Raw genomic sequence first — 53,888 nt, 5'->3', positions numbered from 1 at the left:
TAAGTTTTACTCGACTGACTGATTAACTCTTGCCTCGCTAAGCGTTGCTGTCTGCCGTCTCAGTGGGGTCGCATTATAGGGCGCGGCGAATTTTACGCAAGCGTTTTTTAAAGAAAACTTGAAATAAAGTGCTGTTCGGTTATGATTCATACCAAACACCACAAAATCTATACTTAATTTACGTTTTAATAACTCAATCACGCGACATAACATAAAAAAGCCCAGTGAAATTCACCGGGCTTTTTTTGCTAAATTCAATAAACAATTTAGGTTAAGCAATACCGTATTGCTCTCGGTAGGCTTTTACAGATGCTAGGTGCTCATTCATAGTACCTTTGCTTTCAAGATAACTAATAAGATCGGCCAGTTTTACTATCGAAACAACTTTAGTAGCAAAGTCACGTTCTACTTCTTGAATTGCAGAAAGCTCAGCTTTACCTTTTTCTTGACGATCAAGAGCTATTAGTACGCCACTTAAGTCCGCGCCGTTTTGTGCAATGATTTCCATAGACTCACGAATTGCTGTGCCAGCAGTGATCACGTCATCTACTAACATGATTTTGCCTTTTAGCTCAGAGCCGACTAATGTGCCGCCTTCACCGTGTGCTTTCTTCTCTTTACGGTTAAAGCAATAAGGCACATCTTTATTGTGATGATCTGCAAGTGCTACTGCGGTAGTTGTTGCAATTGGAATACCTTTATAAGCAGGACCGAATAAAACATCATATTCAATGCCTGCATCTTCAAGGGCGGCAGCATAAAAACGACCAAGACGTGCAAGGTCACGACCTGTATTAAACAACCCCGCATTAAAGAAGTAAGGGCTAGTACGGCCAGACTTTAAAGTAAACTCACCAAACTTTAACACCTGTTTTTCTAAGGCGAATTCAATAAACTCTATTTGATAATCTTTCATTACTATAAACCTATTACTTATTAAGCTAATGCTTGCTTCTGAACGTCAATGATTTCGCGGATTGAATGCTTCGCAAGAGTGAGTAATTCATCAAGCTCATCAAACGAGAAAGGTTCGCCCTCGGCTGTACCCTGCACTTCAATAATTTTACCTGTTTCGGTCAGAATTACGTTCATATCTGTTTCAGCGTCAGAATCTTCTAAATATTCTAAATCGCTAATAGCTTGGCCTTTATAAATACCTACCGAAATAGCTGCAATCATAAATTTAAGAGGATTTGAATTGATCATACCCTTGCTACGCATATGTGTTAACGCATCGACTAGAGCAACACAAGCACCACTGATTGATGCAGTACGAGTTCCGCCATCAGCTTGAATAACATCACAATCAATAGTAATGGTATTTTCGCCTAACGCTTTTAAATCAACTGCGGCACGAAGTGCGCGTGCAATTAAACGTTGAATTTCCATAGTACGACCGCTTTGCTTGCCACGCGCCGCTTCACGGCCATTTCGGGTATGGGTAGAGCGCGGTAACATACCGTACTCAGCTGTGATCCAGCCTTTACCTTGGCCTTTCATAAAACGCGGTACACCTGATTCAACAGTGGCTGTACAAAGTACTTTTGTGTTACCAAACTCAACCAACACAGAGCCTTCAGCATGCAAAGTGTAATTACGTGTAAATGTAACCGGTCTAATTTGGTTAGGTGTTCTTTCGCTTGGACGCATTCACGATCCCCTTAATTCAGAATTTCCCACATTATATGTATATATAGCTGTAGATGCCATGCTGATTTAAACAAAAGCAAATTGTAAAATTCGCAGCAACAAAAATTTCCGCTAGAGCTTAACCAGTGTTACGGTATAATCACTTTTAATATTGTTTAATAAAACTAGGAAACCATCCATGATCCACAGTATGACTGCTTACGCGCGTCGCGAAATAAAAGGCGATTGGGGCACTGGCACGTGGGAAGTTCGTTCAGTTAACCAACGCTACCTTGAAACCTTTATTCGCGCACCTGAGCAATTTCGTGGCATGGAGCCGGTGATCCGTGAGCGCCTACGTAAACATTTACAACGCGGCAAGGTTGAAGTGTTCTTAAAGTTTGTGGCAAACCCAGCCCATGTTGGTGAACTTTCAATTAATGAGGCGTTGGCTGCACAACTGATCAATAGCGCCAAATGGGTGCAACAACAAAGTAATGGCGATATTAATCCTGTCGACATCTTACGTTGGCCTGGTGTTATGGAAGCTGAAGAGCTAGATATGGATAGCGTTAACACAGCACTCATTGCTGGTTTTGATCAAGTGATTGAAGATTTTAAATCTGCACGTGGTGATGAAGGCGCTAATCTTGAAGAGATGATAGCCACTCGCCTTGATGCTATTTTAGAGCAAGTAGCGATAGTTGAAACTCACATGCCAGAAATTGCCAAATGGCAGCGTGAAAAATTAGCACAAAAATTAGAAGATTTAACTGCAAATATTGACGAAGCTCGCCTTGAGCAAGAGCTCATCTACCTTGCACAAAAACAAGACGTAGCTGAAGAACTAGACCGTTTAAAATCTCATGTCAAAGAAACTAAAAAAATCCTTAAAAAAGGTGGCGCTTGTGGTCGTCGTTTAGATTTCATGATGCAAGAGTTTAACCGCGAAGCGAACACCCTCGCCTCTAAATCAATCAATAGTGATATTACCAATGCAGCGGTTGAGCTTAAAGTGTTGATTGAGCAAATGAGAGAGCAGATCCAGAATATCGAATAGGATAAAAAGTTAGCCTCAGTTTGATTTATTTTTTGGTAATGATTTAGACATTACTTAGGTAATGAATGAGCAGTACAGAATTTACCTTAAACATTAATTAATTCACAGTAGCTAAGCACGTTTAAAAGCAATTTGATATAGGTTGATTATATAAGAAATGACTATATTCATCATAAACTAGTCGCCTTGTTCTATTGAATGCAAAGTGTAAATAAAAGAATATTATGACAAATTTTAAAGAAAAATCTGATCTCATTTGGTCTGTTGCAGATCTACTACGTGGTGACTATCGCCAATCTGATTATGGCAAGGTCATTCTGCCGTTAACCATATTACGTCGTTTAGACTGTGTATTAGCGCCGACTAAACAAAAAGTACTCGATTTTTTACCTAAAGTAGAAAAAAGCTCAGATAAAATTAAAGATGCCACATTAAATAAAGTCGCTGGCGCTAATTTTCACAACCGCAGTCAATTTGATTTTGCTAAAATTATTGCCGATGCAAGTAATATTGCGGCTAATTTACGGCATTATATCAACGGCTATTCTTCTTCTGCTCGTGAAATTATCGAGTACTTTAATTTTAATGATCAAATTGAAAGAATGGACGACCCTAAGGCTGACATTCTTTATGAAGTGGTAAAAAAGTTTTCAGAAATAGACTTATCTGATATGACCAGCATGGATATGGGCTATGTTTTTGAAGACCTTATTCGTCGCTTTGCGGAACAATCTAATGAAACCGCAGGAGAGCATTTTACCCCAAGAGAAGTCATCAAGTTGATGGTGAACTTGTTAATTAATGATGATGACCACTCACTCACTCAAGATGGCATTGTAAAAACTCTTTATGACCCAGCCTGTGGAACTGGCGGCATGTTATCTATTGGTGAACAGCACTTTAATCAATTAACTAAAGACAACACAAAACTGGAAGTTTTTGGCCAAGAAATTAATCCTGAATCATATGCTATTTGTAAATCAGACATGCTGATAAAAGGACAAAATCCTAGCAATGTTAAATTTGGTAATAGCTTTACTGTTGATGGTTTAAAAGACGAAAAATTTGACTATATGATCTCCAACCCACCTTTTGGTGTTGATTGGAAAAAAGCACAAAAAATCATAAAAGCTGAACATGAAGACCAAGGTTATGCCGGTCGTTTTGGTGCCGGTTTACCGCGTATTAACGACGGTTCATTATTATTTTTGCAACACATGCTCGCAAAAATGAAAACACCTACCTTTAAAACAGATAAATCATCGGGTAGCCGTATTGCTATTGTTTTTAATGGCTCACCACTTTTTACCGGCCAAGCGGGTAATGGGGAAAGTAATATACGTCAATGGATTATAGAAAACGATTGGCTGGAAGCCATTGTCGCTTTACCTGATCAATTATTTTATAACACCGGCATTTCTACTTATATCTGGATCATTAATAATCATAAAAGTGCTGAACGTAAAGGACATATCCAACTGGTTAATGCCTCAGGGCAAAAAGATGAAAATCTTATGGCTGAAGGAAAAAGAACAGACAATCGTTTTTGGTCAAAAATGCCACGTTCTTTAGGTAATAAACGAAAACAAATTATTGAAGATGATGCAACTAAAGGTATTGATTTAATCTGTAAAATGTACGGTGACTATTTGCAAAGTTCACTAACAGAATTACCAGAAAATGAGTTTGTTAAAATACTACCTAACGAGTTTTTTGGTTATTGGCGTATTACTGTCGAGCAGCCAGAAAAAGATGAACAGGGCAATTTTGTTTTGAGCAGTAAACTTGAAACACAATATGATGAAAAAGGTGATCCGATAGTCGACGAAAAAGGCCAAGCGGTACGTAAAAGAGTAAAAGGTTATAAACCAGATACTAACTTACGTGACTATGAAAACATTCCATTTTTACGTGAAAACGAACATGGCAAGCTAGTACCGCAAACCATTGACGAGTACTTTCAGCGAGAAGTGTTACCGCACTTACCTAACGCGTGGGTAGACGAAAGTAAAACTAAAATGGGTTATGAGATTAATTTCACCAAATACTTTTATGAATTTAAGCCATTACGTTCACTAGCTGATATTAAAGCCGATATTTTAGCGTTAGAAAAAAGTAGTTTTGCATTAGAACAAAAGGTGCTCGACTAATGTTTGATAACCCACAAAATATTATTATTTACAATACTGATGATGGTAAGGCGAATGTTGCACTGTATGCAAAAGACGGCATGGTATGGATGAGTCAAAACCAGCTAGCTGAACTTTTTAGCACCTCTAAGCAAAATATCAGCAACCATATATCTAACATATTGAATGAAAAGGAATTAGTTGAAAGTTCAGTTGTAAAGGATTACTTGACAACTGCCGCCGATGGTAAAAAATATCAAGTAACTCATTACTCATTAGAAATGATATTAGCCATTGGTTTTAGAGTGCGCAGTAAACGTGGTACGCAATTTAGGATATGGGCAAATCACAACCTGAAAGAATATATGGTTAAAGGGTTTGTTATGGATGATCAGCGATTAAAAAATCCTGATGGTCGGCCTGATTATTTTGACGAATTACTCGCGCGTATTCGAGATGTTCGTGCTTCCGAAAAACGTTTTTACCAAAAAGTACGTGATTTATTTGCCTTAAGTAGCGATTACGACACCAGCGACAAAGCAACGCAAATGTTTTTTGCCGACACGCAAAACAAATTACTATATGCCGTAACGCAACATACTGCAGCAGAGCTTATTGTCGAGCGTGCTGATGCCACCAAAGCGAATATGGCATTAACATCATGGAAAGGTAAGGTTGTACGTAAGCAAGACATTTATACTGCCAAAAACTACCTATCCGCTGATGAAATAGACACACTCAACCGACTTGTGGTGATTTTTCTTGAAACCGCAGAGCTACGCGTAAAAAATCGCAACGATATTACCATGAGTTTTTGGCAACAAAACGTCGATAAAATCCTCGAATTTAATGACCAACCGTTATTAAGCAAAAGTGCTAACCCTAGAGGTGTTATTAGCCATGCGGCAATGGAAGCTAAAACCCGTGAAATATATCAACTGTTTGATCAACAACGTAAGCAAGACGCTATAGAACAAGCCGATGACGAAGACTTACAAGCATTAAGTCAGCTTGAACAGCAAGTTAAGCAAGGCGGTCACTGATGCAACGTTATGATAACTATAAAAACAGTGGTATTGAATGGTTGGGTGAAATTCCAGATAGTTGGATTGTAAAAAGGCTCAAAAGGTTTGCCCGTATCTGTAATGGTAAAGATCACAAAGGTGTCTGGGATGTAAACGGTAAATACCCAATTATAGGCTCTGGTGGCTTTTTTGGGAAAGCATCTGAGTTTTTATATGATAAACCGTCAGTGCTATTGGGACGAAAAGGCACTATTGATAAACCATTATTTATTGAAGAACCATTTTGGAGTGTTGATACAGCTTACTACACTGATATTTTTGATAATACAGATAAACGTTTTTTTTATTACTTATGTATGACAATTAATTTTGAATTATATAAATATGGCTCTGCTGTCCCAAGCATGAATCAAGAAGTTTTAAGCCAAATACCTTTTTGTTCACCACCTCAAGGCGAACAGACTGCAATAGCAAACTACCTTGACCGAAAAACGGCTGAAATAGACAAGCTAATCAAACAAAAACAACAATTAATCACTCTTTATCAAGAAGAAAAAGCAGCATTAATCAATCAAGCGGTGACTAAAGGGCTTAATTCCAATGTCAAAATGAAAGATAGTGGGATTGAATGGCTAGGTGAAATTCCTGATAGCTGGAAAATCAAACGATTAAGATACGCTGGTAATTGTAAAAATGGGGTGAGTGCAGGCGCAGAGTTCTTTGGGTCAGGTCACCCATTTGTTAATTATACCGATGTGTATAAAAGCAATATTTTGCCACATAAAGTTGCTGGATTAGCACTTTCAACAGAATCTGACCGAAAGCTTTACTCTATAGAGTATGGCGATGTTTTATTTACTCGTACGTCAGAAACCGTTGAAGAAATAGGATTAGCGTCAACTTGTTTGAAAACAATTAAAGATTCGATTTTTGCTGGTTTTTTAATTCGATTTAGGCCTTCTCCGGAATTACTCAATCCAGAGTTTTCAAAATATTACTTTAGCTGTAGCTTACATCGTCGATTTTTTGTTAAAGAAATGAATTTAGTGACAAGAGCATCTTTGAGTCAGGAATTATTAAAAAGAATGCCTGTAGTTATTCCAACAAGTTTAGAACAACGTGAAATTGCGGACTTCTTAGATAAAAGCACATTGGAAATAGAATTTAAGATCACCAAAACCAAACGAATTATTGAACTACAACAAGAATACCGTACCGCGTTAATTTCGGAAGCGGTCACTGGGAAATTTAAAGTGCCAGAACTAGTGGAAAAGGAGTTTAGCTAATGACTTTATGTGCGGCATGGATACGACAAGTGAACAATACGGAAGAACTTGTTTTTGCAACTGATAGTACCTTAACTGGCGGTGAAAAGTGGGATCATGGTGTCAAGCTTTTTGAATTGCCTAGAAAAGATTGCTTACTTTGCTTTGCTGGCAGTACTGAACGTGCATATCCACTTATTTTAAACTTAATTTCATCTATCACTTTTGATACTCGTTTAGCTTCTCCGTCAACAAGTCTTTCTGAAGTTATTGGGTATATTTCTGATCTGTTTTCCACATTAGTAACCACTGTGATTAACGAAGTACAAGGTAGTGGGGAGTCAATTCATGAACTTAGAGGAAGTGCTAAATTTCTTTTCGGTGGCTGGGATTGGCAACAAGGTGTATTTAGAGTTTGGGAGCTTTTTTACTCTGGGGATACAGAAGGCTTTTTGTTTACTGAGATCACGGATGATGATTCGAAAACAAGATTTTATACTTTTATTGGTGATGCTAAAGAACATAATTTTGATGGGACAATTAAAAAACGATTTCAGCAACTTCTATTAGATGAAGATAAATTAGACGCAAAATTAGATATGGAGCCTTTAAAGTTATTACGTGATGTAGCTCTAGATGCTTCAATTAGAGAGGTTGGAGGTAGTTTACAAATAGCTAAGGTATATAAATCTAGTCACACTGAATTTTTTGGTATTCCTTGGCCTTCAAGTACCTCAGCCCCTTATTTTCAAGGAAGAAAATATAATGAAACAACAAAACCAGAGGTTCGTTATTTAAATCCTGATACTTTTGAAGTTATGGCTATGGATTTACCAAATACATTAACTTTTGATGATGAAAACCATTATGGTTCTCATATTGATTTCATGCGAAACAGTTACCCAGAAGGTAACCTAAAGGAAAGCTTATCAGATCATGACAAGTTAAGGATAAAAGCTGTACTGAAAGATGTCGCTTACAGCCAGTTTTTAGCTCAGCAAGTATCAACAGAGGGGGATGATTTATGAGCATCACTTCTGAACAAACATTTGAAACTGCCATTATTGAAAATTTAGTTGAACATGGTGGCTATACCGAAGGTAATGCCGGCGACTACAGTACTGAATTGGGTATGTTTAAAGCGCAAGTCTTAACGTTTTTACAAAACACTCAACCCCAGCAATGGCAAAAGCTGAGTGAAATTCACGGCGAAAATGTTGAAAACCGTATCATTCAGCGTTTATACAAAGAAATGGATTTGCGTGGCGCATTAGATGTTATTCGTAACGGTTTTGTTGATTATGGTGTGCGTTTTAAAATGGCATACTTCAAACCTGAGTCGTCACTAAATCCTGATACTATCGCCTTATATCAGCAGAATGAGTTAAGAGTTGTTCGTCAAGTTTATTATAGCAAAAAAAATAAAAACTCAGTCGATTTGGTATTAACGCTAAATGGTTTGCCTGTCGCTACCTTTGAGTTGAAAAATCGCTTTACTGGTCAAAATACTTCCCATGCAATGAAGCAATACGCAGAAACACGTGATCATCGAGAATTATTATTTTCCTTTAAAAAACGCGTACTAGTGCATTTTGCTGTTGATGACAGTGAAGTGTATATGGCCACTAAAATTGATGGTAACAATACTTATTGGTTACCTTTTAATAAAGGCTATAACAACGGCGCCGGTAACCCTATTAAAGAAAATGGTTATCGTACCGAGTATTTATGGCAGGAGGTGCTAGCTAAAGAGAGTTGGTTAGAAATTATTGGCCGTTTTATTCATTTACAAGTGGATGAATACCAATTTGAAGGGCGATTACGTAGTAAAGAAAAGTTAATTTTCCCTCGTTATCATCAGCTCGATGCTGTCCGTAAAATTGCCGATGATGTTAAAGCGCATGGAGCAGGAAAAAATTACTTAATTCAGCATTCGGCTGGTTCAGGTAAAAGTAATTCGATTGCTTGGTTGTCGTATCGTTTGTCAGGCCTACATAATGACGACAATGAACGCATATTCGATAGCGTTATTGTAGTGACTGACCGACGAGTATTAGACTCTCAATTACAAAATACTATTTATCAGTTTGAGCATAAGTCAGGCATTGTTCAGCGTATTGATAAAGACTCTCAGCAATTGGCAGATGCTATTTTAAATAACGCCAATATTATTATTACAACGCTCCAGAAGTTTCCTTTTGTTGTTGATAAAGTTGAAAGTATTGCGAATAGACGCTTTGCTGTAGTGATTGACGAGGCACACAGCTCGCAAGGTGGTGAAGCCAGTAAAAAAATGAAAGCAGTTTTAGGGAATAACTCAATTGAGCAACCCGACAACCATTCAGACGAAATTAAAGAACCTTATCCCAAATACAATGAAGACGATAACGAATGGGTTGGCTCTGAAGAATTATTAAAAAGTTATATTGAACGTTCTGCTAATGCCCGTGGTAAGCAAGCTAATATGTCGTTTTTTGCTTTTACAGCAACACCAAAATATAAAACATTATCAGTATTTGGTTGTAAAGATAACGAAGGGAAACCCAAACCATTTCATTTATACGCTATGCGTCAGGCAATTGAAGAAGGCTTTATTCTCGATGTATTAAATAATTACACCACCTACAAATTGTATTACCAGTTATCCAAAGCAATTGTCGATGATCCTAAAATTAATAAGAAAAAGGCGGCACAAGCAATTGGTCGTTTTGTTTCATTGCACCCTCATAACCTAGCTCAAAAAACTGAAATAATTATTGAACACTTTCGACAAGTGGTCGCTAAAAAAATAGGTGGTACAGCAAAAGCAATGGTAGTAACCGGCTCAAGGCTACATGCCAAGCGTTATTTTGAAGAGTTTAAGCGCTACATTGAGGAAAAAGGATATCAAGATAACCTAAAAGTATTAGTCGCTTTTTCAGGAAAAGTTATTGACGACAATTTTCCTGATGGTGTTACTGAAACTCAGCTTACCGGTGTTGGTGAAAGAGAATTACCAAGAGTATTTAATACCGATGAATATAAGATATTGATTGTTGCTGATAAATATCAAACAGGATTTGATCAGCCACTATTACATACTTTATATATTGATAAAGTATTGTCAGGTGTTAAAGCGGTACAAACATTGTCGCGACTAAATAGAACAGCAGTTGGTAAAGATGATACATTTATACTAGATTTTGTTAATGATAGGGAAACTATTCTTGATTCTTTTCAACCTTATTATGAACATATAAGATCTGCGGAAGAACCTGATCCCAATCATTTATTTGACTTAAAGGCGCAATTAGATCAACAGCAAATTTATTTAACATCAGAAGTGGATGCCTTTTCAAAATTTTATTTTAATTCAACAACTAAAATGACCACTCAAGCACAAGCTAAGTTGTATCATTATATCGACCCCGCTGTAGATCGCTTTAAAGCCATAGATAACAAAGAACAACAAGAAGGGTTTAAAAAGAGCTTACGAACATGGACGAACTTATATGCTTTTTTAGCGCAGATAATGCCGTTTCAAGAGCTAGAGTTTGAAAAATTTTATGCTTATGCCAAATTACTATTGAGTAAATTACCTAAGAGAGACCTAGCCGAAAGCGTTAAATTAAGTGATGAATTAGCACTAGAGTATTATCGATTACAAAAAATTAAAGAAGGCGCAATAGAGCTTAGTATTAATCAAAATGGGGAGTTAGAAGGGTTAAGTGAAGCTGGAATAAAACGAGATAAAGATGACGAAGGTTTGCTTTCGGAAATTATTGATGTTCTGAATAATCGTTTTGGTACAGATTTTCATGATGCAGACAAACTGTTTTTTGATCAAATAGAAGCTGAGTTGATAGGTGACCAGCAATTAAAAGCTCAAGCTAAAGCAAACCCGCTAGATACGTTTAAATACGCTTTCGAGGAGAGTTTCCTTGATAAGCTAATTGGCCGTATGGAAGATAACCAAGAAATATTTGAGAAGATTCTTGAAGACCCCTCTTTTGGAGGGTTAGTTAAAGATATGATTATGAAAAGTGTTTATTCGCAGCTAAAGAAAATAAATTGAAATTTACTTTATAATTCAATTGCTTTTGTTATTTTACGCTCAGAATATTGAATAATATTATTTGAACTTTTGCGGCTCACTTGAGCGCAGTTAGTTAAATAAAGTACAATATGAGTATTAAAGGCTTGAGTTACTTGTAACTCAAGCCTATTTATTTTTAGTAGAGAACAAAGTCATGACGCAAACTCGCGGAAACTTATTTATTTTATCGGCACCATCTGGTGCGGGTAAATCCAGCTTAATCAATGCATTGTTAACTAAGTATAATGATATGAAAGTATCTGTATCGCATACTACTCGCTCGCCTCGTCCGGGCGAAGCAAATGGCGTGCATTACCACTTTGTAAATGTTGATGAATTCAAATCATTAATTGAAAAGAATGATTTTTTTGAATGGGCGCAAGTGTTCGATAATTACTACGGTACATCAAAGCAAGCAATTGAAGAGCAGCTTGCAGCAGGTATTGATGTATTTTTAGATATTGATTGGCAAGGTGCACGTCAAGTTCGTGATCTGGTCGCTGATGTTGAAACCATTTTTATCCTACCACCGTCAAAATTTGAGCTTGAAGCGCGCTTAAATAATCGCGGCCAAGATTCACAAGAAATCATTGCTGGTCGCATGGCAAAAGCACAATCTGAAACGTCTCATTACAATGAATATGACTATGTCGTGGTTAACGATGATTTTGCAACTGCGCTGAAGGAAATTGAGACGATCGTATTGGCAAAACGCTTATCGCTACAAAGCCAAGCTATTCGCCATCAAGATTTACTCGTAGACTTACTGCGTTAAATCCTAATTTGGGTTCAGTAAGTATTTTATTTGTTTAAATTAACCACAAGCTATTGGCGAATCTGACTCGGTGCAGTAAACTACGTCTTTGCTTAAAAATTTATTTGGAGTGCTAAGATGGCTCGCGTAACTGTTGAAGATGCAGTAGATGCAATTGGTAATCGTTTTGATTTAATTTTAGTTGCGGCCCGTCGTGCCCGTCAAATCGCGGTCGGTGGTAAAAAGCCACTGGTTGATCCTGAAAACGATAAACCAACGGTTGTTGCTTTACGTGAAATTGAACTTGGTTTAGTAGATAGCTCATCAATGGATCTTATTGATCGTGAAGAGCAACAACATCAAGAGGCGGCTGAAATGGCTGCAGTTGCAGCTATTGTAGGCGGCAACCAATAATCTGACTTCCTTGTCTGATTTAGCCAACGGTATAGTATTTCTATTCTAGCCGTTGGCAATCCCTTCTTTTCATCGTATATTCTTAACATACCGTTACCTATTTGCTTCACGAGAACATTGGAGTGTGAATGTATCTTTTTGAAGGTCTAAAAAAGAAAATATCAGAATACTTACCTGCTGCTGATGTAGAGCTGGTACAAAAAGCCTATGTGGTAGCCCGAGAGGCCCATGAGGGTCAAACTCGCTCAAGTGGCGAACCTTACATTACTCACCCTGTTGAAGTAAGCCAAATTCTGGCTGGTATGCATTTAGATCACGAAACGTTAATGGCTGCATTAATGCATGATGTGATTGAAGACACCGACTTTAGCCAACAAGATTTAGCCGAAATTTTTGGCGAGACAGTCGCAGAATTAGTTGAGGGCGTAAGCAAACTTGATAAGCTCAGCTTTAAAGATAAAAAAGAATTCCAAGCTGAAAACTATCGAAAAATGATTATGGCAATGACACAAGATATTCGTGTTATTTTAATCAAACTTGCTGATCGTACTCATAATATGCGCACTCTTGGAGCATTACGTCCTGACAAACGTCGACGTATTGCCCGCGAAACGTTAGAGATTTATGCGCCGATTGCTAATCGTTTAGGTATTCACGATATTAAAAATGAGTTAGAGGATTTAGGTTTTCAAGCCCTCTACCCGATGCGTCATCGCGCTTTAAAGTCAGAAGTTGCCAAAGCGCGCGGCAATCGCAAAGAAGTCATTTCAAATATCCAAACCGAGATAACAGCACGCCTTGAAGAAGCTGGCATTACAGCCACTGTTTCTGGGCGCGAAAAACATTTATATAGTATTTATAAAAAAATGCTTAATAAAGAGTTACTGTTTAATGAAGTCATGGATATCTACGCATTTAGAATTGCAGTTGATTCAATGGATATCTGCTATCGGGTACTTGGCGTTGCCCATAATTTATATAAACCAATCGAAACTCGCTTTAAAGATTATATAGCAGTACCTAAAACTAATGGTTATCAATCGTTGCATACCTCATTAGTTGGTCCTCATGGGATCCCTGTTGAGATCCAGATCCGTACTCACGATATGGATCACATGGCAGATAAAGGAGTTGCTGCTCATTGGATGTATAAAAAATCCGGTGATAACGCAGGCCACACTGCACAACAACGGGCACGTCAGTGGATGCAAAGTTTGTTGGAATTACAACAAAGCGCAGGCTCATCATTTGAATTTGTTGAAAACGTTAAAACAGAGCTATTCCCAGAAGAAATTTACGTGTTCACTCCTGATGGTCGCATAGTCGAGTTACCTATGGGTGCAACCGCCGTTGATTTTGCATACGCGGTCCATACCGATGTTGGTAATACCTGTGTGGGTGCACGCGTTAACCGTAAACCTCATCCGTTAAGTAAAGCATTAGATACGGGTCAAACAGTTGAAGTGATTACCAGCTCAGGTGCGCACCCTAACGCAACGTGGTTAAACTTTATTGTTACCGGTAAAGCACGTTTAGGAATTCGCAATTACCTGAGGAGCCAACATCATGAAGAAGCTTTATTACTTGGCCGTCGCTTACTCGACTCTGCTTTAGGTGAAACGAAGTTCGATGATCTGCCTGACGAAAATATTAGTCGCGTTTTAGCAGAACATGAACTCAATACTGTATTAGAGCTATTAGTTGAAATTGGCTGCGGTAATTTAATGAGCATGCTGATCGCACGCCGCTTACTGCAAAATGACAATGATGATTTAGGCGATATGACTAAAAATGCTAAAGCGACCATTATTGGTACTGAAGGCATGCTAGTTAACTATTCTAAATGTTGTCGACCTGTGCCTGGGGATGCTATCACCGCACATATAAGCCAAGGTAAAGGCATCACGGTTCACCGCCAAGAATGTAAAAATATTCGCGGCTGGGAAAATGAGCGCTCAAAATACTTGGTTGTGAAATGGGATGATAATCCAGAAAAAGAATATATTGCAGCACTGCGTGTGGAAATTATAAACCACCAAGGTGCGCTTGCAAAATTAACCAATGTAATTGCTACAACTCAAGCAAACATAATAGAAATAGCCACAGATGAAAAAGAAAGTAATTTATACGTGATAGATTTAGGGATCACCGTGAAAAACCGTGTCCATGTTGCTAATATCATGCGCCGCATTCGCGTAATGCCTGATGTGCAAAAAGTCTATCGTAAAAAATAATATAGGAAAATCATGAATAAAGCATTTATTTCTACGGATCTAGCACCTGCTGCCATCGGCACTTATAGCCAAGCAGTAAAAGTTGGTACAGCAGTTTACTTATCGGGTCAAATTCCATTAGTTCCCGCAACGATGGAAGTGATCTCTGAAGATTTCGCAGAACAAACACATCAAGTATTTAAAAATATTAGTGCGGTATGTGAAGAAGCCGGTGGCAACATCCAAGACTTGGTAAAAGTTAATATCTATTTAACTGATCTATCTAACTTTGCGACGGTAAATGAAGTAATGAGCCAATACTTCAAAGCACCTTATCCTGCCCGAGCAGCAATTGGCGTGCGCGCATTACCAAAAAACGTGCAAGTTGAAATTGACGGTATTATGGAATTGCCTTCAACAAATTAAGCTTACAGCAATACACCTAAGTATTTATACTTAGGTGTATTAACTCATCAGTCCCCTTTTCCTCGATCTTCTTGACAGTTATTCAAATCTCTAGCACTCTATCTTTATATAATTATAAAAACCTTTAACTTAAGTGTTGTAAAAGGATGATCCGTGTTTAAGCTTGCTCATAACGGTAATGTACTACTCGATGTTATAGAACATTCGCCGCCTAGTGCCGCTTTTGTTATTGAGGCTCTAGAAAAATCAACATTCTGTGAATGTCGCATAGACTATGATGCTATCAATGCTTTTTTTAAAGAGCCTAGTAGCGAACGTAGTTTAGTGGTTGCCAGTAAGCATGACGCCACACTAACTGTTACACTCAGTGATGATAAAATGTTAGCAACAGGCGAACTCACACTCGCACAAGGTGGCAAAGTTTTGGCCCTTGATCAAGCGAAACAGCAGCTGATCAAAGCTGGGGTTGCTCGGGGCTACAAACAAGCATTTTTAGAGCAGCTGCTACAAAAACAATTTGAATTACCCGCTGGCACTACCGTTAAAGGTATCCTCGCTAAAGGTCGCTTACCAGAAGACGGCAAATCATCAAAATTACTCCCTCAAGTATTAACTTTAAAAGAGCGTTTGCATACCCCGAAGCTGCGCGAAGATGGCACTGTCGATATGCGCGACTTTGGCAAGTTAGCAAGTGTTGAACCCGGTACATTATTAGTTCGACAGCAACCCGCAACCCCTGGTAAAGAAGGTTTTACCGTAAAAGGCGATGTCCTTCCGGCAAAAGCAGGAGAAAGTAGCCCGCTAGTTGCTGGTGAGGGCAGTGAAATATCAAAAACTAATCCTCTTGAATTAATCTCAAGTATTGCGGGCGTACCAGTCGAAATTCAAAATGGTATGCGCGTTGATGATATTTTTACGATTGGCGATGTCACAGTTAAAAGCGGCCATATAAACTTTGATGGCAGCATTATTGTCACTCATAATATAGAGCCTGGCATGAAAGTAACCGCGAAAGGCGATATAACTGTGATGGGCACGGTTGAATCCGGAGAGCTGACAGCGCAAGGTAATATCACCATTAAACAAGGTGTGATTGGCCACCAGCTAGATGATAAAACGCTTTCGTGCAAAATTATTTGTAACGGTGATATTCATTTATCTCACTCCCAATATAGCTACCTTGAAGGTAATAATATTTTTATTGAGCGCCAAGCTAGCCACTGCGCAATGAAAGCGACTAAGCTTTTACAGATAGGCCAAGCAGACAATCCACAAGGGAAGTTATTTGGTGGCGAGATCCTGGATGCCGGAATGATTATCGCTGGTGAAATTGGTAATGAATCTGGCGCTAAAATGCTCATAAACATGGTTGCCTCAGGAAAGTCTGTTACTACTGAAACCGATGAATGCCTTAAAGAATTAGCTAAAACCGATGAGCAATTAGACACCCTGCAAGCAACGCTAGAAAAGGCCGATTTAGTAAAAGATTTAGATAAGAAAAAACTATTGCTCGCTAAAATTGGAGCTACTCAGCAACATTATTGCCAACAAGCAGAGCAGCTAGAAAAACGCCTAACAACGCTAGAACAAAGTCTATATGAACTACTTGATAATGCTAATTTAGCGGTCAATAAAAAATTGCATTCTGGGGTAGAAATCCACATTTTCGATAAAGTATTAAGAACAAATCGCAGCTATCCTCCTTGTAACGTAAAACTGCAAGAAGGAAAAATAGAGATTGAATTTAAAACCAGTTGATCGCAAGCAGATAGAGACTAACAGCAGATAGTCTCTATTGTCTCGTCTACGTTATAAAATACCAGCCACTTGTTGTTTTAACTCCTCCGGCCATACACTTACTTGTACTTGACCGATGTGAGGTTTTTGTAATAACAACATCGCCAATCGAGATTGACCAATGCCACCACCAATTGTCTGTGGTAATTGTTTAGCTAGTAGTTGCTTATGCCAATCAAATTCTAAACGAGCTTGGTCACCGGTAATTGCAAGCTGTGCAACTAATGCTTCTGGTGATACGCGAATACCCATTGATGAAATTTCAAAAGCATCTTCAAGCACAGGGTTCCACAGTAAAATATCACCATTTAAGCCACTGTATTGCTCGCAGGTCTGAGTCGACCAATCATCGTAGTCAGGTGCGCGTACATCATGAATCTTACCATCGGCTAATGCCCCACCAATGCCTATCAAAAACACCGCACCATATTCTTGTGTAATCGCTTTTTCGCGCTGCTTGGCGGTAAAATCAGGGTACATTTGACGTAACTGTTCACTGTGTACAAAAGTAATATCAGCGGGTAAAAATGGTGATATACCAAATTCATCAGCAACAAATTGCTCGGTTGCTTTTAAGCCTTTATACAAGGCTTGTACTGTTTCTTTTAACTTATCAAGAGAGCGCTCAGAACTGGCACAAATTACTTTCTCCCAATCCCACTGATCAACATAAACAGAATGGATGGGGCTTAATGACTCTTCATCCGGGCGCAACGCTTTCATATGTGTGTATAAACCTTCACCAATTGCAAAGCCGTGCTCAGCTAGTGTTTTTCGCTTCCATTTTGCCAAAGAGTGAACCACTTCAAATTGACTCGCTGGAATAGTTTTAACTTTTACCGCAACCGCATTTTCAGTGCCACTTAGGTTATCTTGGATACCATCGCCTACTTTAGCCAGAATAGGCGCTTGTACTTCAATTAACCCTAGCTGTTGTTCTAGCTGGTGTGAAAAATACTGTTTAACTTTACTAATTTGCAGCTGTTGCTGGACAAAGTGTGAACTCATAATAATTGGCCTCATTCCCAGTTATTGTTACTTGTATAAATGCATGATTGCACTATGAGCAACCATGTCGTTAAAGCAATCCTCAATCATTTTGCACTTTAATTCAATAACCAATAACAAAAACACCTTTACCATATTAATTTGATTAATTTAGTGGTATAAAAAATGATGATTCAATAATTTAAAGATGATATTTATATGGAAAATTATCAAATCGATAATCTTGATAAACAGATCCTCCACGCATTAATGGATAATGCTCGCACAGCCTATGCAGAATTAGCCAAACGGTTCGCCGTTAGCGCAGGTACAATTCATGTACGGATTGAAAAAATGAAACAAGCGGGGATCATTACAGGCACCCAAGTTAGCGTCAATGCCAAGCAGTTAGGCTACGATGTGTGTTGTTTTATTGGCATCAACCTCAATAATGCTCGAGACTACCCACAAACCTTATTGCATCTAAAGGAACTCGAAGAAGTCGTTGAGGCTTATTACACAACCGGTAACTACAGTATTTTTATTAAGGTAATGACCCGTTCAATTGATCATTTACAAGATGTATTGATCAATAAGATTCAAGCTATCGAAGCTATTCAGTCAACCGAAACGCTAATATCACTGCAAAACCCAATTAGCCGCTCAGTAATGCCTTAAGACGGTAATTCCCGTATAATAGCGGCAATTTTATGAGTTCAGACAAGGCTAAAAATGGAAAACACCCGCTATCATCGCATTAAACACGTACTAGATCGTCGTCAAACCGATTTAACCGTGTGCTTAGAAGATGTGCACAAACACCATAACTTGTCTGCAATTGTTCGCAGCGCTGATGCTGTGGGTTGCCATAATGTTCATGCAGTATGGCCACAAAACCAAAAATGGCTCACCAATAATACCTCTGGGGGCAGTAAAAATTGGATCGCAACTCACTTACATAAAGATATCGACAGCGCTGTGGCTATGATGCGCCAGCATAATCCGCAAGTACAAATACTCGCTACTAACTTATGCCCTGATGCTGTTGACTACCGTGAGATTGATTATACTCTGCCAACAGCCATTATTGTCGGCCAAGAAAAAACCGGGATCTCTCCACAAGCACTTGCCCACGCAGATAAAAACATTATTATTCCAATGCAAGGTATGGCGCAGTCTCTGAATGTGTCTGTGGCCGCTGCACTGATATTATTTGAAGCACAAAACCAACGCCTGCAAGCTGGCTTATATGAGCGCACCATGCTGGATGAGAGCATAAAACATAAGATGCTATTTGAAGGTTGCCACCCAATCATTGCACAAAAATGCAAAGAAAAATCGCAACCCTATCCAGCCCTCGATGAAAATGGTGAAATCATCGCTGATGATGAGTTTTGGCACAAATTAAAACATGCTTGATGACAGGCCTGTTCGCACGTAAACTAAAAAGTATCTAAAAATGAAAGATTTGAGCGTATTGTGTCAAAGCCAACTTTAAGCCGCTACCCAATCACTGACCTCAAAGGCGTTGGTCCAAAGATGGCCGAGCGGCTAAAAAAACTCGGCATTAGCACAGTGCAAGATATGCTCTTTCATCTACCGCTTCGATATGAAGACCGCACCCGTATTTATGCTATCAGTGATTTAGCTATGCATAGTCATGTCAGTATTGAAGCCACCATAGAAACCAGCCAAATTACCTTTGGTAAACGTAAAATGCTCGTGTGCCAAGTTAACGATGGTACTGGACGACTCACCCTGCGATTTTTTAATTTTACTGCAGCACAAAAGAATACCTTAAGTAGCGGTAAGGTGATCCGCTGTTTTGGCGAGGTACGACGTGGCAGAGTCGGTTATGAAATGACTCATCCTGAATACAGCCTCAGCGATACACCGAGCGAACAACCAACAGCAACCACACTAACGCCTGTTTACTCGACAACGGAAGGGTTAAAACAACTGTCGATCCGTGCATTAAGTGATCAGGCGATTGCATTACTTGAAAAATATCAGGTAGAAGAGTTATTGCCAGTGCAATTCCAACACGCTGGTATGGATTTAACTCAAGCACTGCTACTTTTACATCGCCCCGCTAATGATGTAGATATCACCGCATTAGAGCAAGGCCTTCACCCGGCTCAACAACGTTTAGTGTTTGAAGAGTTACTGGCGCAAAATTTGAGCTTATTAAAATTACGTCAACAAGGACAGCAAGTAAAAGCAGTTGCTCTGAACCCTATTAATCATCTGGAGCATGATTTTTTAGCGCAGCTCCCCTTTGCTCCAACCAACGCGCAAAACAAAGTCGTCGCTGAAATAAAAAACGATTTGCAGTCTCCTTATCCAATGATGCGCTTAGTACAAGGCGATGTTGGCTCAGGTAAAACCCTAGTTGCGGCACTGAGCGCCTTAACAGCTATCGCACAGGGCTATCAGGTGGCATTAATGGCACCCACCGAAATTCTGTCAGAACAACATGGCATTACTTTCGAAAATTGGTTTACGGCTTTAGGTATAACTACAGCATGGCTCGGTGGTAAAACCAAAGGAAAAGAACGCAGCGCAACGCTTGAAAAAATAGCATCAGGTGAAGCGCAAATGATTGTTGGGACTCATGCGTTATTTCAAGAACAAGTAACATTTAATAATCTAGTGCTTATTATTATTGACGAACAACACCGCTTTGGCGTCCACCAGCGCTTATCGCTACGAGAAAAAGGCCGTTTTGGTGATTGCTATCCCCATCAACTGGTTATGACAGCAACACCGATCCCACGTACTTTGGCGATGACAGCTTATGCCGATTTAGAAACGTCCGTGATTGATGAGTTGCCACCAGGACGTACCCCAATTAAAACCATTGCACTACCTGATACGCGTCGTGATGAAATTATTGCTCGGGTAAAGACAGCCTGTACCGAGCAAGGTCGTCAAGTATATTGGGTATGCACCTTAATTGATGAATCGGAAGCATTGCAATGCCAAGCAGCAGAAGATAGCGCACTGCAATTAACTCATGCACTGCCAGAGTTAACTATAGGATTAGTTCATGGCCGTATGAAAGCAGCAGAAAAGCAAGCTATTATGAGCGAGTTCAAAGCTGGAAAGATTCATATATTAGTGGCGACAACGGTCATTGAAGTCGGTGTAGATGTGCCGAATGCCAGTTTGATCATCATTGAAAATCCTGAACGGCTTGGCCTTGCACAATTACATCAGTTACGTGGTCGAGTTGGTCGTGGTGCAATCGCATCCCATTGTGTGCTTTTATACCACGCACCGCTGTCTCATACTGCACAAAAACGTTTGGCTGTTCTAAGAGATAGCAATGATGGTTTTGTAATTGCTGAACGTGATTTGGAAATTCGTGGTCCAGGTGAAGTGCTCGGCACAAAACAAACAGGTTTAGCGGAATTTAAAATTGCTGACTTAACCAGAGATAAGCACACACTCAACTTAGTCAGACCTATCGCACTACAAATGCTCCGCCAGTATCCTGAACAAGTAGAACAACTAATCAATCGCTGGCTTGCGGGTAAATCAGTGTATGCACAAGCTTAATAGTAAAAAGCCTTACTGTAATAAGTAACGCTTTTTCAACAGTCTAAAGACTAAAACTTGTATTCCATGCCAACACCTAAGTAATCTTGATCAACATTGCTGTCCATATCAAAATTAGTGTAGAAGGCAAATAACTTGGTGTTTTTGCTCAAGGAGTGATCAACACCTGCAGAGATGGCAGACTTTTTATCACCCGCATCAAAATCCATTACTTGGTATTGAACTTTAAATGTATTGCTATCAAGAGTGTAAGCCGCATTAACTAAATAACCATCGGCATCACCGCTACCATTCACTTTTTCTTGGCTTTGGTACATTGCACCTAATTTAAAATCAGCTACCTTCCCTTGCACGGTAGCGCGTACAACATCATAACCATTAACTTCACTGTCGGCAGCAACTGATGCATAAACATTGCTTTTCTTCAGTCCAGCATCGCCATAAGTAAGTGCTAATGAATAACCGCTATCGCCATCACTGTCTTTTTCTGCAACGTAAGTTGCAAGCACTTTAAAGCCACTTAAATCCTTTGATGAATAAGTAACTGTATCACTAAGACGGTTTTCACCTTTAAATAAATTTTTGATATCACCTTCAAGGTTATCAAATAAATCCAACTTTCCTTGTGATTGCTTTAAAGCAGTATCATTACGGCCAATCACTAGTTGACCAAATCCACCTTTTAAACCAACGTATTGATTACGTGATGTAACCGTGTCTTTTGAATCATCAGAAACATTAACTTGAAATTCGAACTTATAAATAGCTTCTAAGCCATCACTGATGTTTTCAGAACCTTTAAAACCGATTCGCGATGCATTGCTTTTAATTTCGCTGAATGACCCTTCACCGTCATCCGAAGATTGCACAGAGACATTTGCTTTACCATACACATCAACATCAGCAAATGCAGAAAAAGATAAACCACTTAACACAGCTAGTAATAGGCTCGACTTTGCAAATTTCATATTATTTCCTCAATAAACGCAACAGACTAATTTTTAATTCGCTGCATTTTGCCTGCGGTAAATGACAGAAATATTACAACAGAAATATTTTTGACTCATATTATTCATAAAAAGGAACAACAAAAGACATCAAATCAACACAAAACTGTCATATATAGCTTACTTAGCACTAAATTCACTGCTTATTGTTGGTGTTAATTCCAGTAATAAATTAACCAACGTCTCAAGCAAGGGTTTTTGTTCATTATCTCTGTGATAAGCGACAAAAATATCCCGAGAAGTATGTTCCACATCAGACACTCGATGTAGCTCCCCTTTATCTATATGGCTTTTCGCTAAAACTTCAGGAATAAATGCACTACCTCCACATTGTAGTATCAAATCTAATGCAATGCGTCCTGTGCTGGTACGAAAATATGGTGGAGTGTGGCCAGTAAATTGCCGTGCATGCCAAAGTGAGAAGGTAGTTCCCCAGTCAACATAGACATATTGATTATCAAAAAAGTTATCATTAGCAGCTCCTTCAAATGCACTGATAGGTATAATTGGCAAGGTGCAAATACGCTCAACTACTAATTCATCCACTTTTGGTGGATCAAATAAAATCGCTAGATCTAAGGTGCGCTCTAATAATAACCTTGTACTTTCTTGCTGTGCTTTAACTTCAGCCACCAGCGATACCCCTGGCATTGCAGAAACAATATTAGTGATACCAAACTGTAAAAAAGCATCCCAAATATTGGGCGTCCCTGCTAAACTTACTTGCTTATGCATATTATCAGCAAGAGCAACATCGACTTTAGCTCGTTGCATACCAGTAATAATCATTTGCGCATGGGGTAATAAGCGCTCCCCTGGTGCAGTCAATTGGATGTTATTACGTTGGCGGATAAATAAATTAACCCCTAGTCCTTGTTCTAATTGACGAATTCGAAAACTCACCGCAGACTGCGTAATGTAAAGGTTTTCAGCCGCTTTACCAAAGTGACGAGTACGTACCACTTCGACAAAGGTTTTCAATAAATCTATATCCAATTATTTATCCTCACGATAAAAATTTTTTGTTTAATAAATTGCGCAACTTGATCCATACTCCAGCTTGAAAATAGGGTATGAGGAAACAGCCATGAGCAATGATATTTCACTACTTCGCCAAGCATTTGTAAGCCAACGTCAGTTTTATGATGATCAAAACTTTCCGCGCGGATTCGGCCGCAGCGGTAATTTTACCTTACTAGAAGCCAGTATCCTTGAACAACACGGTGTTGTTCTAAAAGGGTTATATAATAAAACCCTTGAACCACAAAATGAAATCCAAGAACAATTTTTTGCCGTTGTCTCTGGTAATCAAGAACCAACCAACGCAATTGAACGTGCGTGGATTAAATACCTAAAGCTAACGACGTGTAAAGCAAAGTTTCATACTCTGTTTGGGCGTTCTAAAATTTCAAGTCCTGCACCACAAAATCCAGACTACTATTCGGAGTCTGATAGTTTATAAAAGTAATGGTGTTATTTGCTTTTTCGTGTTTTAACAGTTACAACTTGTATAACTGAACAAACTTGGCCATGCCAAAAACAAGGTGTTACGTGACACGAAAAATACTCATCATTGAAGATACGCCAACTATAGCGCGAGTGCAAAAGCACATTGCAATTAAAGTTGGCTATGATGCAGATATAGCCTGTTCCTTAGCGCAAGCAAAAGAGTTAATTAGTAAAAATAACTATTTTTGCGCTGTAGTAGACTTTATTCTACCTGACGCACCACAAGGCGAGGCTGTACCCTGCACTATTGAAGCTCAAATTCCTACTATAGTAATGACCGGCAATATAGATGCAAAGACCCGTGATACCGTCGAAAAATATCCAATAATTGATTACATCACTAAAGAGAACAAGCAAGCCTACCATTATTTAGAAAAGCAACTACAGCGCTTACCTCGCAACGAAAACGTTAAAGTCTTAGTCGTCGATGACTCACCATCAGCACGACTACATATATGCAGCTTGCTTAAACGTCATAAATATCAAATATTACAAGCCTGTGATGGCATTGAAGCACTTGCAGTGCTCGAACAAACACCTGATATAGCAGTTATAATTGCAGATAACGAAATGCCTAACATGAATGGTGATGAGTTATGTGGTGAAATTCGTCGCTTATACAGTAATGATGAAAAAGCAATAATCGGTATTTCCGGCTCAAATGCAGCGCATCTTTCGGCGCGTTTTTTGAAAAATGGCGCAAACGACTATTTACGTAAACCATTTAATAACGAGGAATTTTATTGCCGTTTGAGCCAGAACGTTGACATGCTGGAACAAATTGCCACCATTCGCTTACAAGCGAACACTGACTATTTAACTAAACTACCTAATCGTCGCTACTTCTTTGAAGAGACCACAAAATCATTAAAACAACTGCAGAAAAAAGAGTTAATTCCCTCTTTGGCGATGCTCGATATTGACCATTTCAAAGCAATCAATGATACCTATGGCCACGATGCTGGTGATGAAGTACTAAAAGGACTTTCAATTTGTTTTGCAAAATACTTTACAAAAGACTTAGCGGCTCGTTTAGGCGGTGAAGAGTTTGCTGTGTATTTTAATGACACAAATAAAGATGAAATATTAAAACGTCTGGATAATTTTCGTCACTTTGTTGAGCTCAATAGCCCTGAATTTAGCAAAGAAAAAATTCAATTTACGCTCTCTATTGGTTACGCACACGGGCCTGTTTATCAAATTGATGAATTATTAAAACAGGCCGATATTAAGCTTTATGAAGCCAAAGAAACTGGCCGCAATAAAGTCATTGCTTAAACAGGCTTAGTGGGTGCAGGGATATTTTCACGTTTACGCTTTTGTGATTGTCGATAGGAATCCCAACTAAAGATAGCCAGCGCACTCCAAATACAAGCAAATGTTACTATTCGTTCAGGACTAAATACTTCACCATAAAATACCACCGCCAACACAAACATTAAACTTGGCCCAATATATTGGAAAAACCCTAAGGTAGCATACTGCAATCGCTTGGCAGCACCTGTAAAGCAAAGTAGTGGCAGTGTGGTAATAACGCCTGCACTGATCAACAATACATTAGTATGCCAATCATTCGCTACGAAATCAGAGCTATTCGATGGCGCCATTAACCACCAATATACTAAAGCAACTGGCAATAATATTAATGCCTCTAGTAGTAACCCCGGCAATGATTCGATAGGTAACTTTTTACGAAGTAAGCCATACACCGCAAATGACCCTGCTAATGAAAGTGCGACCACCGGAAATGAGCCAAAACTAATAACTTGGATCACCACACCAAATAACGCCAGAGCAACCGCTAGCGCTTGCCATTTGCGTAGTTTTTCACTTAAAAAAAGCATACCTAGCAGTACGTTTAATAACGGATTGATATAATAACCAAGACTTGCATCAAGCATATGATCATTATTAACCGCCCAAATAAATAGCCCCCAGTTAAAGCCAAGTAAGGTGGCCGTAATAACCAGCATAGCAATGAGTTTAGGGTGTTTAAGTACATGCTGTACTTTATGCCATTGCTTCATTACTGCAACAATGATGACGATGAATAATACCGACCAAACCACACGATGCATCAGTATTTCAAAAGCTGATATATGCTGTAGTAATTTAAAATAAATAGGTGCTAAGCCCCACATAAAAAAAGCCATACAGGCTAAGATAACACCTTTACGCTGTTCAGGATTAGTTGGCATAGATTGTTTCTGATGTAGTTTAATGGCGGCTAGTTTACCTGCCAGCTACGCTTTATCCAACTAAATAAGTTGCCGTACCAAAAGCTATTTGAATGCCTTGTTCATTATGGAGCTCCATCCGGCATACACATACTTTATTACCGGAGCGAATTAGCTTAGCACTAGCGGTAAATTCAAGCCCTTTGCCTGGACGCAAGTAATCAGTGCGCAAATCGATGGTGCCGAGTGTCGCTAGCTTGGTTTGAATACTAACTATATTAAGCTCAGTGAGCTTTTCTATCATCGCCGCCGCCGCTAGCATCCCCCCCACATTATCAAGCACCGCAGAGATCACCCCACCGTGGAGAATTTTTTGAGCAGGATTACCAATAAAGACATCCTGCCAAGGAAAGCTTATTTGCGCTTGTTCCGCATCTAGTGATTTAACTTTTATTTGTAAAAACTGGTTAAACGGCATTTGCTCTACAAAAACTTTAGCAACTTGGTCAATTAATTGGGCTTTATTCATTATTATTATCTGCAAACTTTATAACTGGTAAGATGAGTAAAGCACAACTAAAAAGAAAGTGCGATAAAAAGCACCTATGCAAGGTCGCCTAAAAGCTCTAAAATGTCCGCGATGAATACACCAAATCCCACAGCAAGCACCGTAGTGCGCAGTCCCGCAGCGATACTCAAACAAGTGTTTGGCTATAGCGAATTTCGTGATGGCCAAGAAACGGTGATCAATGCAGCCCTTAACGGCCAAGATTCGCTAGTATTGCTGCCAACTGGCGGCGGCAAATCAGTATGCTACCAAGTGCCCGCGCTTGCCTTAAGCGGTCTGACAGTCGTTATTTCGCCATTAATTTCCCTTATGCAAGATCAAGTATCACAATTGCAAGCGCTCGGGGTGAAAGCGGCGTATATCAATAACAGTTTAAACCGCGACGAACAGCAGCAAATATATCAACAACTGCACAATGGTTTGCTTAAGCTACTGTATGTTGCACCTGAAAAAGTGCTGCAACATGAATTTAAAGAGCGCTTAAGTCACCTTAATATTAGTTTATTTGCGATTGACGAAGCTCACTGTGTATCACATTGGGGTCATGATTTTCGCCCTCACTACTGCCGCTTAAGCGAACTAAAACAACGCTTTGCAGATGTGCCTATGATGGCGCTCACAGCGACAGCTGATAAAGCCACGCGGTTTGATATCGTCCAGCAGCTTGGTTTAAATGCCCCCTATATACACACTGGTAGTTTCGATCGACCAAATATTCGTTACACCATTGAAGAAAAATTCAAACCGCTGGCGCAATTACTTCGCTACTTAAAAGAACAACAAAGTCAAAGTGGTATTATCTATTGCACCAGTCGAAAACGAGTTGATGAAATAGCTGAAAAGATCGCTGATGCTGGAATGAACGCAGCGGCTTACCATGCAGGTATGAGTAACGAGCAACGCCAATTTGTACAAACCGGTTTCGCCCGTGACGATATTCAAATAGTGGTGGCTACTGTTGCCTTTGGCATGGGCATTAATAAACCCAACGTCCGTTTTGTACTGCATTATGATATTCCCAAAAGTATCGAGTCTTACTATCAAGAAACTGGCCGTGCTGGCCGTGATGGCTTGGCCGCTGAAGCTATTATGTATTTTGATCCGGCCGATATTGGCCGTGTTAGGCGATTTTTTGAAGACATTGAAGATGAACAACGTCGTCGTGTCGAAGAGCAACGCTTTAACGCCATGGCCAGCTTCGCAGAAGCACAAACATGTCGTCGACAAATACTTCTTAACTACTTTAGTGAATATCAACGCGAACCTTGCGGCAACTGCGATATTTGCCTAAATCCACCAAAAAGTTTTGATGGTACTTTAGTGGCACAACAAGCCCTTTCGTGTGTGTATCGTGCCGAACAACGGTTTGGTTTAGGCTACATAGTTGAGCTACTGCGCGGAGCAAATACCAGCCGCATTAGGGATAACAATCACCACCAACTCAGCACTTATGGCATAGGTAAAGACCACAGTAGTGAATTTTGGCTCAGTATTTTACGCCAACTGATTCACCAAGGCTTACTGAGTCAAGATATCACCCAAGGCTCAGCACTGCGCTTAACCGAAGGTGCTCGCGCTATTTTGAAAGGTCAATACGCGCTGCAAATGGCTGAACCACGTCTGCAAGCAAAGCACGTATACCAAGACAAGCTCGCTCAGTTTAATTACGATAAAAAGCTATTTGCCAAACTACGCGCCTTACGTAAAGAGCTTGCCGATGCGGATGATGTGCCACCATATGTAGTATTTAACGATAAAACCCTCGCAGAAATGGCGCAACTGATGCCAACCAATGACAGTGAATTTCTCAAAGTGTCAGGGGTTGGCTTTACTAAACTCAATAAGTACGGCAGCCCTTTTTTACACGCCATACGCGACTACTTAGCCCAGTCTTAAATAAAGAGAAAATTGATGACTCAGTTGCAACTTGATAATCAACATAATGCCATTATTATTATCCCCAGCGAAATGCCCAACGATGATGATTTCGAGCTTTGGGCACAGTTATTTTTACATGGCCCAGAAATAGTAATTGGTGAATTTGCAGCGGGAGCGGATCGCCACCAATGTCGCTTTACGTATGCACAGCAAAGCTTTAATTTAAACTTTGAACACTACAGTAACAGTATTTGGATTAATGGCGAAGGCATTGAAGCTGAGCATTTATTAGCAGCCTTAGCACACTATTTCCTCACACTATTGCAACAATGAGGTAGACTTATACACAAACTTAGTGTGTAGTGGGTTAACGGTAAAAACCCATAATAAAGGATTTCAATGGTTGTAAATAACGCTTATGCATTTTTATTGTTTAGCTGTTGCAGCACTTTGCTCTATTCATCCTATGGCTTAGCGCAATCATCTGGTGACGAACAGCAAAGTTGCAGTAATCAACGCACAATTACACCCACTGAAAAAAATCTCCGTCGCCAACTTGATGTCGATGAGACACTGCCAGAAAAAACCAACAAAGCCAAAATTGCCCAGGTCGAACTTGATCAACTCAACGTCTTCAATACCAATTTAGAAGCAGAAAATAACGCATTATTTCGCTTTGCCAATCGTGTTCATATGACCACTGAGCCAGACGTTATAAAAAATATTTTATTGTTCGAACCTGGTGATCACTATGAGCCGAAAAAACTCGCCGAATCAGAGCGCTTATTACGTCGTCAAGGTTATCTATACGATGCCAGAATAAAAGCAGAAACTAACTGCGATGGTGACATTAATGTAAAAGTGATCACCCGCGATTTATGGACGTTACTACCAGAAATTAGCTTCAGCCGCAGTGGTGGCGAAAATAAATCGAGCATTGGGTTTCGCGAATCCAATTTATTTGGCTGGGGTAAACGTTTGTCACTTGCTCGCACTACCGATGCAGAACGTAATGGTTACCTGTTTGTTTATGATGATCCTAATATACTTTCTAGCCGCTACCGTGGTCGTATAGAATACTCAGATAACGACGATGGTAAACGCCATTTACTCGAGCTTAGCTACCCTTTTTACTCTATTGATACGCCTTACAGCTATGGCTTATTAAGCTACTCTGATCAACGAATTGAATCTCTCTATAAACGTGGTGAAGTATTCAGTCAATTTATCCAGAAAACAGACTATAATCGTATTCACTTTGGCCACTCTAAACAGCTTGCTAATAATTGGACTCAACGTATTAGCGTCGGTTACACCCATGAACAACAAGCATTTGAAAGCACTGTAAATACCGTCACACCATTGGCAGAAAAGCGAGAGCTAAGTTATCCATATATCAGTGGTCATTGGTTTGAAGATCACTACATAAAAGTGCGTAATTTCGACAGTATTTATCGTACTGAAGATTTAAATCTTGGTTGGAATGTGCAAGGTTTATTAGGCTATGCAAGTGAAGAATTAAGCAATGACGATAGCCGCGCTATTTACTCTTTTGATGCGAAAAAAGCTCATTTTAGTGGCGATAATACCCTTTGGCGCTTTCATGCTAGCCTAGATGGTAATTGGAACGAACAACAAAGCAAAGTAGAGAACTTACTCGCGAGCACTCAAGTGCAGTATTATTTAAACACCAGTTTTGAACAGTCGTGGTATGCCAAAATACGCTTAGACTATGCTAAAAACCTAACCCCCGACAAACAGCTAATCTTAGGCGGCGAAAATGGCCTACGTGGCTATCCGCTAGACTACCAACAAGGCGATCGTAGTTTTTTAGTTAACCTTGAAAAACGCTATTATTGGGAATACGACCTGCTTCAACTGTTTAAAGTTGGTGGAGCTGCATTTTTTGATATTGGTCGCGCTTGGTTTAATGACCAAAATAACGGTAAAAATGGCCAAGTATTGAAAAATATAGGTATCGGGTTACGACTCGCCCCAAGCAGAGCAAATGCAGGGACTGTGATCCATTTAGATATCGCCGCTCCACTTGATAAAAGTGATGATGTTGATTCTATTCAATGGCTAGTCACTGTAAAAAATTCCTTTTAAAGTGTGCTAAAAACGCTAAACTAGTTGCTCCTAAACCGCATTTGGATTGATTGTGGAACTGTTAGATATTCTTAGCACGCAGTATAAACTCATCGTCACTTTAGTTGCTCTGTTACTTTTTCCTGTACTATTAAAACTGACTAAAAAATTACTCGAAAAAACTATTAAGGGCAAAGTCGATATTCACCGTAAATATCGTGCCGAACTATTACTGAAAATTATTCTCGCATTTGTAATGCTGTGCTTAGTGTTAGTTTTTTGGGGTATTGAATTACGGGGTTTACTGGTACTTGGCTCATCCTTGTTTGCCATGCTAGGTGTTGCACTATTTGCAGCTTGGTCGCTATTGAGCAATCTGACCTCGTTTTTGCTAATGTTTATTCAAAATGACTGTCGTGTTGGTTATTGGGTTAGAGTTATTGACGGCGCGAACTTTGTTGAGGGGCGTATTGTCGAGATGGGCTTGATGAATGTGGTATTAGAACATGTTGATGGGCACCGAGTTATTTATCCTAATAACCTATTTGTTACTCGTCCGGTGATGGTTTTAAATAAAGAGCCGAAACCTACTAAAGCAATCGCGGTTAAGCGCGCTATTGGACCTAAAAAGCTGCAATAAACTAAAAGCACAAACAAAAAGCCGTTTAAGAATATCCTTAAACGGCTTTTTTGATCAGTTACAATCAGCAATTAATTATTTAATTCCGCTGTTTTTAACTCATCTTCAATATCACTTATTTCATCAATAAAGGTTTCAAGCTGTTGTTCTACCAAGCTGTTTGCGTGAGCAAAATATGCTAAATGAAACACTGCATCACCTTCATTAACCAGTGGCATAGTTTGTTGACCAATCACTATACCACTTCTTGGCGCTAATAATTCCAGCTCAGAATCACCGAGTGGGCTACTGATATAAGCTAATATTTGCCCTTTCATTACTCGCTCACCCAATGATACTTGCGCACGCACAATGCCATCGACTTCAGCACGCACCCAACTGGTAGAGCTGGCAATAATTGGCTCAGGTAACTTCTTAGCGCGCTTGCCACGGATCATTTTTAAATGACGCATGACATAATCAACGCCTTGCATACCAGCCGCTATTGCAATTGGATCAAACCGCAGCGCTTCTCCAGCTTCGTATGTAATCACCGGAATACCTAAGTTCGCGGCCTCACTTCGCAGTGAACCATTACGAAGTGACGCATCAATAACGGCTGGTGTACCAAATGCATTCGCCATTTGTGCCGTTGCTTCATCACTCAAATCTGCGCGAATTTGCGGTAAATTGGTGCGATGTATTGCGCCAGTATGTAAATCAATAATATGCGTACAATGAATGGCCACTTGCGAAAAGAACATATGTGCCATACGTCCAGCAAGCGATCCACGAATAGAACCTGGAAAGCTGCGATTCATATCACGGCGATCAGGTAAATAACGTGACTTATGAATAAAACCAAATACGTTAACAATCGGCACAGCAATCAGCGTACCACGCAGCTGGTTAGCATCTATTTTTGCTAATAATTGGCGTACGACCTCTACGCCATTGAGTTCATCACCATGAATAGCCGCACAGACCATTAAAACAGGCCCTGCTTGAACTCCATTCACTACCTCTATTGGGATATTCAACGGCGAATGGGTGTACAGCTTAGCTGCTTCTAGGGCCAGCGTCTTACGCTCACCGACACCCACCGTTTCACCTAATAAAGTAAACGCACTATTGATTCTAACCTTTGCCACGCGTTGCGGTCCTTTTGGTTGCAGCGGTTTTTTCGATAAATTCGATCACCATACCTGCAATATCTTTTCCTGTTGCTACTTCGATACCTTCAAGACCTGGTGAAGAGTTAACTTCCATTACCAAAGGTCCGCGAGATGAACGAAGTAAATCAACCCCAGCTACGTTCAAGCCCATTGCTTTAGCTGCAGCTACTGCTGTTCTACGTTCTTCTGGCGTAATACGCACTAATGTTGCACTGCCACCGCGGTGTAAATTAGAACGGAACTCACCATCTTGTGCTTGACGCTTCATTGCGGCAATCACTTTGTCACCAAGTACGAAACAGCGGATATCTGCACCACCAGCTTCTTTAATATACTCTTGTACCATGATATTAGCTTTTAAGCCCATAAAGGCTTCAATAACACTCTCAGCAGCTTTACGTGTTTCAGCTAACACCACACCAATGCCTTGAGTACCCTCTAACAGCTTAATAACTACAGGTGCACCGCCAACCATTTCAAGTAAGTCTTTAACGTCATCTGGCTTGCTGGCAAAACCGGTTACCGGCATACCAACGCCTTTACGTGATAACAACTGTAACGAACGTAATTTATCTCGCGAACGTGAAATAGCAACTGATTCATTAACAGGAAATACATTCATCATTTCAAACTGACGCAGTACTGCACAACCATAAAAAGTAACTGAAGCACCAATACGCGGGATTATGGTATCAAAATCTTTTAAATTTTCACCGCGATAATGGATCTCTGGTTGCTCAGAGTTAATGTTCATGTAACAACGTAATGCATCGATCACTTTTACTTCATGACCACGCATCTCAGCTGCTTCAATTAAACGACGCGTTGAATATAAATTCTTGTTACGAGATAAAATACCAATTTTCATAGTTAAAACCTTAACTATCTAATAAATGAGATAAAGCCGGATCAACGACTATACGATTTTCCATGGCTGTGCGCCCTAATAACATTCTAAACTTCATACTCGCTCGGCTGGTCAAAGTGACTTCTATTGGCCAACTTTTATCACCAGCGCAGAGCTTAGTCTCAATAAAATACCGCAACTCACGCTGCCCACTTGAGCTGGTTACATATTTCATCTTTTTTACTTTAGCATCACACTCAATTTGAGTGTGCTCATCTTCTTGCAAAGGCTGAGCAATAAATTTAACCCACTTTTCGCCTTCTCGCTCATATTCTTCAATATTAAGAGCATGAATACATGACGTACGGGCGCCCGTATCAATCTTAGCCTTAATTTGATTAATGCCAAGCTCAGGTAAACTTAACCACTCACGCCAACCAACAATTATCTTTGCCGTCATAAATGTGCCCTTTAATAAAAAACTGTCTTATACGCTACACGGATAAAAACACAAATGAAATAATTTTATCCAAATGATAAGCTAATTTAATTGACCTAAGTCACTCAATAGTCAACTATATTAACATACAGGATTAATGAGAATTTACTATGTTCAATGGTTTACTACACGCACTTATACTTGATGAACAAGGCGGCGCACGCACAATTGATAATAGTGCAGACTTACATAACTGGCAGCCTGAGCAAGGTAAATTGTGGGTTCATCTTGATTATAGCCAAAGTGAAGCCATAGATTGGTTACAAAACAGTGAATTGTTGACTGATTATGAACTTGCATCATTAACAGCCGATGAAACACGCCCTCGTATCACCAAAGTAACTAACGGTTGTATGTTGTTTTTACGAGGCGTGAATTTAAATCCTGCGCAGAGCCCTGAAGACATGGTCTCAATTCGTTTATTTATCAATGAAAATGTAGTGGTCACTACCCGAAAACGCCGTTTACTTTCAGTCCAAGATATTTTAGCTGCACTGGAAGAAAAAACTGGGCCAGTTAGCATTTCTGAATTAGTTTGCCAACTGACACAAAATCTTACCTCACGTATGCAAGGGGTAATTGATGGCTTAGATGACACTCTCGATATTTTTGAAGATGAAATTGACGAGCCGACAAAGCGCTTTGATAACCAAGGACTGTCGCAGTTACGCCGTCAATCAATTGGTTTAAAACGCTACTTAAGGCCACAAAAAGAAGCGCTCAGTACTTTAATGGCAAACAAATACAGCTGGCTTAGTGAAAACGACAAAGCCAAGTTAAACGAAACCACCAATCTACTGATCCGCTTTATTGAAGAATTAGACAGCTCTATTGAACGTGCGCAAATTATTCAACAAACCATTACTAATCAGGTTTCTGAACAATTAAATCAGCGTATGTATGTGATGTCGGTGGTTGCGGCACTGTTTTTACCGCTAGGATTTTTAACCGGTTTACTAGGCGTAAATGTAGGCGGTATCCCTGGTACAGAGAGCCCTTACGCATTTAGTTTTTTTGTTATATTTTTAATCGTGATCACCGGTGCCATCGGCGTTTACTTCAAAAATAAAAAATGGCTTTAAAAATACTCACGGTTGTTCAACTACATTGATTGGTATAGTAATGATAAAAGTAGTGCCAGCACCTAATTGACTCTGGCACTCTATCGTACCGGCTAGTTTATGTATTACTAAATTATAAACAATGTGCAACCCCAAACCTAAACTCAGTTGTGCGTTATTCGTAGAAAAGAACGGGTCAAATACTTGCTTGCGGACATCTTCTGGCATGCCTTTACCATTATCGCTGATTATCAGCTGAAGTTGTTCATCATGTTTACTCACTGTAATGTTCACCTCCCCAGGCGTTGAATCATCAAAAGCGTAAACTAAGGCATTTTCCACTAGCTGCCCTAAAATTTGCGAGAATGCACTTGGTGAGGCAAAAAAACGAATTTCTTGCTGGTATTGGCATTTAACTTTATGAGGCGTTTGGTCAACACGTGAGTGGATTGACAGCAGAATATTATCGATATACTCACCTAAGTTAAACCAGCGATTTTCCTGTGTATCGTTGTCTACCGCAACTTGTTTAAAGTTATTGATTAGATTGGTAGCTCTATGGAGATTCACGCTCAATAACTCTGTGCTTTGTATTATATGATCATAGGCCTGATTAAACTCCTCTCTCGACATGTTACCCGCAGCCGCTTTGCCATGAATAGTTTTCGAGGTGCTTTCCAGTACTGATGCAGCCGTGACGCAAATGCCCAATGGGGTATTTATTTGATGAGCAACTCCAGCAACTAATCGTCCTAACGACGCATGCTTTTCATTTTCAATTAACTGTTGCTGAGTACGTTTTAGCTGTTCCAGCGATAATGTTGCTTCTTTGGTCTTAGTCTCAAGCTCAGCAGTACGCAGAGCCACTTTACGCTCAAGTACCGCATTTAACTGTTTTACTTGTTTCTGTGAAGACATCAACTTGGTATTCGCATCTTCAATCTCAGTGACGTAGCTTTTTACTTGTAAGTACACATCATTTAAAGCAGTAATAATTGGGGTAAACTCATTGCGTTTAGCATACTCAACTGGCAGTAGATTAACTTGCTTATTACTACCATAACGAATAGAGCTTTTTATGATATTTAATACCTGATCAAAAGGGCTAAACAAAGCTTTGAGGATAAAAATCATCAGTATAATAAAGCACAGCCCTATGCCACTGCCTGTGATTAAAGCCCAAGAAGACACTTTATCAACTTGTTTACTTAAATCATTTTTAGGAACTAATGAGCCAAAGATAAAACCGCTCTCACTAAGCTGATAAAAAATATACTTATCTTCAATTGCTAGCTGCTCAAACCCAAAGCTATTGACCTTACTTAACCGACTTTGAGCTACTAATGTTGCCGCCCAAGGAAAGTCATCGGTCAACTGCTGTACCGTTTGAGGCTTGTCTGTAAAGCCAATAATTAACTCAGAATCCCGGTGAAATAAAAATGATTGTGCATTTTCGGTCACTTTAATGCTGACTAAAAACTCACTTAACTCAGCTAAAGACCAGTCGATCGTCGCCATACCAATCGGACTGCGGTTATCGTCAAGCATCACCGCATCTATAGTCATCATCAACGAGAATGAGCCTGCATCATCGTAATAAGGGTTAGTCCAAAATATTGGACGATAGCTGGATTGGTTTAATCCCCACCCTTGCTGTTCAGCAAGCTGGTACCAATCCTGAGAAAAATAATCGTACTGTGGTTTATTGAGATCCCACGTAAATTGCAGCTGTTTATTTTCTTTATATACATATGGGCCAAAATAACGATACTGCTCATCCAGTACCTGGGGTTGATACCAAAGCCCTCCTCCCATGGCTTGTTCAAAACTGGCAAACTTATTTTGTAACGTGCGCTGAGCCAGTTCCTTGATATCAGCCATGGGAGTAGATTTTTGATGACGCAGAAAGTATAACTGTTCACCGCTTAGAGCCAGATCGATCGCATGCCCTTGCATTTGTTCTGTAAGATGATTGATTCGGGAAATAGTGCCATTGAACACAGCTTGAATTTCATTTTGCTTAAATTCATCCAAAGATTCTTTGTAAATTAGCGTGTTGAATAACTGTAGGGTTGAATAAGCCAATATCTCAAACAAAATGACAAACACCAGAATACGGGTTTTAATATTCATTCAATCTCCAGAGTACTCTTTGCTAAAGAGCTCATTTAACACAACACTCACAGGCATTGCCTAATAACAACTGTGCTCGACTTACTTAGTATACAAAATGACATGAAACGGTAATCCCACCATTTTTATTGGAGGCGAGCTGTAGTGCATAATACAATTCCCTAAGATAATGAATTATGAGTATAGTCCAGTTGTCAGTTTTACCACTTGTGCAATTTAATTAATTCTAAATATTGGTAGGGGTTTATTTACATCATGAGTACTAAAAGAGTGTGATTGAGGGCAAACACTGTGGAGTAAGATAGAGAGTTATTATTGATTGCCTTTGATGAAAGGCTGGGCATTATTGCAAATGGCGCTCTCGGTAGGGATCGAACCTACAACTCAGCCTCCGGAGGGCCACGTGATATCCATTTCACCACGAGAGCACATTTGTGCCACCACACCAACTCGCGATATCAGTGCTTAGGCCGAGCAATAATAAAGGCATATGCAATTAAATGCTAGCTTCTATCGCTTAGATGCTTATTAATTCAGCAAATTATAATAAATTACTTCACAAGCAAGCAAAAAACAGCTATTAAATTATACTTAATAAAAATCACTAACCATTTTGCAACATATAAATGCCCGTTTAACGACTTTTAAGGCGCTTGTAAAAGGTTTAACATGAGGAAGTATCTATGAGTTTAATGTCAACCGAGCAAGTAGCGGAGTTTTTAGGGGTTAAAGTTGAACGTGTAAAGCGTCTTGCCCGGGAAAGTTTATTAATATCGAAATCTGTTGATGAAAACGGCGAACCACTATTTGATGCAGATGAAGTTGCAAAATACAAAGAACTTGCGGCGCGTTTTGGTGGTCTTTAACGATACTCCATTGAGCTAATCAAACAATCCAACTGCGTACGCAACTCAGTCACTTTATTATCGACTGAGCGTGCGCTATACCAACAAATACACAACACTAAAAACACCAACTGATAGCATTCAAGCTTTTGCAGTGAATTGTGAAATTTTTGAATAGCAGGCAATTGCTGTTGGTAGTTTGAAAGTAAGCTATTTTTTTGCTTATCATTCAACGCAAAACTAACAGTCAGTGCTGCTAAATCGAAGTATACGTCATTACTTTTAGCGTACTCAAAATCAATTAAAAACATGCCTTGGCTATTCACAATAATGTTTTCTTTTACTAAATCATTATGGCAAAAACCTTCATCACGGGGTAATAACGCGATTTGCTTTAATGCATCCTCAACGCTTGCTTGATATTGCTGATATAAGCGAGTTTTTTTATAAAAATCCAGCTCATACTTTATATCCATCGCCTCAGTAACAACATCATGGCAATGAAAAGCAATCAACTTTTGCAGCAACTCTAAAGTGTAATCCCCTTGTGCAATATCCCCCTCTAGGTATTCAAAAATCGCCAGCTTGTTAACTTCATCAGTCCACAGTGGTTTAGGGCATACCTGCTGCTGCGCAAATACAGTTTGTGCTGCCAAGCCCTGCACTGGCCAATGCTCGCGATAGCACTTTAATAAAAAAGCCTGCTGTGCAGTACGCACTAAAAAGTTATCGTTACTTAAACCGCTAAATAGCCGCTCATTGCTCAATACCTTTAGTTGTGGATCAAAAGCGGCAAAAATGCCGCTAATTTCTTTACCTGTCATACTGCTTCTTATAATTGCGCCAAAGGCTTAGCTTGATTTTGCTCGTACTCTTCATACCAGGTTTTAAACCCCCATGCTGCCATTATGGTGTAAAAAATAAACAGCGCTAATGTTGGGTAGTAGCCTTTCTCGTAATACAAGTACATCGAAGCCGCATCAATAACAATCCAATACAGCCAATTTTCCAGTACTTTTTTTGCGACTAAATACGTTGTAACAACAGCAAAACAGGTTGTAAAACTATCTAAATAAGCAAAGTCTGCATGGGTATGATTGTTCATCACATAACCAAATATTAATGCCACAATCGAAGTCGCAATAATGATGAATAAGTGTTGATGCAAGCGCCATGAGGTGATCACTAATTGATGTTTATTAGCGTCGCCTTTTCGCCATATTACCCATCCATAAACCGCCATATACATATAGTAAAAATGCAATAGCGATTCCATTAATAAAGCACCATTCCAATACATTATGGTATAAATAAGGGTGCTAAAAAATGCTGCAGGCCAACACCACAGGTTTTCTTTTATTGCTAATAGCAAATATGCCATAGAGAGCGCCACTGCGATATATTCCCAGTGCGACATTGCAGTAAACCCTGCGAGAGTTTCTGTAATAAATTCCATAATTGATCCACTAAGGCTTTAGCTGCTATTGGGGAGAGAGATCACCATTGAGGAATTTACAAACAAAAATAGCTTTGCCAAACTCTTCGTATGAACGCTTTATCTCAGTACTAAGCACAGACATTACTAAATCGTAATCACCAAAAATTTGCGTCGACAAGGTATTTGTTATTACTTTTAAATCGTCATATTCATTTAAGCGATCAATAAACCCCTTAATAAATGGGATATAATCTTGATGAAGTGGGTACTTACTGATCTCTACAGATAATTTCATGACAATTCCTTGGTTTATTTAAAAATATGGCCGTTATTGTAACTTGAGCTAAGCTACAAGTCATTCAAAGGTAGAGCGGATGTCGAAGAAGGTGTAAAATTAACGCAATTAAATTATTTTATGAGTGACTCATGGCACGACGCATTACGTACAAATTTAAAAATCAGCCTCGCGAAATTAATTTTGCAAAAGATAAATATCGCGATATGTATCAGGCTATTGCTGCGGCTGAAGGGATTGATTTAACAAATTATTTAAAGATGGAACAGCAAATTGCTATGACTTCAAAAGGCTCTGCGGCAGTGCGTAATTTTCGTGATGAAGAGTTTGCTCGCATGGGTTTTAGCGATGTGTATTTTATCAAAGAGTAACGCTTAGCATTACTCTAAATATTCATAGCTTACCCGTGGGGTAATATTACAGACTAACTCGTAAGGGATTGTGGTGGCACATTGGGCGATTTCTTCAACGGGTAATTCTGGGCCCCACATCACCACCTCATCGCCTACTTTGATGCCATCAGCATTTTCACCAATATCAACACTGATCATATCCATAGAGATGTTGCCAGCAATACCATAACGTTTGCCAGCAATCACTACAGGTGTGCCATGTCTAGCATGGCGCGGATAACCATCACCATAGCCCATGGCAACCACTGCAAGCTTAGTCGGCTGAGCACTTTGCCAACAGCCACCATAACCAACACCTTGCGCGGCATCAACATCGCGAATTGCAATGACCTTAGTGGTTAAGCGCATCACCGGCTTCAGCTGATGGTCTTTGCCAGAAGTGTTAAGCATTGGTGATACACCATACATCATCAAGCCTGGACGCACCCAGTCGCCATGACCTGCAGGCCAAGCTATAATACCAGCCGAATTTGCTAAACAATGTGCTTGTTGTTTGCCTTGCACTAATGAATCAAACAAAGCAATTTGCTCAGCTGTTTTGGGATCATTAACATCATCGGCACTGGAAAAATGCGTCATTAAATTGATTGTATCTTTAGCGTTATTCGTCGCTTGCAAGCGCTGATAAAAATCACTCAACTGCGTTGGTGCAATCCCTAAACGATGCATACCGGTATTGATTTTTAACCAGCAACTAATTGGTTCATCGAGCTTTGCATTTTCAAGTGCTCTGAGCTGGTTTTCATCATGGATAATGGTTTGAAAGTTATTGGCTAATAAAATCGGCAAATCATCTTGATGGAAAAAACCTTCCAGCAACACAATAGGCTTGGTCAGCCCACCCGCCCGCAGTGCGAGCGCTTCATCTATTCGTGCCACTGCAAATGCGTCGGCATCATTAAGGTGCTGCGCTATTTTTACTAAACCATGACCATAAGCATTGGCTTTTAATACCGCCATAACTTTACTATTAGGCGCAAACTGTCGCACTTGCGCTAAATTATGAGCAAGTGCTTGTAAGTTAATTTCGGCAATAGCTAAACGCATTAGTAATCATCATCTACAGCAGGTCCGGCGTAATTATCAAAACGCGAGAACTGACCTTGGAAAGTTAAACGTACTTTACCAATTGGACCATTACGTTGTTTACCTATGATAATTTCAGCAATCCCTTTCTCAGTACTGTCTTCGTTATATACTTCGTCGCGGTAGATAAACATGATTAAATCGGCATCCTGCTCGATAGAGCCTGATTCACGTAAGTCGGAGTTAATTGGGCGTTTATCGGCACGCTGCTCTAGAGTACGGTTTAGCTGCGACAGTGCTACGACTGGGCATTGGAGTTCTTTTGCTAATGATTTAAGTGACCGTGAGATTTCAGCAATTTCTAAAGTACGGTTATCAGAGAGGCTGGGAACGCGCATTAGCTGCAAGTAATCGACCATGATCATACTTATCCCACCGTGATCACGAGCAATACGACGCGCACGTGAGCGAACATCTGTTGGAGTTAGACCTGATGCATCATCAACATACATCTTTCCTTTTTCCATCAGTAGCCCCATGGTTGATGAAAGACGCGCCCAATCGTCATCATCCAATTGACCGGTGCGCACTTTGGTCTGATTAATTCGACCAAGGGATGCCAACATCCTCATCATAATCTGCTCCGAGGGCATTTCTAATGAGTAAATAAGCACAGGCTTATCTTGTGTCATTGCGGCATGTTCAGCTAAGTTCATCGCAAATGTGGTTTTACCCATCGACGGACGGGCGGCCACAATGATTAAATCTGATGGCTGCAAACCAGTGGTCATTTTATCTAGATCGGCATAACCGGTACTTACCCCCGTCACACCATCTTGTGGCGACTGATACAACTCTTCGATTTTATCGACTGTTTTTTCTAAGATGCTGTGAATACTTTGCGGACCATCGTTACTTTTTGTCCGCTGCTCAGCAATTTTAAACACTTTACTCTCTGCAAAGTCGAGTAAATCGTGGCTGGTGCGCCCTTCCGGATTGAAACCTGCTTCGGCTATTTCATTGGCAACGCCAATCATTTCACGTACCACAGCACGTTCGCGTACGATATTCGCATAGGCGTCGATGTTCGCCGCACTTGGCGTATTTTTAGCAATTTCAGCTAAATAAGCAAAACCACCGATACCACTGAGTAAATTCTTTTTCTCTAAGCTCTCAGATATGGTGATCAAATCGATTGGATCGCCTATTTCAGCAAGCTCGACCATGGCTTCAAAAATAAGCTTATGGGTACGTGTATAGAAATCTTGCGAAACTACCAACTCGGCAACACGGTCAAAGGCTTGATTATCAAGCATTAAGCCACCTAAAACAGATTGCTCTGCTTCAATGGAATGAGGAGGAACTTTAAGAGTGTCGACTTGTTTATCTGGTTTAGCCATAACTTCGCAATACTAACAATGAATGGCCTCTATTCTATCTACTTGGCTACGTTGTGCAAAGAGCAAAGCAGGATTTCTTTTCCTACTTTGCTACGGGAGATTACTTTTGCTTACGTAATTCTATGCGCCCACTGATAGTGTCTATTTCAATATCAGCATCACCACCATTAACCGCAAACTCCAATTCACTTGATGGCCCATATTTCGCTTTTTTAACTTTATCGTCACTCAACTCATTAATAATTTTACCATTGGCATGCGCTTCAATTTCAAACCGCGCAGAAACATCCGTCGGGAAGTAAAAATCGGCATCGCCACTAACAGATTCATAAGTAATTTGCGCACCTTTTAGTAACTCATTAATATGTATTTCACTCTCACCATTTACCGTGCTAATACGTAAGCTTTTTAATGCCTGAAAAGCAAAGTCGATATCGCCATTAACATTCTCTAAGCGAACTTCTTGAGCTGCTGTTTTGGATTTAATATCACCATTGACAGCAGTAAAGCGCAGCGTGCCTTGTGAGTCTTTGTCATTAATTTCGCCGTTTACGGTTTCATAGCGTATATCACCTTTTAAGCCTATCGCACTGACATCACCATTAACGGTATCCACAGTAATATTGCCACTGATGTTTTGTAAGTTAATATCACCATTAACGACATCAATATCAGCCCCGGCGATCAAATTTTTAGCACTGATAGTGGCGTTAACACCGGTAAATTCAAGTTCGCTGCTATTTGGCATATAAATAACTAACTGAGAACCATCGCCACTATTCCAACCGTTATTATTGTTACGCGGCATTTTAACGATAAATTCGATACGGTCCCCTGCCACTTCTAAACGATATCCTTGTGCTTTATCATCAAGCTCACCGGTGATCTGTAATTGTGATTTATCCCAGCCCTCAATACGTACATCACCGCGTTGGTTATCTATAAAAATACGCTTATTAGCGGGCACCTCAATTTGTTCATTGATTTTCTCACCAGCAGAGGCGAAAAACGGCAATAAAGTTAGTGCTAATAGTAATGTTTTCATGGTTGATACTCCTAAATTTGTTGCCACTTCGGTGCATGCACCTTATTGATTAGATCTAATTGCTGCTGATAAACCTGTGCGAGCATTTTTAATAACGCTGGATTCTCAGGCTCATTGTCGAGTGCTTGCTTTATTGCCCGCTCAGCGTCCTCTAATTCTGTTAATTGCTGTTGCCAGTTATCTGTCAATGCAGGCTGATTTTGATATTGCACCAACAAGGTTTGTTTTTGCTGGGTAAAATAGTCACTCATCACCACACTTGTCGCAGGCTCAGAGCCGGAAAACAGCAACTGCACGGTTAATAAAGCCGCCACCGAGCATGCTGCCACACCCGCTAATTTAGGCCACAGCGCAGCTTTACCTTGCGCCTGAGGAGCATGCGTTAATGCTTTTTCGATACCTGGCCATAAATCTTTTTGTGGTGAGATCTCTAACTCAGTGTTATTGATTGACTCAGCTAAAAATGTTTCAAAATTAGGCTTACTCATTTTCATACCACTCTTTTAATAACTGACGGGCGCGATGAAATTGCGACTTACTAGAACCCACTGCCATTCCTAACATAGTGGCAATCTCTTCATGGCGATAACCTTCAATGGCGTGCAGCACAAATACCATACGAGCTCGCTCAGGTAGTCGTAATACTAACTTGTCGAGTCCATTTAGACCTTGGCAATCTGTTGCGCTTTGTTCATCCATACCGCTTTGCTCGAAGCTCACTACTTTTTGCAACCAATTCTTATGTTTACGTAAATAGCTAATCGCAATATTACTGGTGACACTGTGCAGCCAAGTTGAAAACTGTGACTGCCCTTCAAAGCTAGCGATTTTATGCCACAGCTGCACAAATACTTCTTGAGTTGCATCTTCGGCATGTTCGCGATCTGCGAGTAACCGTAAGCACAATCCATAAACCCGCTTTACATGTAATTCATAAAGTGCAGCATAAGCATTTTGATCACCGCTTTTTACACGGGTAATAAGTGCATCTTCGCTTAGCTGTGTAAAAGCATGTTTTGCATCTATCAACATCGTTGATGTTGTCCCTTTATGATTATTATTATGAAATGAGTATACCTAAGCACTCAGGAAATACGATCTTTCAGAATTTTAAGTTTCTTGAATAGTTAGACGTGAGATGTAAGTGAAAAGGTTTAAATGACATGAAATTATTTTTAACAAAAAACGGCTAACTTATCAGCTAGCCGTTTTATCAAGTGGTTTTATAACGTTGCTTCTGGGGGATCTTCTTCGGGCCCTTCAGTGGTTTTTTCCGGTACTTTATATGACCAGCCTAAAAAGGTAATTTTAGATCCACCATTAGAGCCACCACCTGAAGTCATGTTTTTTAATGCAACATCGTATCTCGTTTCACCATTACCGCAATTTGATACGCTGCCTCCGCGGATAGAACCGGTATAACGAGCTCCAGCATCAACTCTAACATCAGTTAAGGGAGAATAAATTGTCGCGAACATATCAGCGTTAGAGGCGATATAAATACCAAATTTATCACTTGCGCCATCTTTCTTTTTACATGACAAAGCACCATCGCCAGATTTATACCCTGAAAAAATATTCAACGCATATGCATCTGAAGGTGTTAACTTTACAACAGTTTGTTCAACAACGGGGCTCTTTCGAATATGTATTTTCCCCATTACATAAAGGCTTAGACTCACCCCTTTATGTATTTTAAAATGAGACTCTCCACTGCCAGTAATTGAAAAATCACCTGCAATATAAATGCCGATTTTCTGATTGCTATCGCCAGCTAACAATGCATCTAAGCTGCCACCATTTATAGTTAAATCATTAAAAAAGTACATATTTTCTTGTTTAGCACCTAACACGTTAGCGTCTTTTGCAAGGTATTCAGTAACCGTTCCATTATTAGTAAAAATAGCTTTATCTTCGTTAATTTGAATTTTTTTCGTATTTTTAGTTAAAAGTAAATCAGGGAAAGGTCCAAATGCATTTAATTCGCTTAAAGTACTAATATTCAATGGATCGCATTTATCTTTCGCATATGTAGGTATGCTATCTGGATCATCGGGATCTAAACCTGCAACATTAGGTACTTTCAAACCTTCAACATAAGCGCTGCTTGATAAAGTTTTTACTACAGAATTATTAGTATAACTAGCAGAGCTTAGTAAGCTGCCACCATAAAGGATATCAGCAAGCTCAGCATTACTCTGGTTTACATGAACACCATGATTTAAGGTTAAGTCTTTTTCAGTGCGAACATAGCCGTTCACCGTCATATCTTTAAGTTGGATGTTTCCATTGGCAAAAATATTACCATTGATTTTTGTATTCCATGCACTTGTTCCTGACGGGAAGCGAATATCTTTATTTGCCCATAAATCCCCTTCAACAGATTGTGAAGAACTTACAACAATAGAACCTGTAGAGGCTACGCTTCCCTTAATTGTTCCTGTACCACTTAATGTTACATCTGCATTGTGAACTGTAGTTCTCACATCAGCATCATTACCAACATACGTTGCATCAGTAGAGTCATAGCTAGTTATTTTCCCCGATCCCCCCAATGACACACCGCGACAACCAATGATTGCATCTGAGTAAGGAGTCAGACTATTTCCGGGCGTAAATCCAAACCGTGCGACTAAATTACTTTGTGCATCACCACCATAACGCTCACCCAAGCTGATGATTTCTAGCTCTCCAGCAGCATTTTTACTAATAGTGGCATTATAAGTTGCATCTTCGCCAATCAAACCGCGCCCTGATGCTGTGCCTGTCGCTGCGATCAAGCCATCGATATCTAAGCTTTTATCATCTGAAAAAGCTTGCTGTAATAACTTTGCTTCTTCGAAAATACCTTTTTCAGCGAGTAACCGGCTATTTATTTTCTTTTGAAAATTGCCACTCATACGCTCTTGAATAATATTTTCACGCAATGAATTAAGTACCACAATACTCGCCATACTGGTGAGGATAAGTACTGTTACAAGCGTAAAACCACTTTGTTTTTTAGCCATTACACACCACCAAAAGCATTGTTTAAAATAACATTAGAAACCGCAATATCAATGGCAATAGTGTCTTCAAATTGCGCAGGTAAGTTCTCTGGGCCAACATAAATAGTGACAATGTTATTATCAATTGCAAAACTCAACCGGGCGACTCCCGTCAATAACCGCTCTGCTGGAGCAGCTCCTAATGTACACATTAAATTATTGCCTACTAGGCTATAAACTTCATTTATATCAGCTGTTGATACACTGCCATTACAGGTGATAACCCCAGCTGGCTGAGTAACAGTAATTGCCGAGCCATCTGCTGCAACCAAAGGTGCGCTTGGTGTTTGTTTAATGCTACGCGTAAAAACCTTACTTGTGTAACGTATTACTTCTTGCGCATTTTCAAGCTCTTTACTAACTGAAATAGTGCCTTTAATAGCTGAGTATGAAAGGCTAACTCCAGCTAGTAGGAATGAACCAGCGGCTAGAGCCACCATCAGTTCTACAAGGGTATAACCTCGCGGACGATAAATTGCCATCATCAAATACACCCAACTGGTAGCTCAGGGTAACTAGCATTTAAGGTAATTTGATTTTCTAATTGAGCAGGGTCTTGTTGCTTGATCCGCTCATCAGCCCATGAAACTGTGATTTGCATATCATGCGCATACGCCGCAGGTAAGCTCAGCTGATAATCATCGATTTGCGGGTCTAAAGAGGCACGAAAGTTAGCATCCGTGAATAAAGCCGGATTCGTCGTTTGTAACTCACACAAGCGAGGCCAAATACGCTCTAACGTATTTTGCCCTTGCACCAACGATACAGTGTAATTAAAACTGTTAGTGGCATATTGTAGCGATTTGAGCTGAGCTGCTGCCAACCCTAATAAAGCAATACCGGCGATAACAACTGACAGCATCACTTCTAATAATGAAAAGCCACTTTGTTTAATCATTATGCACACGCCACTGATTTTTCAGCTAACCAATTTTGGCCACTTTTTAAAATGCACAAGTAATAATCTACCGTTTTATCATTGTCATCTTTAATTAAAATCTCGCTCGCCGCAGAGATTTCGCCACTTGACCACACGGTACGATCAACTAAACCAACTGTTACACCATGATGTTGGATGACGAATTCTTTTAATACTGTATCAACACCATCAACAGCTGCTGTTACCTGCCATTTATCGCCACTTACCACTAGCTTAATCTCACGATTACGTTTTACCGCCTCACTGCGCGCATATTTATACACACTATTGAGCTGATTTGCGGTGGTAACAACCCGATCTTGCATGATTTGCTGGCTAAAAGAAGGAAACGCTAATACCGCCATAATCGCAACGATCCCAACCACAATCATCAACTCCACTAATGTAAAACCGGCTGTTCTAGTCATTGTTACTCCCAGCAACTATTAGCATCAGCTGATTGTGTGCCATCATGCTTAATCACTAATGCACCACAGCGATCTCCTGCTTGGGCAGAACCGATTTTTGGGGTTGCAGTTAATGTAAATGCACGACTTTTAAAATTAGCATCAGCTGCAGCGCCACTAACGCGGTTTAGCGCTGTATAAGTAAAAGTATAAAAATCTGTATTTTTTGCCGTATCAAAAGCATTTGGATAACCACCATTACGCGAATAAATACGCTCTAATACTGCACCATGTTGCAACATTACTTGTTGAATATCGGCACGGCGACTACGCTCCATATGCTCAATATATGAAGGCATAGCTACACTGTATAATATGCCTAGAATGGCAACGACTATTAATAACTCGATTAATGTGAAACCAGAAAAAAGCTTCGTACTTCTCATTATCTGCTCTTTCAATTTTTACATCCTTAACACTATGCCCAGTGCACAAACAATATACAGTGACAGCGCTGTCACTGTCAACAATCTGTAATCTAATTACAATGTCGCTACATTTTAATAGGTATAAATAATTAGTTTTTACTTTAGATCAAACAATACCAGATAAAAACCTAAAAAAGGGACTTTAATCAATATTTATGTGGGAAATGATATGCTAGCTAGTGATATGTGTGAGAATAATAAACAAAAAAGCCGTGCTTTTCAGCACGGCTTTTTTCGCTTAATTAAAAATTAAGCTTCAGCGATTACGATTACTTTGATAGTAGCCGTTACTTCTGAATGAACTGCGATTGATACGTCAAATTCGCCAGTCTCACGGATAGTACCTAGAGGTAAACGAACTTCTGACTTAGCAACTTCAACACCAACAGCTGAGATAGCGTCAGCGATGTCGCGAGTACCGATAGAACCGAATAACTTACCTTCGTCACCGGCTTTAGATACTAATGTAACTTCAGCTAATGCTTCAAGCTTATCAGCGCGTGCTTGTGCAGCAACAAGCTGGTCAGCGATTTTCGCTTCAAGCTCAGCACGACGTGCGTCAAAAGTTTCAACGTTAGCTTTAGTTGCAGGAACTGCCTTACCTTGTGGGAAAAGGAAGTTACGTGCGAAGCCAGATTTAACTACAACCTGGTCACCTAGGCCACCTAGGTTAGCGATCTTATCTAGTAGAATAACTTGCATGTTTCTACACCTTTTAAAAACGTGTTAATCCGCTGCTTACTTATGTAAGTCAGTGTATGGAAGAAGGGCTAAGTAGCGAGCACGCTTGATAGCAGTTGCTAGCTGGCGCTGGTATTTAGCGCTAGTACCTGTAATACGGCTAGGTACGATTTTGCCACTTTCTGTAACATAGTTTCTAAGAGTAGCTAGATCTTTATAATCGATTTGTTGTACGCCTTCCGCTTTAAAGCGGCAGAACTTACGACGTCTGAAATAACGTGCCATGAGATAAATTCCTCAAATAATTCTTTCTATATGCTGAGCATGCAAAACCAATTGGCTAAGGCCGTTACGACCTTCGTGACGATTTAAAAAACCGCTCACTTGCAATGCCTGCCCAACGTGCAAATGTTGAGTCTGTTGTTGCATTTGCTTACCGCTGGCAACCACTTGAAGCCTGACATAACTATTACGGTTAAGGTCTGCTTCAACTTGCATTGATTTATGTTCTACAACAAAAATACAATGCGGGATACCAGCAGGGCTTTGGCTAATCTTAGGTGTTTTACAAACAACCCCAGAAATAACCAGCTGATTCATAAAAGGACTGACCATATGGTTTACCTTAAAATTCTCGCTGATCAAGCGCCATGCTTGGACTCAAAACAATTAAGCAGCTGGTGCTTCTTTCTTCTCTTCTCTTACAAGAGGAGATGCTTCAGTTACAGCGTCTTTAGTACGCATAACTAAGTTACGAAGCACTGCATCGTTGTAGCGGAAAGTAGTTTCTAGCTCGCTGATTACTTCAGTAGGTGCTTCAACGTTCATAAGAACATAATGAGCTTTATGAAGCTTGTTGATTGGGTATGCCAATTGACGGCGGCCCCAGTCTTCAAGACGGTGGATAACACCACCAGCTTCAGTGATAGAACCAGTATAACGTTCGATCATACCAGAAACTTGCTCACTCTGATCTGGGTGAACCATGAATACGATTTCGTAATGACGCATGGATATTCCTTACGGTTAATAGAGCCTTCTACCGTTTCAGCCGGTCGGTTTAAGGCAAGGAATTAATATTAAATAGGCCGAAATGAGCGCGCATTTTACGCTTAGTCGGAAAATTAAGCAAGTAGGTTTTTTAGCTTTAAGTGGTAAGTTGAAAATCAGCTATCAGCTCAAAAAGAAAAACCATGCTTGTTAAATCAAGCATGGTTTCAAATTTTATCTCTAAACTGACGGCTACAAGCTTAAAGCTTTTCTTTTATGGCTGTGTCGTATTTCTCTGACGCAGTACTTCAAATAAACAAATACCTGTTGCTACAGATACGTTTAAGCTAGAAACAGTGCCCGCCATTGGGATTTTAACTAACACATCACAATGTTCACGCGTTAAGCGGCGCATACCTTCACCTTCAGCGCCCATAACAATCGCCATAGGGCCAGTTAGATTGGCATCAAATACATGAACATCGGTTTCGCCAGCAGTACCAACAACCCAAACACCGGCATCTTTAATTTCACGTAAAGTACGGGCAAGATTGGTGACTTGGATCAGCGGTACTGTCTCTGCTGCACCACAGGCAACTTTACGTGCTGTGCCATTTAGTTTTGCTGATTTATCTTTTGGCACAATAATGGCATGAACACCGGCAGCGTCTGCACTACGTAAGCAAGCACCTAAATTATGCGGATCTGTTATGCCATCGAGAACCAGTAAAAATGGCGTTTCTTCACGCGCAATGATTGCATCCAAATCTTTTTCATTGAAAGTCGGCGCCGCTATAACGTTTGCAATAATACCTTGATGCTGCTCACCCTTTGATTTGTTATCAAGAGCTTTGCGCTGCATAAACTGCACTGATATACCAAATTTACGCGCTTCTTCAATAATTGGAGATAAGCGTTTATCATCACGTCCTTTTAGGGCATAAATCTCAATAAAACGCTCAGGCTCACTTGCGAAAATTGCTTCAACAGAGTGAAAGCCAAAAATCAATTCATTACTCACGTATCACTTGCTCCTGAACTCTTACTTTTACGGGCATTTTTGCCGGGTCTTTTCGGCTTTTTCACGGCCTTTCTCTTTGGTTTTTTTGCAGTAGTTGTAGTGCCAGCATCCGCTGATTTTCCTGCAGGCTTCTTTTTGCCTCTACTGGCACTGTTTTTTTTTGGCTTTGGTTTTCCCTGATCAGAACGACCGCTAAGTTCACCTGACTCTTTCGCGTCAGCTTTTTTACCTGGTATTTTGCCACGTTTTAGCTGCGAACGAACACTTGCCGGCTGATGCCCTTTTGCATCACCACGACGACGGGCGTATCTATCTTGTGCAACATCGCCACTGAGCGTTAAATTGATGCGACGCTCATCTAAGCTTACCGATGCCACCTGAACCGTGACTTTATCGCCTAAACGATGAACTTTACGAGAATGCTCACCAATCAAGCAATGTTTAGCGCCATCATATTGAAAATACTCATCGCCTAAATTAGTGACATGGATAAGGCCATCAATTTGTAAATCAGCTAAGCGAATAAACAAACCAAAGTTAGTAACCGATGAGATCACTCCTTCAAATTCGTCGCCCACATGATCTTGCATGTATTCACATTTCAGCCAATCAGCTACTTCACGGGTTGCGTCATCTGCACGACGCTCCGTATTTGAACACTGCTCGCCCAATTGCGCGACTTCTTCGTCACTATAAACATACGCACCCGACGTAACCATACCTTGGGCTTTCAAAATGCCTTTAATCGCACGATGTACGACTAAATCTGGGTAACGACGAATTGGCGAGGTGAAATGTGCATATTCACCTAATGACAAACCAAAGTGACCGATGTTTTCAGCTTGATATACTGCCTGCTTCATCGAACGCAGTAGCATAGTTTGGATAAGTTCAGCATCAGGGCGGTCGCCAAGCTTGGCTAACACATGGGTAATTTCTTTTGGTGTTGGCTCATCACTGAGTGTTGATTCAATACCCAACTCTGATAAAAACTGTCTAAAGTTAGCCAGTTTTTCTCCATCTGGTTCAGCATGAACACGATAAAGCGCGCTGGCTTCGTGTTTTTCAAGCATTTTAGCCGCAGACACATTGGCTAAAATCATACATTCTTCAATCAGCTTGTGGGCGTCATTACGCAGCACCGGCACTATTGATTCAATCTTACGCTGAGCGTTAAATACAAAGCGTGTTTCAAGGGTTTCAAACTCAATCGCTCCGCGCTCTTGGCGGGCAGCTTTTAATGCCATATACATTTGCTGTAAATCAGTTAAATGTGGCACGACCGGTGCGTATTCAGTACGTAACTTCTCATCACCTTGTAAAATAGCGTTTACTTTGGTGTAGGTTAAGCGCGCATGCGAATTCATCACCGCTTCGTAAAAACGATAGCCTGATAGTTTACCTTCAGCCGATACCAGCATTTCTGCGACCATACATAAACGGTCAACTTTTGGATTTAATGAACACAAGCCATTGGACAATACTTTTGGCAGCATAGGAATAACTTGCTCAGGGAAATACACTGAGTTACCACGTTCGATTGCCTCGGCGTTAAGTGGGGTATTCATTGCGACATAATGGGATACATCAGCAATCGCCACCCATAACCGCCAACCACCCGATTCAACAGGCTCACAATACACAGCATCATCAAAATCGCGAGCATCTTCACCATCAATCGTAACCAATGGTAAATCACGTAAATCAACTCGATTTTGCTTGTCAACTTCTTCGACAAACTCACCTAAGTGTTCAACCTGCTTTTCAACCGCTTCTGGCCATACATGCGGGATATCGTGATTACGCAGTGCCACTTCAATTTCCATACCTGGGGCTAAATGCTCACCCAGTACATCAATGATTTTCCCTACCGCATTCATATTACGGTTAGGGTTTTGGGTAATTTGCACTTGCACCATTTGGTTGTGACGTGCGCCGTTTTCACTGCCCGGCAAAATAATAATATCTTGGGTGATACGTGGATCTTCCGCCACCACCACTGCTATGCCATGCTCAACAAAATAGCGACCAACAATCGGTGCTCGCTCGCCAGCCAGCACTTTAATAATACGCGCATCGCACTTGCCGCCGGAGCCTCGTTTGGTGCCTTTAGCCAGTACTATGTCGCCATGCAGCACCGAACTCATTTGATGCTTGGCAATAAACCAGTCTTTACTTTCGCCTTCGACTTCTAAAAAGCCAAACCCGTCACGGTGACCGATTACTTTGCCTTTAACAAGCCCAGCTTCATCAATTAAGGCGTAGCATTTAAATTTATTAAAGAACAGTTGACCATCACGCTCCATGGCACGTAAACGACGCTTAAAAGCAATTTGACGCTCATCATCGTTTACCGCTAACTCCTCACATAATTGATGAAAATTAGCAGGCTTGGCACGGTCTTTTATATGAGTAAGTATAAACTCACGACTTGGGACAGGGTTTTCGTACTTTTCTTGTTCTCGACTGAGATTAGGATCTTGGTTTGACATTCACTATCTTGTTAATTGGTTATGATGTTATTTTAACCCATAACCGATCAATGAGACAGGCAAAAGCTATGAAACTTTTAAGAAAGCGCTTTTACTTGCTTTAAACAGCTTATTACGGCGTTATAACCAACCTTTTTGTTTGGCTATACGCGCTGCATCTACTCGGTTTATGGCATTTAATTTAGCAATAGCGTCTGATAAGTAATTACGTACCGTGCCCTCGCTTAAGTATAACCTTGCGGCAATATCGGCTGTTTTCAACCCTTCACTTGCGAGTTGTAATGCTTTTCGTTCTTTATCTGTCAGCGGATCAGTATCATCTAATGCGTTAATAGCAAGCTCAGGATCAATAACCTTTTGCCCGTGCATTACTTTTTTAAGCGCGCTAATTAATTCATCGCTCGGGGCTTCTTTTAAAATAAAGCCCTTAACGCCAGCACTTAAAGAACGCCTAATGTAACCCGCTCGCGAAAAGGTGGTCATAA

The 53,888-nt window shown here is 40.1% G+C and carries 54 protein-coding genes and 1 tRNA gene (1 of these 55 only partly in view); 23 read left to right on the top strand and 32 right to left on the bottom strand.

Going from position 1 to position 53,888, the window contains the following annotated elements; translation table 11 throughout:
• Nucleotides 1-271: 271 nt before the first annotated feature.
• Nucleotides 272-916, bottom strand: a complete 645-nt coding sequence (pyrE, locus tag FW757_RS15970; protein WP_182718103.1) for an orotate phosphoribosyltransferase — start codon at nucleotides 914-916, stop codon at nucleotides 272-274.
• Between the two features lie 20 nt (nucleotides 917-936).
• Nucleotides 937-1,650 carry a ribonuclease PH gene (rph, locus tag FW757_RS15965; RefSeq protein WP_145237114.1) on the bottom strand — a complete coding sequence of 238 codons (714 nt, stop codon included), beginning with the start codon at nucleotides 1,648-1,650 and terminating at the stop codon, nucleotides 937-939.
• A gap of 178 nt (nucleotides 1,651-1,828) precedes the next feature.
• Here rph and FW757_RS15960 point away from each other — a divergent pair, with 178 nt between their 5' ends.
• The 11 genes from FW757_RS15960 to FW757_RS15910 all read left to right on the top strand — a co-directional run bounded on the left by FW757_RS15960 (nucleotide 1,829) and on the right by FW757_RS15910 (nucleotide 16,748).
• Nucleotides 1,829-2,689, top strand: coding sequence for a YicC/YloC family endoribonuclease (locus FW757_RS15960; RefSeq protein WP_145237110.1), 861 nt, complete (start codon nucleotides 1,829-1,831; stop codon nucleotides 2,687-2,689).
• A gap of 224 nt (nucleotides 2,690-2,913) precedes the next feature.
• Nucleotides 2,914-4,839, top strand: coding sequence for a type I restriction-modification system subunit M (locus tag FW757_RS15955; RefSeq protein WP_446441429.1), 1,926 nt, complete (start codon nucleotides 2,914-2,916; stop codon nucleotides 4,837-4,839).
• Nucleotides 4,839-5,861 carry a virulence RhuM family protein gene (locus tag FW757_RS15950; protein WP_446441428.1) on the top strand — a complete coding sequence of 341 codons (1,023 nt, stop codon included), beginning with the start codon at nucleotides 4,839-4,841 and terminating at the stop codon, nucleotides 5,859-5,861. Before FW757_RS15955 ends, FW757_RS15950 begins: the two co-directional genes overlap by 1 nt.
• Nucleotides 5,861-7,129: a restriction endonuclease subunit S gene (locus FW757_RS15945; RefSeq protein ID WP_446441427.1), complete on the top strand. Its 1,269-nt coding sequence runs from the start codon at nucleotides 5,861-5,863 to the stop codon at nucleotides 7,127-7,129. The genes FW757_RS15950 and FW757_RS15945 overlap by 1 nt, the downstream gene beginning before the upstream one ends.
• Nucleotides 7,129-8,136, top strand: a complete 1,008-nt coding sequence (locus FW757_RS15940; protein ID WP_446441426.1) for a hypothetical protein — start codon at nucleotides 7,129-7,131, stop codon at nucleotides 8,134-8,136. The genes FW757_RS15945 and FW757_RS15940 overlap by 1 nt, the downstream gene beginning before the upstream one ends.
• Complete coding sequence (locus FW757_RS15935) at nucleotides 8,133-11,162, top strand: type I restriction endonuclease subunit R (protein WP_446441425.1); 3,030 nt, start codon at nucleotides 8,133-8,135, stop codon at nucleotides 11,160-11,162. Before FW757_RS15940 ends, FW757_RS15935 begins: the two co-directional genes overlap by 4 nt.
• A 175-nt stretch (nucleotides 11,163-11,337) precedes the next feature.
• Entirely contained in the window at nucleotides 11,338-11,958 is a 621-nt protein-coding gene (gmk, locus tag FW757_RS15930; protein WP_182797699.1) for a guanylate kinase, read from the top strand.
• A gap of 117 nt (nucleotides 11,959-12,075) precedes the next feature.
• The gene (gene rpoZ, locus FW757_RS15925; protein ID WP_064667923.1) at nucleotides 12,076-12,351 is read left to right on the top strand and encodes a DNA-directed RNA polymerase subunit omega; all 276 of its coding nucleotides are present in this window, start codon (nucleotides 12,076-12,078) and stop codon (nucleotides 12,349-12,351) included.
• A gap of 128 nt (nucleotides 12,352-12,479) precedes the next feature.
• Nucleotides 12,480-14,585 (top strand): bifunctional GTP diphosphokinase/guanosine-3',5'-bis pyrophosphate 3'-pyrophosphohydrolase, encoded by a 2,106-nt coding sequence (gene spoT, locus FW757_RS15920; RefSeq protein WP_182797700.1) that lies wholly within the window; start codon nucleotides 12,480-12,482, stop codon nucleotides 14,583-14,585.
• A gap of 12 nt (nucleotides 14,586-14,597) precedes the next feature.
• Nucleotides 14,598-14,990: a RidA family protein gene (locus tag FW757_RS15915; protein ID WP_145237101.1), complete on the top strand. Its 393-nt coding sequence runs from the start codon at nucleotides 14,598-14,600 to the stop codon at nucleotides 14,988-14,990.
• 153 nt (nucleotides 14,991-15,143) lie between these two features.
• Nucleotides 15,144-16,748 (top strand): DUF342 domain-containing protein, encoded by a 1,605-nt coding sequence (locus tag FW757_RS15910; RefSeq protein ID WP_149980653.1) that lies wholly within the window; start codon nucleotides 15,144-15,146, stop codon nucleotides 16,746-16,748.
• A 51-nt stretch (nucleotides 16,749-16,799) separates the two neighbouring features.
• Here the strand turns inward: FW757_RS15910 and asnA are convergent, their stop codons facing one another.
• Nucleotides 16,800-17,795 carry an aspartate--ammonia ligase gene (gene asnA, locus FW757_RS15905; protein ID WP_145237095.1) on the bottom strand — a complete coding sequence of 332 codons (996 nt, stop codon included), beginning with the start codon at nucleotides 17,793-17,795 and terminating at the stop codon, nucleotides 16,800-16,802.
• Between the two features lie 198 nt (nucleotides 17,796-17,993).
• Between asnA and asnC the strand changes: the two genes are divergently transcribed.
• The 3 genes from asnC to recG are packed head-to-tail and all read left to right on the top strand — an operon-like array spanning nucleotide 17,994 to nucleotide 21,335.
• A complete protein-coding gene (gene asnC / locus FW757_RS15900) occupies nucleotides 17,994-18,452 on the top strand; it encodes a transcriptional regulator AsnC (protein WP_145237092.1) in 459 nt (152 codons plus the stop codon).
• A 54-nt stretch (nucleotides 18,453-18,506) separates the two neighbouring features.
• The gene (gene trmH / locus FW757_RS15895) at nucleotides 18,507-19,193 is read left to right on the top strand and encodes a tRNA (guanosine(18)-2'-O)-methyltransferase TrmH (protein WP_145237089.1); all 687 of its coding nucleotides are present in this window, start codon (nucleotides 18,507-18,509) and stop codon (nucleotides 19,191-19,193) included.
• A 60-nt stretch (nucleotides 19,194-19,253) separates the two neighbouring features.
• Nucleotides 19,254-21,335, top strand: a complete 2,082-nt coding sequence (gene recG / locus FW757_RS15890) for an ATP-dependent DNA helicase RecG (protein ID WP_145237086.1) — start codon at nucleotides 19,254-19,256, stop codon at nucleotides 21,333-21,335.
• A gap of 50 nt (nucleotides 21,336-21,385) precedes the next feature.
• Here recG and FW757_RS15885 read toward each other — a convergent pair whose 3' ends face one another.
• A complete protein-coding gene (locus FW757_RS15885) occupies nucleotides 21,386-22,303 on the bottom strand; it encodes a porin (protein WP_446441424.1) in 918 nt (305 codons plus the stop codon).
• A 159-nt stretch (nucleotides 22,304-22,462) separates the two neighbouring features.
• Nucleotides 22,463-23,338 (bottom strand): LysR family transcriptional regulator, encoded by an 876-nt coding sequence (locus FW757_RS15880; RefSeq protein ID WP_145237078.1) that lies wholly within the window; start codon nucleotides 23,336-23,338, stop codon nucleotides 22,463-22,465.
• A gap of 91 nt (nucleotides 23,339-23,429) precedes the next feature.
• Between FW757_RS15880 and FW757_RS15875 the strand changes: the two genes are divergently transcribed.
• Nucleotides 23,430-23,804 (top strand): DUF413 domain-containing protein, encoded by a 375-nt coding sequence (locus FW757_RS15875; protein ID WP_145237075.1) that lies wholly within the window; start codon nucleotides 23,430-23,432, stop codon nucleotides 23,802-23,804.
• A gap of 89 nt (nucleotides 23,805-23,893) precedes the next feature.
• Nucleotides 23,894-25,129: a response regulator gene (locus FW757_RS15870; protein ID WP_182718079.1), complete on the top strand. Its 1,236-nt coding sequence runs from the start codon at nucleotides 23,894-23,896 to the stop codon at nucleotides 25,127-25,129.
• On the opposite strand, the gene rarD is transcribed toward FW757_RS15870, so the two are convergent.
• Together rarD and FW757_RS15860 are read right to left on the bottom strand one after the other, a co-directional pair.
• Nucleotides 25,126-26,049 carry an EamA family transporter RarD gene (gene rarD / locus FW757_RS15865; protein ID WP_446441423.1) on the bottom strand — a complete coding sequence of 308 codons (924 nt, stop codon included), beginning with the start codon at nucleotides 26,047-26,049 and terminating at the stop codon, nucleotides 25,126-25,128. The genes FW757_RS15870 and rarD overlap by 4 nt on opposite strands.
• Nucleotides 26,050-26,101: 52 nt before the next feature.
• A complete protein-coding gene (locus FW757_RS15860; RefSeq protein ID WP_446441422.1) occupies nucleotides 26,102-26,557 on the bottom strand; it encodes a thioesterase family protein in 456 nt (151 codons plus the stop codon).
• Between the two features lie 111 nt (nucleotides 26,558-26,668).
• Here FW757_RS15860 and recQ point away from each other — a divergent pair, with 111 nt between their 5' ends.
• The 4 genes from recQ to FW757_RS15840 all read left to right on the top strand — a co-directional run bounded on the left by recQ (nucleotide 26,669) and on the right by FW757_RS15840 (nucleotide 31,202).
• Entirely contained in the window at nucleotides 26,669-28,492 is a 1,824-nt protein-coding gene (recQ, locus tag FW757_RS15855; protein WP_182718107.1) for a DNA helicase RecQ, read from the top strand.
• A 15-nt stretch (nucleotides 28,493-28,507) separates the two neighbouring features.
• Nucleotides 28,508-28,807, top strand: coding sequence for a DUF3630 family protein (locus tag FW757_RS15850; RefSeq protein WP_145237057.1), 300 nt, complete (start codon nucleotides 28,508-28,510; stop codon nucleotides 28,805-28,807).
• A gap of 66 nt (nucleotides 28,808-28,873) precedes the next feature.
• Nucleotides 28,874-30,583, top strand: a complete 1,710-nt coding sequence (locus FW757_RS15845; protein WP_182718076.1) for a POTRA domain-containing protein — start codon at nucleotides 28,874-28,876, stop codon at nucleotides 30,581-30,583.
• Nucleotides 30,584-30,635: 52 nt separating this feature from the next.
• On the top strand, nucleotides 30,636-31,202 hold the full coding sequence (locus tag FW757_RS15840; RefSeq protein WP_149980644.1) for a mechanosensitive ion channel domain-containing protein: 567 nt from the start codon (nucleotides 30,636-30,638) through the stop codon (nucleotides 31,200-31,202).
• A 71-nt stretch (nucleotides 31,203-31,273) separates the two neighbouring features.
• Here the strand turns inward: FW757_RS15840 and FW757_RS15835 are convergent, their stop codons facing one another.
• Genes FW757_RS15835 through FW757_RS15825 form a run of 3 tightly spaced genes read right to left on the bottom strand, consistent with a single transcriptional unit; the run spans nucleotide 31,274 to nucleotide 33,663 of the window.
• Nucleotides 31,274-32,332: a succinylglutamate desuccinylase/aspartoacylase family protein gene (locus tag FW757_RS15835; RefSeq protein WP_145237048.1), complete on the bottom strand. Its 1,059-nt coding sequence runs from the start codon at nucleotides 32,330-32,332 to the stop codon at nucleotides 31,274-31,276.
• Nucleotides 32,319-33,224: a 30S ribosomal protein S6--L-glutamate ligase gene (gene rimK, locus FW757_RS15830; RefSeq protein WP_145237045.1), complete on the bottom strand. Its 906-nt coding sequence runs from the start codon at nucleotides 33,222-33,224 to the stop codon at nucleotides 32,319-32,321. Before rimK ends, FW757_RS15835 begins: the two co-directional genes overlap by 14 nt.
• Before the next feature lie 10 nt (nucleotides 33,225-33,234).
• Complete coding sequence (locus FW757_RS15825; protein WP_145237042.1) at nucleotides 33,235-33,663, bottom strand: ATP-dependent zinc protease family protein; 429 nt, start codon at nucleotides 33,661-33,663, stop codon at nucleotides 33,235-33,237.
• A gap of 149 nt (nucleotides 33,664-33,812) precedes the next feature.
• On the opposite strand from FW757_RS15825, the gene FW757_RS15820 reads away from it, so the two are divergent.
• Nucleotides 33,813-34,784, top strand: a complete 972-nt coding sequence (locus FW757_RS15820; RefSeq protein ID WP_182761497.1) for a zinc transporter ZntB — start codon at nucleotides 33,813-33,815, stop codon at nucleotides 34,782-34,784.
• Between the two features lie 6 nt (nucleotides 34,785-34,790).
• Here FW757_RS15820 and FW757_RS15815 read toward each other — a convergent pair whose 3' ends face one another.
• Both FW757_RS15815 and FW757_RS15810 read right to left on the bottom strand, forming a co-directional pair.
• A complete protein-coding gene (locus tag FW757_RS15815; protein WP_446441421.1) occupies nucleotides 34,791-36,896 on the bottom strand; it encodes an ATP-binding protein in 2,106 nt (701 codons plus the stop codon).
• A gap of 353 nt (nucleotides 36,897-37,249) precedes the next feature.
• Nucleotides 37,250-37,324 (bottom strand) — tRNA-Arg (locus FW757_RS15810).
• Between the two features lie 255 nt (nucleotides 37,325-37,579).
• Here FW757_RS15810 and FW757_RS15805 point away from each other — a divergent pair.
• Nucleotides 37,580-37,762, top strand: coding sequence for a helix-turn-helix domain-containing protein (locus FW757_RS15805; protein ID WP_145237033.1), 183 nt, complete (start codon nucleotides 37,580-37,582; stop codon nucleotides 37,760-37,762).
• Here FW757_RS15805 and FW757_RS15800 read toward each other — a convergent pair.
• From FW757_RS15800 to FW757_RS15790, 3 genes are read right to left on the bottom strand one after another with little or no spacing between them, the layout of a single operon-like run.
• A complete protein-coding gene (locus FW757_RS15800) occupies nucleotides 37,759-38,565 on the bottom strand; it encodes a phosphotransferase (protein ID WP_182718073.1) in 807 nt (268 codons plus the stop codon). The two genes, FW757_RS15805 and FW757_RS15800, sit on opposite strands and share 4 nt — an antisense overlap.
• Before the next feature lie 8 nt (nucleotides 38,566-38,573).
• Nucleotides 38,574-39,197: a nicotinamide riboside transporter PnuC gene (gene pnuC / locus FW757_RS15795; RefSeq protein ID WP_149980641.1), complete on the bottom strand. Its 624-nt coding sequence runs from the start codon at nucleotides 39,195-39,197 to the stop codon at nucleotides 38,574-38,576.
• Between the two features lie 25 nt (nucleotides 39,198-39,222).
• Entirely contained in the window at nucleotides 39,223-39,474 is a 252-nt protein-coding gene (locus FW757_RS15790; RefSeq protein WP_145237024.1) for a hypothetical protein, read from the bottom strand.
• A 131-nt stretch (nucleotides 39,475-39,605) separates the two neighbouring features.
• Between FW757_RS15790 and FW757_RS15785 the strand changes: the two genes are divergently transcribed.
• A complete protein-coding gene (locus FW757_RS15785) occupies nucleotides 39,606-39,845 on the top strand; it encodes a DUF2960 domain-containing protein (protein WP_145237021.1) in 240 nt (79 codons plus the stop codon).
• A 9-nt stretch (nucleotides 39,846-39,854) separates the two neighbouring features.
• On the opposite strand, the gene alr is transcribed toward FW757_RS15785, so the two are convergent.
• The 17 genes from alr to FW757_RS15700 all read right to left on the bottom strand — a co-directional run.
• Nucleotides 39,855-40,934: an alanine racemase gene (gene alr, locus FW757_RS15780; RefSeq protein WP_446441420.1), complete on the bottom strand. Its 1,080-nt coding sequence runs from the start codon at nucleotides 40,932-40,934 to the stop codon at nucleotides 39,855-39,857.
• Nucleotides 40,934-42,313 (bottom strand): replicative DNA helicase, encoded by a 1,380-nt coding sequence (dnaB, locus tag FW757_RS15775; RefSeq protein ID WP_145237015.1) that lies wholly within the window; start codon nucleotides 42,311-42,313, stop codon nucleotides 40,934-40,936. Before dnaB ends, alr begins: the two co-directional genes overlap by 1 nt.
• 100 nt (nucleotides 42,314-42,413) lie before the next feature.
• Nucleotides 42,414-43,358, bottom strand: coding sequence for a DUF4097 family beta strand repeat-containing protein (locus tag FW757_RS15770; protein WP_182718071.1), 945 nt, complete (start codon nucleotides 43,356-43,358; stop codon nucleotides 42,414-42,416).
• Between the two features lie 11 nt (nucleotides 43,359-43,369).
• On the bottom strand, nucleotides 43,370-43,852 hold the full coding sequence (locus tag FW757_RS15765; protein ID WP_182718070.1) for a hypothetical protein: 483 nt from the start codon (nucleotides 43,850-43,852) through the stop codon (nucleotides 43,370-43,372).
• A complete protein-coding gene (locus FW757_RS15760) occupies nucleotides 43,839-44,390 on the bottom strand; it encodes an RNA polymerase sigma factor (protein ID WP_182718069.1) in 552 nt (183 codons plus the stop codon). Before FW757_RS15760 ends, FW757_RS15765 begins: the two co-directional genes overlap by 14 nt.
• Before the next feature lie 191 nt (nucleotides 44,391-44,581).
• Nucleotides 44,582-46,366 carry a pilus assembly PilX family protein gene (locus tag FW757_RS15755; protein WP_182718068.1) on the bottom strand — a complete coding sequence of 595 codons (1,785 nt, stop codon included), beginning with the start codon at nucleotides 46,364-46,366 and terminating at the stop codon, nucleotides 44,582-44,584.
• Complete coding sequence (locus FW757_RS15750; protein ID WP_182718067.1) at nucleotides 46,366-46,890, bottom strand: PilW family protein; 525 nt, start codon at nucleotides 46,888-46,890, stop codon at nucleotides 46,366-46,368. Before FW757_RS15750 ends, FW757_RS15755 begins: the two co-directional genes overlap by 1 nt.
• Nucleotides 46,890-47,303 (bottom strand): type IV pilus modification PilV family protein, encoded by a 414-nt coding sequence (locus tag FW757_RS15745; RefSeq protein WP_145236995.1) that lies wholly within the window; start codon nucleotides 47,301-47,303, stop codon nucleotides 46,890-46,892. The genes FW757_RS15750 and FW757_RS15745 overlap by 1 nt, the downstream gene beginning before the upstream one ends.
• Nucleotides 47,303-47,752: a GspH/FimT family pseudopilin gene (locus FW757_RS15740; RefSeq protein ID WP_182731624.1), complete on the bottom strand. Its 450-nt coding sequence runs from the start codon at nucleotides 47,750-47,752 to the stop codon at nucleotides 47,303-47,305. Before FW757_RS15740 ends, FW757_RS15745 begins: the two co-directional genes overlap by 1 nt.
• Nucleotides 47,753-47,754: 2 nt before the next feature.
• The gene (locus tag FW757_RS15735; protein WP_182718065.1) at nucleotides 47,755-48,177 is read right to left on the bottom strand and encodes a type IV pilin protein; all 423 of its coding nucleotides are present in this window, start codon (nucleotides 48,175-48,177) and stop codon (nucleotides 47,755-47,757) included.
• Between the two features lie 291 nt (nucleotides 48,178-48,468).
• A complete protein-coding gene (gene rplI, locus FW757_RS15730; protein WP_145236982.1) occupies nucleotides 48,469-48,921 on the bottom strand; it encodes a 50S ribosomal protein L9 in 453 nt (150 codons plus the stop codon).
• A gap of 36 nt (nucleotides 48,922-48,957) precedes the next feature.
• Nucleotides 48,958-49,185, bottom strand: a complete 228-nt coding sequence (gene rpsR, locus FW757_RS15725; protein ID WP_002962753.1) for a 30S ribosomal protein S18 — start codon at nucleotides 49,183-49,185, stop codon at nucleotides 48,958-48,960.
• 12 nt (nucleotides 49,186-49,197) lie between these two features.
• Nucleotides 49,198-49,515, bottom strand: a complete 318-nt coding sequence (gene priB, locus FW757_RS15720; RefSeq protein ID WP_182718064.1) for a primosomal replication protein N — start codon at nucleotides 49,513-49,515, stop codon at nucleotides 49,198-49,200.
• Between the two features lie 54 nt (nucleotides 49,516-49,569).
• Complete coding sequence (gene rpsF, locus FW757_RS15715) at nucleotides 49,570-49,911, bottom strand: 30S ribosomal protein S6 (RefSeq protein ID WP_145236974.1); 342 nt, start codon at nucleotides 49,909-49,911, stop codon at nucleotides 49,570-49,572.
• 253 nt (nucleotides 49,912-50,164) lie between these two features.
• On the bottom strand, nucleotides 50,165-50,911 hold the full coding sequence (gene rlmB / locus FW757_RS15710) for a 23S rRNA (guanosine(2251)-2'-O)-methyltransferase RlmB (protein ID WP_145236971.1): 747 nt from the start codon (nucleotides 50,909-50,911) through the stop codon (nucleotides 50,165-50,167).
• Complete coding sequence (rnr, locus tag FW757_RS15705; protein ID WP_182784522.1) at nucleotides 50,908-53,403, bottom strand: ribonuclease R; 2,496 nt, start codon at nucleotides 53,401-53,403, stop codon at nucleotides 50,908-50,910. The genes rlmB and rnr overlap by 4 nt, the downstream gene beginning before the upstream one ends.
• 120 nt (nucleotides 53,404-53,523) lie before the next feature.
• On the bottom strand, nucleotides 53,524-53,888 hold the 3' portion of the coding sequence (locus tag FW757_RS15700) for a response regulator transcription factor (RefSeq protein ID WP_182718062.1). 250 nt of this gene lie beyond the right edge of the window; the window shows 365 of its 615 coding nt (coding positions 251-615); its start codon lies off the right edge, out of view; the stop codon is at nucleotides 53,524-53,526.

It is taken from the genome of Pseudoalteromonas sp. 1181_04, from assembly GCF_052850545.1.
This window is presented reverse-complemented; position numbering and strand designations above follow the sequence as displayed.

What these genes read in the sequence shown, in the direction of transcription:
- rplI (WP_145236982.1), bottom strand. Translation starts at nt 48,921, where the DNA reads ATGCAAGTTATTCTACTAGATAAGATCGCTAACCTAGGTGGCCTAGGT.
- FW757_RS15770 (WP_182718071.1), bottom strand. Translation starts at nt 43,358, where the DNA reads ATGAAAACATTACTATTAGCACTAACTTTATTGCCGTTTTTCGCCTCT.
- FW757_RS15885 (WP_446441424.1), bottom strand. Translation starts at nt 22,303, where the DNA reads ATGAAATTTGCAAAGTCGAGCCTATTACTAGCTGTGTTAAGTGGTTTA.
- FW757_RS15735 (WP_182718065.1), bottom strand. Translation starts at nt 48,177, where the DNA reads ATGAGAAGTACGAAGCTTTTTTCTGGTTTCACATTAATCGAGTTATTA.
- rph (WP_145237114.1), bottom strand. Translation starts at nt 1,650, where the DNA reads ATGCGTCCAAGCGAAAGAACACCTAACCAAATTAGACCGGTTACATTT.
- FW757_RS15875 (WP_145237075.1), top strand. Translation starts at nt 23,430, where the DNA reads ATGAGCAATGATATTTCACTACTTCGCCAAGCATTTGTAAGCCAACGT.
- FW757_RS15935 (WP_446441425.1), top strand. Translation starts at nt 8,133, where the DNA reads ATGAGCATCACTTCTGAACAAACATTTGAAACTGCCATTATTGAAAAT.
- FW757_RS15745 (WP_145236995.1), bottom strand. Translation starts at nt 47,303, where the DNA reads ATGATTAAACAAAGTGGCTTTTCATTATTAGAAGTGATGCTGTCAGTT.
- FW757_RS15860 (WP_446441422.1), bottom strand. Translation starts at nt 26,557, where the DNA reads ATGAATAAAGCCCAATTAATTGACCAAGTTGCTAAAGTTTTTGTAGAG.
- spoT (WP_182797700.1), top strand. Translation starts at nt 12,480, where the DNA reads ATGTATCTTTTTGAAGGTCTAAAAAAGAAAATATCAGAATACTTACCT.
- FW757_RS15765 (WP_182718070.1), bottom strand. Translation starts at nt 43,852, where the DNA reads ATGAAAATGAGTAAGCCTAATTTTGAAACATTTTTAGCTGAGTCAATC.
- alr (WP_446441420.1), bottom strand. Translation starts at nt 40,934, where the DNA reads ATGCGTTTAGCTATTGCCGAAATTAACTTACAAGCACTTGCTCATAAT.
- FW757_RS15755 (WP_182718068.1), bottom strand. Translation starts at nt 46,366, where the DNA reads ATGGCTAAAAAACAAAGTGGTTTTACGCTTGTAACAGTACTTATCCTC.
- FW757_RS15845 (WP_182718076.1), top strand. Translation starts at nt 28,874, where the DNA reads ATGGTTGTAAATAACGCTTATGCATTTTTATTGTTTAGCTGTTGCAGC.
- recQ (WP_182718107.1), top strand. Translation starts at nt 26,669, where the DNA reads ATGAATACACCAAATCCCACAGCAAGCACCGTAGTGCGCAGTCCCGCA.
- rimK (WP_145237045.1), bottom strand. Translation starts at nt 33,224, where the DNA reads ATGAAAATTGGTATTTTATCTCGTAACAAGAATTTATATTCAACGCGT.
- priB (WP_182718064.1), bottom strand. Translation starts at nt 49,515, where the DNA reads ATGGTCAGTCCTTTTATGAATCAGCTGGTTATTTCTGGGGTTGTTTGT.
- FW757_RS15850 (WP_145237057.1), top strand. Translation starts at nt 28,508, where the DNA reads ATGACTCAGTTGCAACTTGATAATCAACATAATGCCATTATTATTATC.
- rnr (WP_182784522.1), bottom strand. Translation starts at nt 53,403, where the DNA reads ATGTCAAACCAAGATCCTAATCTCAGTCGAGAACAAGAAAAGTACGAA.
- FW757_RS15800 (WP_182718073.1), bottom strand. Translation starts at nt 38,565, where the DNA reads ATGACAGGTAAAGAAATTAGCGGCATTTTTGCCGCTTTTGATCCACAA.
- pyrE (WP_182718103.1), bottom strand. Translation starts at nt 916, where the DNA reads ATGAAAGATTATCAAATAGAGTTTATTGAATTCGCCTTAGAAAAACAG.
- rpsF (WP_145236974.1), bottom strand. Translation starts at nt 49,911, where the DNA reads ATGCGTCATTACGAAATCGTATTCATGGTTCACCCAGATCAGAGTGAG.
- FW757_RS15790 (WP_145237024.1), bottom strand. Translation starts at nt 39,474, where the DNA reads ATGAAATTATCTGTAGAGATCAGTAAGTACCCACTTCATCAAGATTAT.
- FW757_RS15940 (WP_446441426.1), top strand. Translation starts at nt 7,129, where the DNA reads ATGACTTTATGTGCGGCATGGATACGACAAGTGAACAATACGGAAGAA.
- asnC (WP_145237092.1), top strand. Translation starts at nt 17,994, where the DNA reads ATGGAAAATTATCAAATCGATAATCTTGATAAACAGATCCTCCACGCA.
- FW757_RS15805 (WP_145237033.1), top strand. Translation starts at nt 37,580, where the DNA reads ATGAGTTTAATGTCAACCGAGCAAGTAGCGGAGTTTTTAGGGGTTAAA.
- gmk (WP_182797699.1), top strand. Translation starts at nt 11,338, where the DNA reads ATGACGCAAACTCGCGGAAACTTATTTATTTTATCGGCACCATCTGGT.
- FW757_RS15760 (WP_182718069.1), bottom strand. Translation starts at nt 44,390, where the DNA reads ATGTTGATAGATGCAAAACATGCTTTTACACAGCTAAGCGAAGATGCA.
- trmH (WP_145237089.1), top strand. Translation starts at nt 18,507, where the DNA reads ATGGAAAACACCCGCTATCATCGCATTAAACACGTACTAGATCGTCGT.
- asnA (WP_145237095.1), bottom strand. Translation starts at nt 17,795, where the DNA reads ATGAGTTCACACTTTGTCCAGCAACAGCTGCAAATTAGTAAAGTTAAA.
- rarD (WP_446441423.1), bottom strand. Translation starts at nt 26,049, where the DNA reads ATGCCAACTAATCCTGAACAGCGTAAAGGTGTTATCTTAGCCTGTATG.
- FW757_RS15825 (WP_145237042.1), bottom strand. Translation starts at nt 33,663, where the DNA reads ATGACGGCAAAGATAATTGTTGGTTGGCGTGAGTGGTTAAGTTTACCT.
- FW757_RS15740 (WP_182731624.1), bottom strand. Translation starts at nt 47,752, where the DNA reads ATGACTAGAACAGCCGGTTTTACATTAGTGGAGTTGATGATTGTGGTT.
- dnaB (WP_145237015.1), bottom strand. Translation starts at nt 42,313, where the DNA reads ATGGCTAAACCAGATAAACAAGTCGACACTCTTAAAGTTCCTCCTCAT.
- FW757_RS15955 (WP_446441429.1), top strand. Translation starts at nt 2,914, where the DNA reads ATGACAAATTTTAAAGAAAAATCTGATCTCATTTGGTCTGTTGCAGAT.
- rpsR (WP_002962753.1), bottom strand. Translation starts at nt 49,185, where the DNA reads ATGGCACGTTATTTCAGACGTCGTAAGTTCTGCCGCTTTAAAGCGGAA.
- pnuC (WP_149980641.1), bottom strand. Translation starts at nt 39,197, where the DNA reads ATGGAATTTATTACAGAAACTCTCGCAGGGTTTACTGCAATGTCGCAC.
- FW757_RS15950 (WP_446441428.1), top strand. Translation starts at nt 4,839, where the DNA reads ATGTTTGATAACCCACAAAATATTATTATTTACAATACTGATGATGGT.
- rpoZ (WP_064667923.1), top strand. Translation starts at nt 12,076, where the DNA reads ATGGCTCGCGTAACTGTTGAAGATGCAGTAGATGCAATTGGTAATCGT.
- FW757_RS15915 (WP_145237101.1), top strand. Translation starts at nt 14,598, where the DNA reads ATGAATAAAGCATTTATTTCTACGGATCTAGCACCTGCTGCCATCGGC.
- FW757_RS15750 (WP_182718067.1), bottom strand. Translation starts at nt 46,890, where the DNA reads ATGATGGCAATTTATCGTCCGCGAGGTTATACCCTTGTAGAACTGATG.
- FW757_RS15960 (WP_145237110.1), top strand. Translation starts at nt 1,829, where the DNA reads ATGATCCACAGTATGACTGCTTACGCGCGTCGCGAAATAAAAGGCGAT.
- FW757_RS15815 (WP_446441421.1), bottom strand. Translation starts at nt 36,896, where the DNA reads ATGAATATTAAAACCCGTATTCTGGTGTTTGTCATTTTGTTTGAGATA.
- FW757_RS15785 (WP_145237021.1), top strand. Translation starts at nt 39,606, where the DNA reads ATGGCACGACGCATTACGTACAAATTTAAAAATCAGCCTCGCGAAATT.
- FW757_RS15945 (WP_446441427.1), top strand. Translation starts at nt 5,861, where the DNA reads ATGCAACGTTATGATAACTATAAAAACAGTGGTATTGAATGGTTGGGT.
- FW757_RS15820 (WP_182761497.1), top strand. Translation starts at nt 33,813, where the DNA reads ATGTTCAATGGTTTACTACACGCACTTATACTTGATGAACAAGGCGGC.